This is a genomic window from Paenibacillus sp. Y859 (assembly GCF_056786405.1).
On the sequence record NZ_JBXCIZ010000001.1, the window covers coordinates 807400 to 865070 of the forward strand.

The 57671-nt window shown below is 38.7% G+C and carries 46 protein-coding genes, 1 tRNA gene, 2 pseudogenes and 1 riboswitch (1 of these 50 running past the window's edge); of the genes and pseudogenes, 12 read left to right on the forward strand and 37 right to left on the reverse strand.

Translation table 11 applies throughout. The annotated features are described in order from the left end of the window. Positions 1-364 precede the first annotated feature (364 nt). The 7 genes from AC1TO8_RS04115 to AC1TO8_RS04145 form a co-directional block, all read right to left on the reverse strand. Positions 365-925, reverse strand: coding sequence for a hypothetical protein (locus AC1TO8_RS04115; protein ID WP_482054323.1), 561 nt, complete (start codon positions 923-925; stop codon positions 365-367). A gap of 192 nt (positions 926-1117) precedes the next feature. Further along, on the reverse strand, positions 1118-2704 hold the full coding sequence (locus tag AC1TO8_RS04120) for a glycoside hydrolase family 43 protein (protein ID WP_482054324.1): 1587 nt from the start codon (positions 2702-2704) through the stop codon (positions 1118-1120). 17 nt (positions 2705-2721) lie between these two features. Beyond that, entirely contained in the window at positions 2722-3678 is a 957-nt protein-coding gene (locus AC1TO8_RS04125) for a pectinesterase family protein (RefSeq protein WP_482054506.1), read from the reverse strand. Between the two features lie 57 nt (positions 3679-3735). Further along, positions 3736-5097, reverse strand: a complete 1362-nt coding sequence (locus tag AC1TO8_RS04130; RefSeq protein WP_482054325.1) for a glycoside hydrolase family 28 protein — start codon at positions 5095-5097, stop codon at positions 3736-3738. 30 nt (positions 5098-5127) lie between these two features. Continuing rightward, positions 5128-6240 carry a glycoside hydrolase family 88/105 protein gene (locus tag AC1TO8_RS04135; protein WP_482054326.1) on the reverse strand — a complete coding sequence of 371 codons (1113 nt, stop codon included), beginning with the start codon at positions 6238-6240 and terminating at the stop codon, positions 5128-5130. Positions 6241-6417: 177 nt separating this feature from the next. Then, positions 6418-7941 (reverse strand): extracellular solute-binding protein, encoded by a 1524-nt coding sequence (locus tag AC1TO8_RS04140; protein ID WP_482054327.1) that lies wholly within the window; start codon positions 7939-7941, stop codon positions 6418-6420. Between the two features lie 34 nt (positions 7942-7975). Continuing rightward, positions 7976-8941 carry an ABC transporter permease gene (locus AC1TO8_RS04145; protein ID WP_482054328.1) on the reverse strand — a complete coding sequence of 322 codons (966 nt, stop codon included), beginning with the start codon at positions 8939-8941 and terminating at the stop codon, positions 7976-7978. Between the two features lie 289 nt (positions 8942-9230). Here AC1TO8_RS04145 and AC1TO8_RS04150 point away from each other — a divergent pair, with 289 nt between their 5' ends. After that, positions 9231-10130, forward strand: coding sequence for a carbohydrate ABC transporter permease (locus AC1TO8_RS04150; RefSeq protein ID WP_482054329.1), 900 nt, complete (start codon positions 9231-9233; stop codon positions 10128-10130). A gap of 106 nt (positions 10131-10236) precedes the next feature. Here the strand turns inward: AC1TO8_RS04150 and AC1TO8_RS04155 are convergent, their stop codons facing one another. Beyond that, positions 10237-12480: an AraC family transcriptional regulator gene (locus AC1TO8_RS04155; RefSeq protein WP_482054330.1), complete on the reverse strand. Its 2244-nt coding sequence runs from the start codon at positions 12478-12480 to the stop codon at positions 10237-10239. A 362-nt stretch (positions 12481-12842) separates the two neighbouring features. Between AC1TO8_RS04155 and AC1TO8_RS04160 the strand changes: the two genes are divergently transcribed. Together AC1TO8_RS04160 and AC1TO8_RS04165 are read left to right on the forward strand one after the other, a co-directional pair. Further along, positions 12843-13544, forward strand: a complete 702-nt coding sequence (locus tag AC1TO8_RS04160) for a rhamnogalacturonan acetylesterase (RefSeq protein ID WP_482054331.1) — start codon at positions 12843-12845, stop codon at positions 13542-13544. Between the two features lie 34 nt (positions 13545-13578). Further along, positions 13579-14421, forward strand: coding sequence for a sugar phosphate isomerase/epimerase family protein (locus AC1TO8_RS04165; protein ID WP_482054332.1), 843 nt, complete (start codon positions 13579-13581; stop codon positions 14419-14421). A gap of 174 nt (positions 14422-14595) precedes the next feature. On the opposite strand, the gene AC1TO8_RS04170 is transcribed toward AC1TO8_RS04165, so the two are convergent. From AC1TO8_RS04170 to AC1TO8_RS04215, 10 genes are all read right to left on the reverse strand, one after another. Beyond that, a complete protein-coding gene (locus tag AC1TO8_RS04170) occupies positions 14596-17331 on the reverse strand; it encodes a hypothetical protein (protein WP_482054333.1) in 2736 nt (911 codons plus the stop codon). Continuing rightward, positions 17328-20714 carry a hypothetical protein gene (locus AC1TO8_RS04175; RefSeq protein ID WP_482054334.1) on the reverse strand — a complete coding sequence of 1129 codons (3387 nt, stop codon included), beginning with the start codon at positions 20712-20714 and terminating at the stop codon, positions 17328-17330. The genes AC1TO8_RS04170 and AC1TO8_RS04175 overlap by 4 nt, the downstream gene beginning before the upstream one ends. A 16-nt stretch (positions 20715-20730) precedes the next feature. After that, on the reverse strand, positions 20731-21465 hold the full coding sequence (locus AC1TO8_RS04180; protein ID WP_482054335.1) for a hypothetical protein: 735 nt from the start codon (positions 21463-21465) through the stop codon (positions 20731-20733). Positions 21466-21923: 458 nt separating this feature from the next. Further along, complete coding sequence (locus AC1TO8_RS04185; protein WP_482054336.1) at positions 21924-22652, reverse strand: ECF transporter S component; 729 nt, start codon at positions 22650-22652, stop codon at positions 21924-21926. Continuing rightward, entirely contained in the window at positions 22634-24304 is a 1671-nt protein-coding gene (locus AC1TO8_RS04190) for an ABC transporter ATP-binding protein (RefSeq protein WP_482054337.1), read from the reverse strand. The genes AC1TO8_RS04185 and AC1TO8_RS04190 overlap by 19 nt, the downstream gene beginning before the upstream one ends. Then, a complete protein-coding gene (locus AC1TO8_RS04195; RefSeq protein WP_482054338.1) occupies positions 24277-25167 on the reverse strand; it encodes an energy-coupling factor transporter transmembrane component T in 891 nt (296 codons plus the stop codon). Before AC1TO8_RS04195 ends, AC1TO8_RS04190 begins: the two co-directional genes overlap by 28 nt. Further along, positions 25167-26075, reverse strand: a complete 909-nt coding sequence (locus AC1TO8_RS04200; protein WP_482054339.1) for a DUF4430 domain-containing protein — start codon at positions 26073-26075, stop codon at positions 25167-25169. Before AC1TO8_RS04200 ends, AC1TO8_RS04195 begins: the two co-directional genes overlap by 1 nt. A 72-nt stretch (positions 26076-26147) precedes the next feature. Continuing rightward, positions 26148-30800 (reverse strand): S-layer homology domain-containing protein, encoded by a 4653-nt coding sequence (locus tag AC1TO8_RS04205; protein WP_482054340.1) that lies wholly within the window; start codon positions 30798-30800, stop codon positions 26148-26150. Positions 30801-30960: 160 nt separating this feature from the next. Next, positions 30961-31160, reverse strand: a riboswitch (cobalamin riboswitch). Between the two features lie 37 nt (positions 31161-31197). After that, a complete protein-coding gene (locus tag AC1TO8_RS04210) occupies positions 31198-32496 on the reverse strand; it encodes a uracil/xanthine transporter (RefSeq protein WP_482054341.1) in 1299 nt (432 codons plus the stop codon). Between the two features lie 239 nt (positions 32497-32735). Next, positions 32736-34442: a DUF4127 family protein gene (locus AC1TO8_RS04215; RefSeq protein ID WP_482054342.1), complete on the reverse strand. Its 1707-nt coding sequence runs from the start codon at positions 34440-34442 to the stop codon at positions 32736-32738. Positions 34443-35068: 626 nt separating this feature from the next. Here AC1TO8_RS04215 and AC1TO8_RS04220 point away from each other — a divergent pair. Then, entirely contained in the window at positions 35069-35287 is a 219-nt protein-coding gene (locus AC1TO8_RS04220) for a hypothetical protein (RefSeq protein WP_482054343.1), read from the forward strand. A 343-nt stretch (positions 35288-35630) separates the two neighbouring features. Here AC1TO8_RS04220 and AC1TO8_RS04225 read toward each other — a convergent pair whose 3' ends face one another. The 3 genes from AC1TO8_RS04225 to AC1TO8_RS04235 all read right to left on the reverse strand — a co-directional run bounded on the left by AC1TO8_RS04225 (position 35631) and on the right by AC1TO8_RS04235 (position 38198). Further along, on the reverse strand, positions 35631-36053 hold the full coding sequence (locus AC1TO8_RS04225) for a MarR family winged helix-turn-helix transcriptional regulator (RefSeq protein ID WP_482054344.1): 423 nt from the start codon (positions 36051-36053) through the stop codon (positions 35631-35633). After that, complete coding sequence (locus AC1TO8_RS04230; protein WP_482054345.1) at positions 36050-37084, reverse strand: NADH:flavin oxidoreductase/NADH oxidase; 1035 nt, start codon at positions 37082-37084, stop codon at positions 36050-36052. Before AC1TO8_RS04230 ends, AC1TO8_RS04225 begins: the two co-directional genes overlap by 4 nt. A 241-nt stretch (positions 37085-37325) precedes the next feature. Further along, positions 37326-38198 carry a helix-turn-helix domain-containing protein gene (locus AC1TO8_RS04235; RefSeq protein WP_482054346.1) on the reverse strand — a complete coding sequence of 291 codons (873 nt, stop codon included), beginning with the start codon at positions 38196-38198 and terminating at the stop codon, positions 37326-37328. A 381-nt stretch (positions 38199-38579) separates the two neighbouring features. On the opposite strand from AC1TO8_RS04235, the pseudogene AC1TO8_RS04240 reads away from it, so the two are divergent. After that, positions 38580-39845 (forward strand): annotated as a pseudogene (locus tag AC1TO8_RS04240) (family 8 glycosyl hydrolase); the annotation flags it as partial. A 51-nt stretch (positions 39846-39896) separates the two neighbouring features. Continuing rightward, positions 39897-40259 carry a discoidin domain-containing protein gene (locus tag AC1TO8_RS04245; protein WP_482054507.1) on the forward strand — a complete coding sequence of 121 codons (363 nt, stop codon included), beginning with the start codon at positions 39897-39899 and terminating at the stop codon, positions 40257-40259. Between the two features lie 146 nt (positions 40260-40405). Here the strand turns inward: AC1TO8_RS04245 and AC1TO8_RS04250 are convergent. Next, a pseudogene (locus tag AC1TO8_RS04250) lies at positions 40406-41439 on the reverse strand (IS3 family transposase); the annotation flags it as partial. Next, the gene (locus AC1TO8_RS04255) at positions 41423-41608 is read right to left on the reverse strand and encodes a hypothetical protein (RefSeq protein ID WP_482054347.1); all 186 of its coding nucleotides are present in this window, start codon (positions 41606-41608) and stop codon (positions 41423-41425) included. The pseudogene AC1TO8_RS04250 and the gene AC1TO8_RS04255, both read right to left, overlap by 17 nt. Positions 41609-41931: 323 nt before the next feature. On the opposite strand from AC1TO8_RS04255, the gene AC1TO8_RS04260 reads away from it, so the two are divergent. Beyond that, positions 41932-42240, forward strand: a complete 309-nt coding sequence (locus AC1TO8_RS04260) for a TetR/AcrR family transcriptional regulator (RefSeq protein ID WP_482054348.1) — start codon at positions 41932-41934, stop codon at positions 42238-42240. A 252-nt stretch (positions 42241-42492) separates the two neighbouring features. Continuing rightward, positions 42493-42927, forward strand: coding sequence for a DoxX family protein (locus tag AC1TO8_RS04265; RefSeq protein WP_482054349.1), 435 nt, complete (start codon positions 42493-42495; stop codon positions 42925-42927). Between the two features lie 617 nt (positions 42928-43544). Here the strand turns inward: AC1TO8_RS04265 and AC1TO8_RS04270 are convergent. The 4 genes from AC1TO8_RS04270 to AC1TO8_RS04285 form a co-directional block, all read right to left on the reverse strand. Continuing rightward, entirely contained in the window at positions 43545-44036 is a 492-nt protein-coding gene (locus AC1TO8_RS04270) for a M26 family metallopeptidase (RefSeq protein WP_482054350.1), read from the reverse strand. 100 nt (positions 44037-44136) lie between these two features. Then, the gene (locus AC1TO8_RS04275; protein WP_482054508.1) at positions 44137-44385 is read right to left on the reverse strand and encodes a bacterial transcriptional activator domain-containing protein; all 249 of its coding nucleotides are present in this window, start codon (positions 44383-44385) and stop codon (positions 44137-44139) included. A 244-nt stretch (positions 44386-44629) separates the two neighbouring features. Next, a complete protein-coding gene (locus AC1TO8_RS04280) occupies positions 44630-45619 on the reverse strand; it encodes a Gfo/Idh/MocA family protein (protein ID WP_482054351.1) in 990 nt (329 codons plus the stop codon). Next, positions 45612-46610 (reverse strand): Gfo/Idh/MocA family protein, encoded by a 999-nt coding sequence (locus AC1TO8_RS04285; protein WP_482054352.1) that lies wholly within the window; start codon positions 46608-46610, stop codon positions 45612-45614. Before AC1TO8_RS04285 ends, AC1TO8_RS04280 begins: the two co-directional genes overlap by 8 nt. A gap of 112 nt (positions 46611-46722) precedes the next feature. On the opposite strand from AC1TO8_RS04285, the gene AC1TO8_RS04290 reads away from it, so the two are divergent. Continuing rightward, complete coding sequence (locus tag AC1TO8_RS04290; protein ID WP_482054353.1) at positions 46723-47595, forward strand: helix-turn-helix domain-containing protein; 873 nt, start codon at positions 46723-46725, stop codon at positions 47593-47595. A gap of 112 nt (positions 47596-47707) precedes the next feature. Here AC1TO8_RS04290 and AC1TO8_RS04295 read toward each other — a convergent pair whose 3' ends face one another. From AC1TO8_RS04295 to AC1TO8_RS04305, 3 genes are read right to left on the reverse strand one after another with little or no spacing between them, the layout of a single operon-like run. Then, on the reverse strand, positions 47708-49354 hold the full coding sequence (locus AC1TO8_RS04295; RefSeq protein ID WP_482054354.1) for an extracellular solute-binding protein: 1647 nt from the start codon (positions 49352-49354) through the stop codon (positions 47708-47710). A 39-nt stretch (positions 49355-49393) separates the two neighbouring features. Next, on the reverse strand, positions 49394-50278 hold the full coding sequence (locus AC1TO8_RS04300; RefSeq protein WP_482054355.1) for a carbohydrate ABC transporter permease: 885 nt from the start codon (positions 50276-50278) through the stop codon (positions 49394-49396). Positions 50279-50294: 16 nt separating this feature from the next. Then, a complete protein-coding gene (locus tag AC1TO8_RS04305) occupies positions 50295-51200 on the reverse strand; it encodes an ABC transporter permease (RefSeq protein WP_482054356.1) in 906 nt (301 codons plus the stop codon). A 276-nt stretch (positions 51201-51476) separates the two neighbouring features. Between AC1TO8_RS04305 and AC1TO8_RS04310 the strand changes: the two genes are divergently transcribed. Further along, on the forward strand, positions 51477-51779 hold the full coding sequence (locus AC1TO8_RS04310) for a copper amine oxidase N-terminal domain-containing protein (RefSeq protein ID WP_482054509.1): 303 nt from the start codon (positions 51477-51479) through the stop codon (positions 51777-51779). A gap of 50 nt (positions 51780-51829) precedes the next feature. Then, positions 51830-51991: a hypothetical protein gene (locus tag AC1TO8_RS04315; protein ID WP_482054357.1), complete on the forward strand. Its 162-nt coding sequence runs from the start codon at positions 51830-51832 to the stop codon at positions 51989-51991. Between the two features lie 48 nt (positions 51992-52039). Here the strand turns inward: AC1TO8_RS04315 and AC1TO8_RS04320 are convergent, their stop codons facing one another. The 4 genes from AC1TO8_RS04320 to nrdR form a co-directional block, all read right to left on the reverse strand. Continuing rightward, positions 52040-52288 carry a hypothetical protein gene (locus AC1TO8_RS04320; RefSeq protein WP_482054358.1) on the reverse strand — a complete coding sequence of 83 codons (249 nt, stop codon included), beginning with the start codon at positions 52286-52288 and terminating at the stop codon, positions 52040-52042. 653 nt (positions 52289-52941) lie between these two features. Beyond that, complete coding sequence (locus tag AC1TO8_RS04325; protein WP_482054359.1) at positions 52942-54300, reverse strand: BclA C-terminal domain-containing protein; 1359 nt, start codon at positions 54298-54300, stop codon at positions 52942-52944. Positions 54301-54730: 430 nt separating this feature from the next. Then, a tRNA-Ala gene (locus tag AC1TO8_RS04330) sits at positions 54731-54806 on the reverse strand. A 163-nt stretch (positions 54807-54969) separates the two neighbouring features. Then, on the reverse strand, positions 54970-55437 hold the full coding sequence (nrdR, locus tag AC1TO8_RS04335; protein WP_482054360.1) for a transcriptional regulator NrdR: 468 nt from the start codon (positions 55435-55437) through the stop codon (positions 54970-54972). 137 nt (positions 55438-55574) lie between these two features. On the opposite strand from nrdR, the gene AC1TO8_RS04340 reads away from it, so the two are divergent. Then, entirely contained in the window at positions 55575-55793 is a 219-nt protein-coding gene (locus tag AC1TO8_RS04340; protein WP_438349636.1) for an alpha/beta-type small acid-soluble spore protein, read from the forward strand. A 69-nt stretch (positions 55794-55862) separates the two neighbouring features. Here AC1TO8_RS04340 and AC1TO8_RS04345 read toward each other — a convergent pair whose 3' ends face one another. The 3 genes in view from AC1TO8_RS04345 to ytaF are tightly spaced (at most 8 nt apart) and all read right to left on the reverse strand, a layout consistent with a single transcriptional unit that may run on beyond the window. Beyond that, positions 55863-56426 carry a lytic transglycosylase domain-containing protein gene (locus AC1TO8_RS04345; RefSeq protein ID WP_482054361.1) on the reverse strand — a complete coding sequence of 188 codons (564 nt, stop codon included), beginning with the start codon at positions 56424-56426 and terminating at the stop codon, positions 55863-55865. Further along, positions 56423-57019, reverse strand: coding sequence for a dephospho-CoA kinase (gene coaE / locus AC1TO8_RS04350; protein WP_482054362.1), 597 nt, complete (start codon positions 57017-57019; stop codon positions 56423-56425). Before coaE ends, AC1TO8_RS04345 begins: the two co-directional genes overlap by 4 nt. Before the next feature lie 8 nt (positions 57020-57027). Further along, positions 57028-57671 carry the 3' portion of a sporulation membrane protein YtaF gene (ytaF, locus tag AC1TO8_RS04355; RefSeq protein WP_482054363.1) on the reverse strand. It continues 40 nt past the right edge of the window, so the window shows 644 of its 684 coding nt (coding positions 41-684); its start codon lies off the right edge, out of view — the gene reads right to left on this strand; its stop codon occupies positions 57028-57030.

The following is a 57671-nucleotide window of genomic DNA, read 5'->3' on the forward strand; positions in this document are numbered from 1 at the left end:
TAAATACATTTCTTTTTAACTTCGTTACTTTATGTCATAACATATAAGTATAACACAAATAAGCGCACAAATAGAAGCGAGAATTTACCCGCTTCTATTTTGATGGTAGCTTACTGTAGATGATTCATTATCGTTGCTCTCCAATTAATCATCCAATTCCACGGTTAGGATTTGTNGTATAATATTCAATTCATTAAATGTCATGTTGTCTCCTTAATTATAAATACATTTCTTTTTAACTTCGTTACTTTATGTCATAACATATAAGTATAACACAAATAAGCGCACAAATAGAAGCGAGAATTTACCCGCTTCTATTTTGATGGTAGCTTACTGTAGATGATTCATTATCGTTGCTCTCCAATTAATCATCCAATTCCACGGTTAGGATTTGTCCATCGGTATCTACGTCCCATTCGATTTCAACACCTTTGTTTAGTCCAAGTTTATCCTCATCGTCAATGACAACATCACTTGGGATAGTCAAAGTTTGTTGTCCTCCTCGTTCCACTTGAACGGTGACCTGATGTCCAGAAACTTCTAGGATGACTCCCTCATATTCAAGTTGCCGCATGATAACCTTCCGATTCAAATCAGAAATTGTTATTCGCTTACCACCATCCGAAAGCAATTCTACCATCTTACGATAGTCATTCTTTATCACTTCATCTTTGATTACTTTTTTGATTGTCACACCAGCGGGAATTCCCTCTGTATCCGATACAGTTGCATCTGTTTGTGGATTTAATTGTTTTGTTGTGTCATTCATGTCCGATACTGTAGCTGGTGGGGTTTTTACTAATGGAGTTGATCCTTGTGATTCAGGTTGTGCCTTAGAACAACCACTTAGTAGAGTGAATATACAGATGAGTAGAAGAAATGTCGATAGAATACGACGCCGAATGCTCTCTTTATTACGTATCATCTTGTTGCCCCCTTAGGATTAACTTATATTCGAATGTTACACCATGAACATAGTTTTCACTTCTTATTTTACTATTATGCACAAAAGATCGTATAAGTTGAAAAATAGCTAAAAACCCGGGTGTCATTCCCTTTCAAGGAATAACACTCGGGTTCGTTTTTTTGTATAGGTTGCATAAGCGCTCTCGTAAATTTATTCTTGAGAGGTTCCATCATCGTTTCCTTGATAACGGAAGTGAACGAAATCAGCGTAACTCCCTTGAAACTGTTGCATATCGTGGGCTGCAATACCAACAAAATTTCCAGTAAATCCACCTGATAAGAAACTGATGTTTTGCTTCTCTAATAGTGGTACCCATGCCGATTCATTCCCAATATGGTAATAGAATTGACCTTCTGTCTCATTCACATCAACAGCTAAATGGATTGGATGATTATCTTCAATCACTATCGCTTCAGGAACTAATGTAAACGAATTTTCCTCACATCTCATCATCCTTAATACTTTTCCTTGTCCCTCTTCATGACTGACATACGCATATAGATAATTCTCATCATTAAGATATAGTAACAACCCTGCCATTTGCAAATAAATTTCAGGATCATACTCTAGAGCCGTATCAACTCGAAAACGTTTATCCGTTTGCCGTATCGCAATTATATGGTGTTGGAAGAGACTTTGAATAGATTCTCCAGCCGTCAATCGAAGATAACCGGGACGCTTTGTAAATGAGCACCAACTGTCGTCTGCTAGTATCCGCAACGTATTCCATGTTTTCTTTAATTGTGGACCCTCGAAGGAATCTTCAAATAGATGACGTGGTTGTTGTACTTTCACGGATATCCCTTTAGGTGCTGGAACATGGACTTGTGGCGTATTACCACCTGCAGTTAATCGCAACCAACCTTCTTCATCCCAATACACTTGCTGTAAAGCGGACTCCCGTCCTAGTATGGCATACTTCCCATCAATGGGACGAGTACATAAATGCGCCATATACCATTCCCCATCTGGCGTCTGCACGAGACTGCCATGCCCTGCACATTGCAGCTCCAACTCAGGCAGGCCGCTAGAAGTAAGCATTGGATTCAGTGGGTCAACTTCATAGGGTCCTAATAGTTCCTTAGAGCGTGCTACAGTAACTGCATGATCTGAGCCTGTCCCACCTTCTGCTGTAATAAGATAATAGTAACCATTTTGTTTATAAATGTGGGGTGCTTCTGTTTTCTTTAATGGCGTACAATCAAATAGTTTAATCGGATCACCAATAACTCGTTGTTGTTTACTATCATATTCTTGCATAACAATACCACTGGATTTATTTCCTTCTGTAATACGATAATCCCACAACGCATTCAACAACCACTTACGTCCATCATCATCGTGGAATAATGAAGGGTCGAATCCACTACTATTGAGGTAGATCGGTTCTGACCATGGTCCTTCAATCGATTTTGCAGTGATGAGATAATTATGAGCGTCCTTGAATGGGCGCTTAGTGCTCTTCACGTCCGTATATACTAGATGAAATAGGTTATCGTGGTAACTGAGTTGCGGCGCCCAAATGCTACAATTTTTCGCATTTCCTCTTAAATCAACTTGATCAGTTAAGATATCCGTACAATGCTCCCAATGAGCCAAGTCCTTCGATTCATACACCCTTACTCCTGGAAGCCATTCAAACGAAGATACTAGAATATAGTAAGTATCCTTGACTCTTATAATATACGGATCTGGATTAAATCCTCTTAATATCGGGTTTTCAATCATGTTAGTCATAGCTCTCACCAATCCTTTTACTTATTTGCCAAACTCGAATTAGCAAAAACATACTCCTTACTTAATTCTAATTCTACTGTTTCAAAACAATCTGCCCATGGCACTCGTGCCACACGCAATGCACTAATGTCCTTCACACCATATTCCTGATAGCAGACCGTTGTCTTATTAGCGGCATTATTCCAATGATCCCATCCAAGGGGATGTATATGGTCATCCATCTGACAATTCACAAATGCAGTCTTGGCATATTCACGCCAAGGACGTCCCAGAAATACCGGAGAAATATTAGGTTCTGCTGTTAAGAAACATTGATTGAAAATATAACCGTTTGCTGCACCCTCGGGTGTAGATGCCGCTGTAATATAACCTGCTTCATTCTCACAATGTCTTAAACTACGAATTTCACATCGTTCAAAATATGCCGTTGCTCCACCAAATATAAAATCTACGGTTCCCTCAATATAGCAATTCTGATATAGCTGGCGATAGTGGGTATGATGTTCCCGTATAGGAACTCCGCCAAACTCTAGTCGCTCTCTAGGTGCGGGTGGCATTGGACCTGTAAATAATGTATCTTGATATCCTTTAAAGGTACAATTTCTAAAAATCGTTTCATCACAGTGGGCGTAGACTGCAATGGCCTGACCAATATCTTCCCCTTGTCCGGCTGAGTTCACAATGGTGAGATTGTCCAAGACAAGATGACTTCCTCCCAAAAATAAGGTTGGGGTTGCAAAGGTTTCGATTTCTGCCCCTGTCTCGTCCCGTTCTTTCGCATATCGATTCATCCGAATCTCCACATGCCCAACACCTACTATGGTAAGATGCGAACGATATATTCGCACCTCTTCTTCATAGATACCGGACAATATAACCAACGTTTCAGCTTCGGTTGAACATTCCTGCTCTAGCGAATCAACTGCTGCTTGTATCATATGAAAATCACAAAAGGGTTCTTTTCCTACCAGTATCATAGTTGGTTTTATATTCCCTTCATTATTAATTTATCAATACCCATGATCTACCCCCTACTCAGGAACATTTTGCTCTGAAGGCGATACCGTAACTTGTTCTACAAGCTTTTCTGGCTTACTTGTGTTTCTTGAATGACAATTGATAATTTCAACATCTTCGCCATTTTCAATGTAAAAAGCAGGTCCTTCATGGTTCTCGATCGTCACCTGATGAAATTGGACATCTCTCACATTCCCCAAATAAAAACCTCGGTTATTCATATCCTTAAGACCTGCCATCATATCAGGTTGACCCGGAGTGCCGTTTGACGCCATAGAAATATCAATATTAGTAAACGTAACTTCTGAAACATATTGCTCAGCGAGCCCATATATGAACCCTGCAGAAGCCTGAACATTACGCGCAGTAATGTTAGCGAAATGGATGCGTCTGAAACTTGGTGTCTCTACCGTAATCGGATACGGGTTCTTATCCCATACATACTTCTCTTTCCCACGCGGTCCACAGAAATAATACAAGTTCATCGTAAATGGACATAGTACTTCTTCCATCACAATATTACTAATACGCACATCCTCAACGGTTCCCCCGCGTCCTCGTCTTGATTTCATACGAATACCACGATCGGTTTGTTTGAAAATACAGTTGCTAATCGTCACATTACGAATATCCCCGCTCATCTCACTTCCAAGTACGACAGCTCCATGTCCATGAACCATGGTACAGTTCGTAATCGTAATATTCTCACAAGGAATTCGTTCTTCTGTATCTTCCGTTCCTGCCTTTATAGCGATGCAATCATCACCCACATCAATATTGCAGTTGCTAATACGAACATTAGAACAGGACTCTGGATCGATACCGTCTGTATTCGGTGAATCAGCTGGATTAAGAATAGACACATTATCAACCGTAACATCATAACAAGCGATCGGATTCACGGTCCAGCTCGGGGAATTCTTAAGTGTTACATCTTTGATTGTCACCCGCTGACAACGATCGAAGCTGATTAGCTTCGGTCTTGGATATTGTAGGTTCTGCCGATTATTACGGAATAAATCCCACCATGCTTGACCATTTCCCTCTATAGTTCCACTTCCTGTAATGGATACATTATACAAATTTTCGCCATACACACATGAAGCATAGACCTCTTGCTTCACACCTTCCCATCTGGATACAACGACAGGATAATCCTTTGGATTCGTGCTGAATGATAGTACAGCGCCTGGACTTAGATTCAATTCAATATTACTTTTCATAATAATTGCTCCGGTTAGGTAAGTTCCTGCGGGAATATGAACCGTTCCTCCACCTGCGTTGCTTGCCGCTTCAATTGCAGACGCAATAGCCTCCGTTGCAAGCGTCCCACTATCCCTAATCGCTCCGTAGTCTACGATATTATACATATCCATCCGCCTCTCACCCATTGTTTATATTCTTTTCTATCGTCTTAATTGTTCATACTCACCGCAAGCTTGCAGGAATGCACCTAATCCCTTTTGATCGTTAGTAACGATAGGTTCACTAATATAATACTCAAAGCTACCGTCACGCTTCTCACCTACACCTAAGCCAGCAACTTCACAGTTTTTATTGAGATTTACCCATCCTTCTTTGGTTTCAAGTACAAACTCTGTGATCAATCCATTAAAAGCTAAGTCCAATGTTTCATCCCAACTCGTATTCAATACCCCTAATCGAATCCCTTTAGCCATTGCATAGGTAATCATGCTGGAAGCAGATGCCTCTAGATAATTCCCTTTGCGATCCCCAAGATTGACCACTTGATACCAGACCCCAGATTCGGCATCCTGAACCTTCTTCAAAGCGTTTAAAGTATCGTTTAGAATACGCACGAGTTCTTGATAATCTGCATGTTCAGTCGGTAATATCTCCAATACGTCCACTAACGCCATGAGATACCAACCTAATGAACGCCCCCAAAAGTTAGAGGATAGTCCCGTATCGGGATCACACCACAGTTGAACACGTTGTTCATCCCAAGCATGGTATAGCAGACCTGTACTGGAATCCTTCGTATGCTTCTCGCACAGAATAAATTGTTTCGTCACATCGTCTAATCCTTGTCCTTCTTCGAACGTCAACAAGTATTCCAGATAGAAAGGTGCTCCCATATAAAGACCATCTAACCAAATTTGATACGGATATATTTCCTTATGCCAAAACGCACCTTCCGATGTACGCGGATGTGTGTTTAATTGTCCTCTTAATAAAATCGCAGCTTGTTTGTACTTCTCTTGCTTCGTTTCTTTATATAGAAGGAATAATAATTTCCCATTATTGATGTGGTCGATATTGTACTCGTCAAGACGATAACCTTGAATGCTCCCGTCTTCTTGAATGAAATAGTCCATATTATCTTGAATGAATTGCAAATATTTACGATCTCCCGTTTGCTTGAACAGCAACTCGAATCCTTTTAGAATCACACCATAATCATATGACCATTTCCCCTTTTTCCCTTTGTCCTCGTATAGTTTCGGTGTACGTTCCATGATGGAATCGGCTGTTTGGATCGCCCATTGTTTATTCATGTAAATCCCCTCCAACATATATTTTTATCATTTACACAATCCTTTTCATCCAACAATCAATAAATATGGTTCTAGCATAATCTCGCCATGTTCTTCATAAATTCACCTTTAAGTTGTTTTCGCTAACTAATTGTTAAAAGTGATCCCACCTTAAGGTGGGATCAGCTTAATAACTATTTACTTTTGTGTTTTTTTATAAGCTTCTTCGTATTCAGCCGTAATCGCTGATCCACCATTTTTCTTCCAAGATTCTACTGCCTTTTTAAAGTCATCTTCAGTAGCTTGGCCCATGATGTATTTGAAAGTTGCATCTATAACGATTTTTTCTAATTCAGAACCCTTTTCATTTGCTGTAGCTGAATCCAATGGAACTGTAGGGTCAAACACAGCATAATCATCATTTTCTCTGATCAATTCATTCGATAATTGTTTCTCAGCGTTATCAGCCTTCAAAGTAATTGCGATTTCACTAGGTCTGCTACTTGAGAATGGTTGCACATCGGCTTGCCATTTATCTTTATCAATAACTTTGTAAGCTCCATCTGCATCGAACTCATAGTGAGTTCCTTCAATACCGCCAGTCATTAACATAAATGCTTCTTCATCAATCAAATCATTTACGAATTGAAGCAATCTCTTTAATTCATCTTCTGTTTTGACATCTGATTTAGGGAATGCCAACAAACCACCTACTCCGCTTCCCTCTGACCAAATACGATATACACCGTCTCCATTGGAGATTTTATTAACTGGTACTAATTTCATTTCGCTCTGCAATCCTAGTGCTAGGTTTTGCAAACCACCAATACCAACCATCCCAGTATAAATTCCTGATTTTCCTTGTGCAAATTGTGCTTCTTGGTCCGTTTTAGCAGTTACCGCGAAATCTTGAGCCAAATATTTATTCTCATATAACTTCTTCGAGAAGTTAAGAGTTTCTAAATATTGTGGTGTATCGAATTCAGGAGTGAACTTACCACTCTCATCTACCGCCCAACCATTCGGCGTTCCGAAATAGGAACTTAGTGTTTTAAAGCTACCGTACCTTAAATCAGATCTGTCACCAAAACCTATCGTATCATCCTTACCATTACCATCTGGATCATCTTCTGTAAACGCTCTTGCAATTTCGTATACCTCATCCAAAGTTGTTGGTATAGGTAGTCCTAATTTATCAAGCCAATCTTGACGGAAAATTAACCCACCACGCGCCAAGTTCTTTTGGAAAGGAACCCCATAAAGTTTGCCCTCGATCGATGCTGCATTTCTTACTTCTGGTGATATTTTCTTTAAATTCTCATAATCATCAATATAACTGTTTACATCCCAGAACAATCCTGACTTTAAAGAACTTCTAACTGATGAATTCGTCAACATTGTTAGAGTAACGATATCTGCTAACTGACCCGAAGCAAGAGAAGTCGTTATCCGTTCCTCTTTAGATGCATCCGGAACCCAATTAAAGGTGATTTTAGTATTCGTATATTCCTCAATCTTGCTCTTAATTACTTCCGTTGGAGGTGATGCCGTATGCAGAATATTTAACCAAGTAAATTCAAGTGGCTTTTCAGTTTCTACACTGGCAGAAGTACCACCACTGTTATTACTTTGTACTGTATTCCCCTTATCTGCCCCACATGCTGCCAGAATTGAACCCATTAAAGAAAGGACAAGTACCGTACTCATTAATTTCTTTTTCATTGTAATGCTCCTTCTCTATTTTCTATTGTCTGTCTTAATACACGCCATCTTCCCCTATTTTCCTAGCAAATTTATTAGCTGCTACGACTAATACTAATCCAACCACCCCTTTAAACAGCCCCATTGTCGTACTGAAACTTAACTGACCATTTTTTAAACCTGCTGTGTAAATATAAGTATCAAATATTTCAGCAACTTCGCGGTTTAATGAATTTAAGAGCAAGAACATATGCTCAAAACCAAGATCTAGCGTGCTACCAATTTTCAATATTAGCAACGTAATGATGACTGGGCGAATTGCTGGTAGTGTTACGTGCCACATTTTTCTTAAGCGTCCTGCACCATCCATTCCCGCTGCTTCATAAAGCGTTGGATCTACTGTAGTGACAGCAGCTAGATAAATAATGGTTGACCACCCAAGTTCCTTCCAAATGATTTGTCCGATATACATCGTCCTTAGCCACTCTGGTGAAGTTAAGAAGCCTATCTTTTCTCCTCCCAAAGAAGCTATCAATTCATTGACTACCCCACCGTCTAATGATAGGAACACATAAGTGATGGAAACGATGATAACCCATGACATAAAGTGTGGAATGTAAATAATCGTTTGAATCATATTTTTGAAGAAACGATTTGTTACCTCATTTAACATTAACGCCACAATAATAGGTAATGGGAAGAAAAATAGTATATTCATTCCAAAGAGTATCAATGTGTTACGTAACAACATAAAAAAGGTTGGTTCCGTAAACAATCGAATGAAATGCTTAAACCCTACCCACTCGCTTCCTGTGATCCCTAGATATGGTTGATAGTCTTGAAACGAAATGACCAATCCCGCCATTGGCAAATACTTAAATATAATGAAGTACACTAGCCCGGGAAGTATCATAAGATACAGCAATTTATATTTCATTAAATTTGCAATAGCTGTTGCTATTTTCCCCTTTTCCAATTTCTCTAAATTTATATTGGTTGCGGTTACAGTAGAACTCTTCACTTCTCATCCTCCTCTATCTAATCGTTGTTTGCCTGTTCAGCTTAAATAATTTATCGCATTACGTATATAATCATTTAATGACAGCGATTACATTCCCTTATAAACACTAGGATTTTTAACTATTCAACTCATTTAATGACCATTCAGCAAGTAATGATTACTCTTAGATTTCAACATACTTCCATCCATTAAATGAATAAAAGGCGAATAAGACATGACCGGATTATTCACGGAATGCGACTCTCTTGTTACAATTTAAATGCAACATCAATTAAGAGGAGGAACATACATGATACAGAGAACACGTATAGAGAGTACAATTAACAAAGAGTCCCTTGGCAGCCGTCTTTTCGCAATAGCAAATAACCTTATATTGTTACTACTTGCTCTGGCCTGTCTATTGCCGTTTATTAATATTATCGCTAGTTCCTTTTCTTCCACACAAGAAATGATCGAGAGAAGGTTCATGCTGTTTCCAAGAACATTTTCACTGGATGCTTATAAGTACATCCTGTCAACTTCAACGATCTTTAAAGGACTTGCAGTTTCGATTGGAACTACTGCAGTTGGAACAATCGTAAGTATGGCCCTGACGTCCACGATGGCCTATGGATTATCAAGAAAGTACCTTCCAGGTAGAGTTACTATCAACTTTTTAGTCGTATTCTCTTTATTGTTCAGCGGTGGGATGATACCTACTTTCTTAGTTGTAAAGAGTGTCGGACTTATCAATTCTTATTGGGCACTGATTCTACCTGTTGCTATTAACGCCTTCAACATGATTATTATGCGGAACTTCTTCCAAGCTCTTCCGGAAGAATTAGAAGAATCAGCTAAGATTGACGGTTGTAATGATTTAGGTATCTTCTTTAAAATAATGCTTCCGCTCGCGCTACCATCCATAGCGACCATCTCTCTCTTTTACGCAGTCGCTTACTGGAATACGTATACGCAAGCGATTCTCTATCTTACAGACTCATCCAAATGGACGATTCAAGTATTACTTCGTCAAATCGTTATCGTCTCCAGTGGGATGCAAGCTGAAGGAACTTCAGTGGATATCATTCCACCCGCACAAACGGTCAAAATGGCTGTTATCGTAGTTGCCACAGTTCCAATGCTCATATGCTATCCTTTCGTGCAGAAACACTTCAATAAGGGTGCATTGATGGGAGCGGTAAAGGGATAATATTCAGCTCGTATATATAAACAGGGACTGTCTCTCTAGCCATATGAATGGCTGATGAGACAGTCCCTGTTTGCGTGGTTAGAAGTTTCAATTGAACCTCTACTCCTTAATCGTTTTCATGCATCTTACGATAAATACCAGGTGTTACATGTTCCTCCTTTCGGAACGAACGAATAAAGTTTTGCGGATTATTATATTGTAATCTTTCAGCTATTTCCTTAACCGTCATATCAGTCTCCGTTAACCACTTCTTCGCTATTTCTATTCGATAGTTCTTCAGATACTCACTAAACACAGTTCCATATTCCTTTTTAAATATTCTACTTAAATAATTGGGGCTATAGTGTAGACGTTCTCCGATGATTTCCAAAGTTAATTCTTGATCATATTCAGTATTAACGATAGCGATAATCTGTTCGGAGACACCTCGGAATTGATTATTTGTTTTCTCCCGCATGCTATTCACCATTGGGTAGATAACTTGATCCACCAACATGCGTTCTACCTCTTCTGGATTACGGATATCCAACAATGTGTGATACAGTTTATGATTATCTTGCGTTAGCAGTACATTTATTCCTAATTGCTGCTCTAATTGAATCAGATTATTTACTAGTCGTACTAACATCACTTCAAAATTCATTGAATTCTTATTCTTCCCCATCATTTCTGCTAAGAAAGGATATAAATGCTGACTGACCTGTTCCTTGTCTCCTATACGAATAGCATCAAACAATTGTGATTCTAGCTCCATAGGATAATGAAGTAGTACTGGACCAGAGACCACATTAGAAATATCTTCATAGAAGATAATAGATTCTTTCCCTAAATTCAAACGTTGATGTAAGGCTTGCTTGCTCATTTCTGCCGCTTTTTTACTCTCCATTAAATTCTCATATGGGGTACTGATTCCGACACTGATTGATAAATGCAAATAATCACTAACAGCCCTTAGAAGTGCTTTGGAGTAATCTAGTATTTGCTTGCTCATCTCTTGGTCATTCTTTCCTGTAAACACCAATATGGTCGCTTGAGTATTGTCATTTAGAATAACAGGAAGCATCCGTTGTTGCTTCGGAACAACATCTTCTACAATTTTATTAATTGCTAGTAACAATACATCCTTGTCAGAAGCCTCTTGGTCACCGAAATTATCCAATTGAATCAGCATCGTGACATACAATTGATTCTCTGTTTTCTCATATCCGAAACGTTGCAATTTGCGCACTATTTCCTCTGGAGATATCCGATTTCGGAATAGGTTTAGAATCATTTGTGTTTCAAGTTGTGGCATTTCAGCCTGAATTAAGTTTTCCAGAGATTCTTTCTCTGTTAGAATCATATCAATCGAATCCATAATCCATTCAATTTCATTTTTAGAATTAGACTGTGGAACTTTAGGTAGACTACGTTTAATCTGTAAGATAGGCTTCGTAAAGAATACGGATATCATATAAGCAACCACCACAATGAATATCGTTAACACTAGTCCCATCGTGGACAACCCATATTTGGTTATCATCAACGATTTAGCAATTTCCTTCTGATCTAATATAGTAAGATAGATCCAATTATTATAATTAGATTTAGCATAAATAAATTGAACAGATTGATGATTTATATTTTCCTGTGTTACCATTCCTGTATCATTCTCTGATCCAATAGCGTTTGAGATTTGTTGCAGCTGTTTGTCGGTGAACATTTCTTTATCCGGATCCGATTCGTACATCAAATCGCCTTGTTTGTTCAGAATAAAGACTGTCGTATTTTCTTCTGTTTTAATAGTACGATCCAATGTTTGTAGCGAGATATCGGACAGTGCAATGGCTTGTTTATTCTTAGAAAATACAGGTAAGGTATTCACAAATCGTATACCTTTATCTGTCTTGATCCAGAATAATCCTTGGTTTTTATTCACGACATAGGCATCAATCAACTTCTCTCGTTCACTTTCCGTTAAGTAGGACAGACTTCCATCAGCGATTTTCCAGTTCTGCACTAGACTGATCAGGGAATACTCTGTCCCTTCTAATGCCATCGAGGCAATATAATTAAGCTGTGAATTCACATCTCGATAAGCTATGAAATCTTGTTCTGTTATAGGATTATTAACTACGTCTTGAAATGAACTGGTAGTACTATACGTGTTGAAGGCATATTCAATTCTTTGAATTTTATTTTCCATATTATTTTTTATTTGTTCAATATAACTTTGTTTGCTGCTAGAGAATCTCTCAATAACTGAATTTATTGTACTCAAGTAGATGTAACTTCCAAAACTAGCAACCAATCCTACCGCCAAGACTAAAATGGGAATAAAGATTCTATAGAACATTTTTCCTTTTCTCATGTTGCAGCCCCTTTAATTTATATCCACTTTATATATTATAGCGCTTTCACGAATTCAAACAAGCATTTAACGTGTGCATTAGTTTTCTTGATAGATACCAACTTATCCATATGCATACCATTTCCCCATAAAAAACGATTGTTTATAAATCTTATTCAGTGTAAAACTTTGGAATCATTATACCATAATCATTGATCCTCGACATGATAGGTATTTCATATGTACATTTCATTTTAATCCTTGACTTAAAAATAGGTAATTATTACAATGAAATCGTTAACAACTATATCTAATAGTAACGAATTATATTTTATATCAACAATAAATGTTAACGTGTGCAATATGATGAGGAGGGAAAACAAATGACACAGACACTTTTTATCGCTGGAGATTCTACCGCGGCTATTAAAGGCGAAAGTGAAAAACCTATGACAGGCTGGGGAGAACTCCTCCAAAGTTATTATGGTAAATCTATTAAAGTGGAGAATCGAGCTATCAACGGACGAAGTACCAAATCTTTTCTAGCGGAGGGCCGCTTGGCTGCCATTGAACAAGACTTTCGAGCTGGCGACTACCTTTTCATTCAATTTGGACACAATGACGAGAAAAAAGAAGATCCGTCTCGCTATACCGACTCTGATAAAGAATATCGTCACAACTTAATTCAATTTATTGAATCTGCTCGGCAGCGTGGAGGAACTTCCGTGCTGTTGACATCTTGTAGCCGTCGTCTATTTACCTCAGAGGGCAAGCCTGACCCACTTGCTGTAGGTCCTTATCCAGTAGCGATGAGAGAAGTAGCCGAAGAGACACAGACACCACTACTCGATATATTCGAAGCTTCGCAACAGCTATACGATACATTAGGTGAAGAAGAATCCATGAAACTATTTATGCATTTACCTAAAGGTACGCATCCAAATTACCCATCCGGCGTTGAGGACAACACCCATTTCTCTGAGGAAGGCGCTCGGGAAATCGCCAAGCTTGTGGTACAAGCCATTGAACAATCCACTGCACTATCATTATTAGAGTTAAAGAGGTTGTTACAAGAAACCGATTGATTCATATCATATTAAATTAAAGAGGAGTGTTTACATGACAGCCCCCCTTCATCTAGGTATAAGAGCACATGATTTCGGACAAATTCCATTAGAAGACTTGATTGGAAAGATACAACACTATAACTTATCGCATATTCAATTTGCTCTAAAAAAGTCATTTCCCGAAAGCGCCCCAAGTCTTGCTGCTATTAGTCCAGGAACAGCCAGCTACTATGGGAATGCATTCAGACAAGCTGGTATCCAAATAGCTGTTCTCGGTTGTTACGTCAACATTGTGGATACTGACCTGCAAAAGCGAGCGCAAGCCTTATCTGAATTTAGCACCCATCTTCGCTTAGCCAGAGACTTCGGCGCTAGTCTAGTAGGCACAGAGACTGGTAGTGTTGGGCAAGGCTATACAACGGATAACTTTACCGAAGAAGCTTTTCAAGAAGTCGTTACTTCCGTAAAAGCAATGGTGGCGGAAGCCGAACGCTTTGGTGTGACCGTGGGTATTGAAGCTGGATTACATCATCCGCTGCACACGGCACCATTGACACGACGACTACTTGATCTTGTTCCTTCTAATAACCTTCAAGTGATTCTAGATTGTGCAAATCTTATGTCACCTACCAATTACTCACAACAGGAATCCGTCGTTGCGGAAGCTTTCGAACTTCTAGGAAATCGGATTGCCGTCATTCACTTGAAAGACTTTATAGTTGAGGATGGAGTAATCCAGATTGTCCCTGTCGGTCAGGGTTGGCTTCAATTTGAGCCTATTCTGCGATATATGAAACACCAACGCCCGCATATTCAGGGTCTATTAGAAAGTACCACTGAACCCTATTTGGACGAAAGTATTTCCTTTATAAAGCGAGTTTATGAGGAAGTATAATGAGAGGTCTGTCGTAACTTATCTTATGATCAACTGAAAAGTCCTACTACTTTACAGACAGAAAAGGATGGCATCTCTACCACCTTTTTTGTCTATTCCCATTTCACACTCTCTGCATGTGCATCATATTATTAATGTAATTATCTTACCGGATATCCATGGATCAATAAGGCCCTACTTTAAGTGATCAATAATATCACTAAGTTCTTTGATCAATGATTCTTTCTCTATATGACGATCCATGATGAAAGAAGTCATTACACCCCATTCACGTATTTTCTCAATCCACTCCAATATATTGTCTCTAGGATATCCTTTGTCCTGCAATAAGTAGAATATATAGGATAACTCATTGCTAATGCTTGTATTGAACACGGCCGGATCATCAGAGTTCACCGAAATAACCAGTCCTTTTCCTATTTGATTCTCATGCTCAAGCCCTTGAACATTTAGATTCATGATAGGATGATTAAATAATCTTTCAATCCCCGAAATAGCGAGGTTGGACGTTGGATTAGTCTCTACAACAATACCCTTCACATTTAGTTTATTACGGACATAACCTTGTAACTTCTCTAATAATATAACTTCATGATCACCCACTGTGATCTGAATAACCTCGTACATTCGTTCTAAATAACACTTACAATGATTAGCATGTATTAGCTTTGATTCATTCCACATCGCATGCGAGCCTGTCGGTTGTTTGCAGAAATGTTGTTCTGGCATAATACTCTCATTGCGCCATTTACCTGTACGATTTGTTTCTGTCACACACATATCATATATAAAGTGCTCGTCTGTCTCGAATGGTTGAAATCTTCCTTGATAAGCTTTCCATAAAGTGAATAACGTAATTCCCTCAATGTTATGATATATTTTCTCAGCTTGAAGCATAATCTCCCGTTCAATACCTAGTAAATCTAGTTCCAGACTATACTTTTTCTCTAAAAAGGCTTGCCCCCATAACCAGAGCAAATTTTCCATATATTCAATACGAGGTAGAACAACAACTGGATTCTCTTCGCACCAGCACTTCACATCAATTCCGACAGCTATGCCATGCCCGATCCGGTCCCCAACATGATAATTAAAGTGCTCGATCACCTCATCTACATGACGTAGACCTGACAACAAGTGTCTAAACTCTTCGCCTACGTGATATGTAAATCCTAAGGTATTAATTTTCTCCGCACGCGCCAGTAGCATAAGCTTACTATTATGACTATCCCGTGCGTGACGATATATAGGTGCAAATACCCATGGCTCGGTATGATTCTCCACACTAGCTGCATCTAAGCCTACGATATACTTTGATAGTCCAGGAATGTTCTCTCGCAGCGCATTAATTGCATCAACAGTTTCCATATACTTCTTTTGCAAACTTCCATAGAAATAATTATCGTTTTGTAGTTGCCTACGATCTGAATCCTTATACCAGCACTTCTCATAAAAGGACTCATCCTGCGCTTTAATCAAATGATACACGATCCCTATCTGTGGAAAGTCTTCATACTGGACGGATTGATCTTCCACTATGCTCTTATACGTTTTGAAAAAAATAATCAAGTTTGTCCTTAGGTCTTCCTTAATCTGATGGATATTCGTCTTAGATGAAGGCGAAACTCTAATTTCAAGCTTCTTCAGATTATTATTGTATACTTGATTGCGTATCGCATGCTCCAACATATTAGAATTCGAAGTTGCTCTCGAAAAAAATTGACGAAAGTAATCAAGTCCCTCCATGTAATTCCCTTGAGTCACGCCTTGATACACCATATTCTTAATTCGTAGGTATTGCCAGAACAACTTTGAAAAAAATCTATCCTCAGGCCCATGTTGATTACGTTCCTGTATATAACTTATTACTTCCAATAAGAATACATTCTCATCCGTTGTATGCAGTTCCTCTAGCCCTGACATAGCTTTGATTATTTCCTCAGATTGCGCACCATTTAATCCTTCAAGAAATGAAAAATCACTTAGCAAGAACTTGTGTATTTTCTTATATTTATATTCACCAGGTTTAGATTGACGAGAAATAAACCAATCTAAAGAATGCTTCAATCCACTAATAGTTTCATTCTCTCGAGGATCATCTGAGTGTTTATCCAACCAATCTTCCAAGTAATCTTGTAGTATCCCCCCTTGAGTTGTTAGGAGATATTTAAAGAGAAGGATCCGAATTAAGCTACAAACTCTCAACGAATCATCAAGGTTTGGGTCATCCATATCATTCCATGAGGACCCCATTTTAATTTGACTCTCTTCTCGATTCATATTCATCAATTCGTGCCAGATCATATTGAAATTCACACCTGCATTAATATGAATATGTGTCTCTGCTAAGCCACGCTCCATCACCTTATCCAGCTGCATATCGCCTAAGTTAATAAGCCAATAATAACCGTTAAGGTATGCTGGATTACTCATATCATTTTTCAAGAGATGAAGCACCACCAAAATATCAATACAGAACATTCTCGAGAATGTATTCCATACTTCAATTTTATTAAGCCCTTCAAAAGCACCGAATAGAAATTCATCATTGGCATTTTTCCAATATTTCAACGAGATTCTTCCATTACGATGCGTAATGAAAGAGCTCGTTAATTTACTTAAATGCTGTAAGTAAATCTCATCTTCTGAACGGACCTCCATAAAGTTCTTTAGAGGAAAATATTGCTCAAATAACAAATTAAGCGTATCTAAACTTTTGATGTGTTGTTTACCTACCAAATTCTGTTGAATCCTTTTTTTTACATGATCATATTCCTTATATTTATTTTCACCGTTCTTGTCAGTGCCACTTTGTATAAGCCCCTCAAACAAAGGCTCCTTAACAAATAGAAACTCTGTAAATGGCAGAGTAGCCATTTTAGAGACTAGACCTGTGAAATGCTTGATCATATGGATTCACCGTTCTCAATCTTCTGATCATATAAATAGGCTAGGGCATATATCAATTGTTCTAAGGCTAGTTCGTAAAGTCTCTCTTTTGCTTCATTTCTGACACGCCGAATTTCTTCACTAATGTCGGATGGTTTTTCTTGTTCACTTAAATCTTTGGCCAGCTGTTTTAGTTCGATAACACCGTAAGAATCCTTTTCATCTTGTTTATCCAAATATATGTTCATCCGCTCTACTATTTCATCAAACATGGCTTTATTTACCGTTCCGGTAGTTAGTAACTTTCTTTGAATGTTTCTTAGTTCAGCTTTTAATGTTTCATCACGAAGCTTAGTAATTAACTGACTTATATTTTGGATTTGGATCTCTTCAATTTGATACTGCTCTTGTAAAGATTCAAAATTAGTCAACATATCATTTCTTAATGTATATATAGTATTTATAGCATTAGAATCATCGATCTTACTCTTGATTTTTAAATGTAGGTCTCGCTTGATATCTACTTCTTGTATTACTAAAGCATCAGCAATAGTCTGATCATTCTTAAGATCATGTTTGTACACTACTCGATCCTCTATCTCTTGCAATAAAAAAATAATTTGAAAAGACTCTAGATCGCCTAGTAATTCATTAATGACAACAACCATCATGCTATAAAAATGTATCCTCTTAAAGTTGTTAAATGCATTGACCGCTCTAGTTACAGTTCCTTTGAAGAGTAATGGATCACAACAATATATTTTGTATCCTTTATCCTTACTCATTGTGTCTGTTTGTCTGGCTACTTCAAAAAATTCTGTATACATATCTTCTACTTTAATAATCCTATCTGTTAGATTATCAACATTCGATGGTAGTTGATCATCGTCTATCTTGGAAGTATCAGGAATAATACTTGTCAAATATTTTAGATGTTCTGGATTCAATTCATCTTTGTAGGCATCTAATGGGAGAAACATTGCCTTAATCTTATTATCGCTAATGCGATTTTTCAGTATAGTCTCGTTACTCCTACTTCTTGTTTTAATAAAGAAATCAATCTCGTTAGTCAAATACTTCTTAAATAGCTCCAGACGCTTTATTTCAGTCTCAACATGAAATTTTTTGTTCCCTCTACCTAATGCAGCATATTTTTTTCTTAACTCTTTAGCAATTCGAAACTGACTATCTTCTACAATTCTATTAACTATTTCAATAGTATGAATGAATTTATCGCGCTCATTACTCACCTTTTTAAAAAAATCATTCTGATCTTCGATATCCACAGTTCGATAAAAGTAATAGTATAAAGAATAATCTTCAAACGTGTCTGTATAGATCAGTTTATTAGTATCCTTATCTTCATTTTCTAGATATTCATTTTCTAGAAATTCATATTCCAGAAGATCTATTTCAAACTGTTCGTCTCTAATTACTTTAGAATAGTCGTTATTCTTAAGATCAAGTCGATTTAAAATACCTATATCAAAGTTAAAATCTTTGAACTCTTCCAGTAACCTATTCTTAATATCTAACAATCTCTTTTCCCGATCATTAGACATAAGAGCGTAATTGTTCAACCAGATCGAATCGTCAGAAAATCTACTCTCATAATCACTAAATTTATCCGTAATTATTTCTAGATATTTATTTGCATATATTCGCTTGTCAAAAATTTGCTTCATCTGATCATTCTCAAAGATAAGGTTCAGCTCTGAATACAACGCAAACACATTTCTCACATCAAATGTTTGAGGAATTAGCCGTTGATTGTTGATTAACCCAAGAGTCAAATTAAGATCATGACTATACTCTTTGCCAGCGATAGAGTTCACTTTCCTTGTGACCAAACTTTCGACAAAATATAGGAAGTGAATAATTAAAATCATATCATCTTGATTAATTTTATAGGCCTTATTTAAATCTTCAAGTCTTACTCTATCATGATGAATTTCAATTACGATTGGATTCTTCTCTACCGATTGATTATTTGTCAACGTATATAACTTAGAGATAAACTCTTGATTTCTTCGCAATGAAACATTGGTTTCAATAATCATAGCAAAAAGCTTATTGTAATAAGCAACCGGCTGTTGATAATGCTCGGTTACTTCATTCTCCTCATCCGATGTTGACTTAGCTATAAACTTATCATTTATAAAGTCATTACTAGAATGTAAATAACTATATAAATTAAGTAAACCACGTGGCTTATCATCAAATATACGGAAGATGGATGGAATATACATCCTACTTTTGGTATCTTCATTTCTATTTTTATTTTTTTTTGAAGCCATATATTCGAAAGGCATTTCATCTTGGTTATTGAAGAATCGGCCAATTAAATCCTTCATAGGAATAGGGGCAGATTCATCTGTTTCATTATCGTTTACTATAAAATTCATCTTCGACGATGATGATAATTTTTGCAAAGAAAATCTACGAGAGTAAGGCATAATTTTTTTCAAGAAATCATATACTAATTCTTTTTGAGATTCCAACATCAACCTTTGACCTACAAATGCTTGATTCATGAACCGGTACCCTTCATGCTGTATGAGTAGTTCACTAATCAGATCTTCCTGAAACTTCGTAATATCGCCTGATATAAAAGTAACGATATTTGAATGATTCAAATATTTAAGGACCACATTCAATACTTCATTACAACGTTTAGGATTTAGATCCACATCATCGAAACATATAAAGATTAGATGTTTTCCTGCTTTCCCACCATTTAACACACGGATCAATTCATCGAATAGTAGATTCAATTTAACAGTCAATTCTAATTCAGAGACTAATGCCTCTTTGCGTTCTTCAGAGTAATCAGATACTCCTGAAAAGTTTTCTTCAATAACCTTGGAATAATCTTTTTTCCTATAAATGTAAGGAGAAAAGACCTTCTCCCACAGTAAATCAAGCTCTGTCTTATCCTTATAAATGCAGCTATTAAACGTGTCGTTATTCGATGATTTTGTCCTACGTTGCTTTTGATAATAGTCATCAATTTCTTTTCTTCTGGAATCTATAAATTGTTTTAAATTCAGTAGAATGACCCCTAGAATATCCGAAGTATCCTCCAACATTTCTGGAACGATCATATCCAGAAAAATATCCTTGGATTCTTTCTTTATTAACTTATCTCGCATTGTTAGAAGAACCGAACTCTTCCCACTTCCCCGCTCTCCGAGGATACTAATAACATTATTGAAATCTAGCTTATCTGTGCGCTCTGGATGTTTCAAACGTTCATTTGTTACTTGAATAGCTGTAGCTCTTATCTGCTCAACTTGTTCTGTTATTTCCTTCCAGTTAGGTAAGATTAACTCTAAGCTCCCGTCTTTTAATAAACGTTCTCCTATTCTAATATTAGTTTGAGATTGGTTCGTGGATTCAGTCATGTATGTATGTCTCCCTTTAGCTTCTCGAAAGTATTAAAACAGCTTCATTACTTAACTTCTTACGTGCATCCCTATACGCAGTTAGAAAGAACTTGGACATAAAGTGACAAATCGATGCATATCCAACAATAAACAGGTAGTAGAGACAGTGTGAATCCTTATAATAATATATTTGTAATAATAGTGCTGATATCACTAACAGAATACCCGTGTATATCATAAGAACCCTGAAGGCGTAGAAGATGGATCTATTTAAAATCACTTTTGACAATAGAATCATTAGACTTGATCTATCTTCCTTTTGTGTAGTCTTTATATTCGCCCATCTATAAAATATGATCCACCTATTATGAATCTTCTTAGGATCCCACTCCACTTGGTGCTCTCGATTCAACTTAGATTCTACCGACATCTGTAATTCATGATTCTCGGCATATACCATTTCCTTATCACTCTCACTCTTCTTCCTTTTAATCAATTTGGCTGAATAAGTGGTTAGTACCAACCCTAATATGTAGCTGACAATGATCATCATCAAGATCACTAAGCTTTTTTGCCCTGATATAGCTTTAATGAATGGATAATCATGATGTGTGAGCAAAACAGAATGAAATGGCATCCACTTATATAATAAGTTGAAAACCTCAATTTTCAGAAACATAATAGTCGTTAGCCATAAGGACGAAAGCATAAAAAATCCAGGAATAAAGATACCAATGAAATCGTATAAAAAATCTTCTAGCTTTTGCATATATCCTCCTTTATCTAGATCTATATAGATTCAGATAGTTCTATAGTCTCATTTCTATACTACCATAAGAACCCTTTTTTCGACATATTTCTCTACATATATAATAGAATCCATGATATACAATAGCTTGGGCTAATATCTCCCTTTCTAATTATTCACTACTCTATATTCATATACACGAATTACATAGCAAATCAGGGAAGAAATATTTCTTATTATTACTCACTCTTCCCCACGTATATATAGCTTCATTCCAATTCTAGTATGTGTTTTTTTGTTTCATGAGAGGTTTTAGAACTACTAACAATAAAGAGGAATCCATACTCGTATGCGAAACACAACCCCTTTGTCTAGTTTTGCCTAGTTCCTTATTTCATATTTTTTTACCAACCAAATATAGATCTGTTAGATTGAAGTTATAGCGTAATTCACCTAATTCCATCCTAAGGAAGATCGAACTACGGATCAATTAGCCCATACTTCATTTTGATCCGATCTAGTTTCTCAATCATGGGCTGGGAGATGAAGAAGAGGAACACGACCGTGGCAATGGCATGCACCATATCGAACCAAAAACCAGAAATATAGGTAGCAAGCAATGCCTCCCATGAGAAGTGTGACGTAAACATCAACAATGAGCCTATATTAATAATTCCACCGTAAATTAACAATGTCGCTAATCCGCCAAATATACACAGGGATAGCTTCGTCTTTTTTAGCAGCCCCTTTTCAAATAAAATGCCTGCCACAAAACCAATAATGCCAAAACAGAACATTTGCCAAGGTGTCCAAGGACCTTGCCCGAAGAAGAAATTAGATACAAATCCCGTAATGGCTCCAACAAGAAAGCCTGCCTCCGCACCTAAGCTCACACCTGCGATAATGACAATGGCAACCACCGGCTTAAACTGCGGCAACATGAAGAATGCTCCTCGTCCTGCCACAGCAATGGCTGTTAATACTGCGATCACGATTAACTCTCGCGCATGTGGCTTTCTCTTCTCAAACACCATAGCGAAAGGTATCATCGTATACAGTACAATCAATAGACTTATAAAGTAATATTTCCGATCATTCAATACGAACACGCCTAGCATCATCGTAGCTGGAATGACGATAAGAATAAGTATCGTTGCTAATAATGTTCGACGACTCAAGCGTTTGACCACTAACTGCTTCTCTGGCACCGTTCAATCACATCCTCTATCGTTACTCCATCACGCCATATATGACGTACCATTCGATTAGCTGCTGTCGTATAAAAGCTATTTCCTGAGAAAAATGGTTTCGTAGTATTCGAAGTGATGATACTTCCATCAAAGAACATCGCACAAACTTCTGCATACTTGGCACAAAACTCAATATCATGCGAGACCATCACAATTGTAACCCCTTCGGATTGTAGCTTCTTCAGAAATACGGCAAGCTTTTCCTTGAAAAATCCATCTAGTCCTTTGGTTGGTTCATCTAGCAGCAGGATCTTCGGCTCTAATAAAAGTACCTTAGCCAACGCCGCTCGCTGCTGCTCTCCTCCACTCAAGTCATATGGATGCATCGAGAGTAAATGTTCGAGTTCAGCAAACTTGACGATGGCATTAACTTTATCCGATTTTTCGTCCTTCGATAGAGACTTGTCAGATAACATTTCATATAAATCTTCTTCTACTGTTTTTTTCACAAATAACGTTTGCGGATTTTGCGGGAGGATGCCTAGATTGTTCGTAAAAAGTTCTTTCGCTTTCACTTTGGCAGGGTTTGTACCACCGATTAGAACTTTCCCTCTATATGGCTGCAGAATTCCGCTAATAAGGGATAATGTCGATGTCTTCCCTGTTCCATTCCCACCAACGATACAATAGAACTGTCCCTCTCTCACTTCAAACGACAAATCTTTAACTATATCGGGTCCACCCTTATCATATTTAAACCATACATCTTTGAACTTTATAGCAATAGGACTAGATACCATCGAAGTTTCCTTCGCATCAACCCAGTCGGTCGCTTTTTTATTACTAAGGAAAGCATCCAGCCATTGTCGTCCATCCTTCACTGTAATAGGACAGGACAAGTCATTATCCACGCCAGCATAAATCTGCATCGGTGTCGGCATTGCACAGAACATAGGATGATTTATATCACTTAATAATTCTCCAACTTGATGAGGTGTATCATCTGCGATAATCACTCCCGCTTCCATGACAATCAAACGATCAGAGATCGGCAATATATCCTCCAGACGATGCTCTGTCATAATAATGGTTGTCCCGAGGTCTCGATTTATTCTCTTCACCGTTTCTAAAAAATCAGCAGCCGCAATCGGATCTAATTGGGATGTTGGCTCATCCAAAATTAATACCGATGGGTGCATCGCCATAATCGATGCTAAATTTAGAAGTTGTTTCTGTCCTCCAGAGAGGTCTGACACAGATTTGTGAAACCAAGTCTGGATTCCAAAGAAACTTGCCATTTCAGCTACACGTAAACGAATCGTACTCTGATCATAACCTAAACTCTCCAATCCGAATGCTAGCTCATGCCATACCTTGTCTGTCACAATTTGATTGTCAGGATTTTGCAGTACAAATCCGATTTCTGCAGCCTGTGTGCGTTGGTCAAGATCTTCAATCGGTTGACCGTTGAACGATATATGTCCATTACGTTTGCCGTGTGGCGTAAGTATCGTTTTTAGATGCCTAAGTAATGTGCTTTTCCCACAGCCTGATTTCCCGCATATCGTAATGAACTCTCCACTATTTATCGTAAGATTAATAGCTGCGAGGACCGCTGTATCTTGTCCAGGATAACTAAAGCTTAGTTCTTGGATTGTATAAGTTTCCATTTCATTGCCTCCACCACATTGATGATCACAGGTATCATGCATAGAACAGAATAGGCGATATATATAGCGACACTAAACGGCGTCATTGCTATGACTTTAATGGAAGGAAAGAATCGTATCGTATTCTCACCCATTGCTGCACCTACTGAGATCATTGTAATTAATCCCATCATGATGATGAGTACCACTGTATCCCGGCTATCAAACCGGAAGATAGAAAAGCTCGTGCGGTTTGGCAGTCCATAACCTCTTGATTTCATCGAATCAGCCGTTTCAATGGCATTTTCCAGTGCCCAAGTCGTCATAATCGAGAGAATCGTAATCCCATTCCGAGCCCTCTCTAGTAAGTTACCCTGAGACACATCTCTGCCTATACATTTCTGAGCATTGGATATCACCTTTATTTGTGTTATATATCTAGGTACAAATCGAAGAACCATCGAAAAAATCAATGATAACGCAGGTAGTATTTTCCCAAAAATATAAATAAACTTATCCGAAGTCATGACGACGTTATAACAAGAGAACCATATAATAACTGTCACAAACATACACGCCGCTGCTACCCCAAAAAGAATCGATTCAAGCGTAATAGGGTTCCCATTGTTTAGATAGAATAGAATCGTAACACCCGCATGATTAAAAACAGGGTTCATAGCTGCCATAATCAATAGTAGCGGTATCATATATAGTAAATTAAATGTCATGGCACGTTTTCCTTTTAGCATAATGGAATAGACAACAGCGCTAATGAGGGCAATGACTTGAAAAATCGGATGCATAAACACCATACTAAACACCAACACCGTGACGAAATAACCGAAACTAATAATCGGATGAAAGGTAGCAAAAGAATCTCTCATTACTGCCCGTCCCCTGTCACTACCATATCTCCGCCTATATCTCGACCTAAATCACATGTGTAGACCCAGTCAACGACATCCCCGTCTTTAAGTACATAACGGCTACTACCGTAGTTAGGAAACCATCCATTGACCTTGTACATCCAACCACTCAATTCTCCGCAGTCGAATTCATATAGATTGTTAATACCTTCAATATAATTACTGTTGTAGATCGGTGTCATTGAAAATTCCATATGAATTTTATTGTTTTTCATCTCTCTTAGTAATACATCAAACACGGACTCTCCCTCATAGAAGGTTACCGTTCGAGCTTTATAAATAATCCCGTCCGCTGGTAGCACTTCAAGCTTATCCATATTAAATTTATCCATATTATTCAAAATTGATGTAGCTGATACGGACAATGTGATGCTTAATTCTTCGCTTTTGTTTATCGTTGCATCCTGCCACTCCACAGGTTTAGGTTTCCCCTTTGGTGTAGGATCGGTTAGATACTTGTCTTTTTTAGTTTCCTGATCATCTACTTTTGGTACAGTAATCTTTTCCGGTTGCTTTGTTACACTTTTTTCTGACTCTTCTACTTTAACCACTGGTTTTTCTACCTCTGTTGGTATATCTTCTGACTTTGGTAAGTCCTGTGAATCTTCCGTTTCTAGCTTCGATGCATTTTCATCCGATTCTATTGTTGTTGTTGTTGTATCCGCTGGACTATTAGCCTCTTCGTCTAGCTGGGACTCCATATTTTGAGGAGAAGCTACCTCGCTTATACCTCCAACCTCAGTCTCAGAGTTAACTTCAACAAGCTTCGTCGGACTCTTCTGATTATTCCCACTCCAAAAGAATGCGATAGCCAGTAAGCTGATGATCAATAAAGCTGTTAACCATTTTTTGTTGTTCATTTGCATTTGCTATATCCCACCTTAAATAATTAAGCAAGGGCATAAATTCTACCCTTGCTTAGTTCTCCAAATGATTTGTTATTTCACGTCTGTCATGTCATAAAGACGTGTGTGTCCTTGTATAAATCGATCGTAGGCTACAAGTGCATACATAGCCTGATCGGTTGCCATCAGATCAACTTCTCCTGGTTTGGCACCACCATTATCTGTCCCACCTTGCTTAATGTGATAGAACCCTCCATCTACGGTAGCAAAGCTCAGTAAAGCATCAATAGCTGACTTGCCATTTTTAATAAATCTCGCGTCATTATGTGGATCTATACCAAGGCTGGTCAGAGCTACTATAACCTGAGCAACACTCTCAGAGTTAGAGGATTCCCAACTTGTATATCCGCCATCAGCCTTCTGGGAGTTCGATAACCATACAATGCCTCGATCCACAGCAGCTTTCACATTCGGATGTGTTGAATAATACGGCGTAAGACCTTGAATGGCCATCGCAGTAATATCGGCATCCGAGACATCAGGCCGCTCGCCTAATGCCCAGCCACCTCCACCAATCTCTCTTTTCAAAATAAACTCTATTAGCATTTCTCTCGTTGTCTGTGTCTTTACACTATTCACAATCGGTATTTCATAATGATGACTATCCAATGCGATCAGAGCAAAGATTGGTCCATTGATACCTTGTTTGATTAGAGTATCGAAATCCGCGAGAGGCTCCCGTAAGTTATATCCCGCTACATTGTCAATTCCTTTGCCCATTGAAGTTAAAGCCAAAATAACTCTATCGTATTCCGTATATTTAACACTATGCAGCTTCCCTGACTTTTCTTTCAGTATCTTCTCTACATTGGCATAGTATTTAGCATAATAGGCATCTGGAATGTATACTTCCGAACGCGCTAACCCCAAGACCGTCCAATCCCCGCCAACACTAGCTATAACTGGGTCAGTAATTGCCTTTTGCAAAAAAACTGCTGTATCTTGAATTGTTTTCTTGACCTCTTTGTTCACTACTTTACTTACATTTTCAACTTTCACTTCATCTTCAACGGTTACTTTATTTCCATTCTTATAATCGTAGGCCCGAATAGCGACAACTGCTGCCATCTCTCTTGTGACTGAATCTTTGGGTTTAAATTGACCATCACTACCCAACATTAATTCAAGCGCAACAATGGTCTCTACATCTGTTCTAGCCCAAGCGGATACCTTATCGCTATCTTTCATGACAGTCGTAAGCTTGATAGGTTGAATATCCAGTGCTCTTATGACCGTTGATGCCATTTGCTCGCGAGTTATTGTATCATTTGGACTAAATTCATCATTAAATCCCGTAATGATTCCTGCCTTATACGCAGCATTAACATAAGGATAGAACCAATCATCTGCAGCAACATCCTTAAAGCTAATGACCTTGTCCGTTTGAATATTAAGCCCTAGAACAGTAACCAATATTTTGGTGAACTCTGCTCTTGTAATGTTAGTTTTCGGATTGAATTTACCATTGTTACCTTGGATAAATCCATTTTTCGTAGCTTCACCAATAGCCTTATACGCCCAAGACGAGATGGCATCGGCATCTGTATACCATTTTTTCAAATCAACATTATTTACTGAATCTACTTTGTTTGCTACATCAGTTTTGCTTACAGTGTAGGAAACGAAAGTCGTGAAATGGTTTGTTTTTACAATTAAATCGTTACCGCTAACAAAAGCATAGGTTTTCTTACCAATGTCTTTTGTTGCCTGAATGCCTAGTTGTTCTGTTTCATAAATCTTGATAGGTGTGAATTTATTGGATTCAACAAACCCTGGAAGCTGCCCTTTTGCACCCTTAAAGGTTAAAGTGAGTGGCTTATCAAATACAACCGAACTACCTGTATTCCCTATAATGAAGGCTTGATTAATTTTATCCAGCTTCTCATTGTTATTTAGGTTAGATTTGATTAACTCCTGAATCTTAGTATCATTCGGAGCTATCTTTGTAATCAACTCTATATTCGTATTTCCGCTTATTAATTGGGTACCTTTCTCAATAACTAGTGAAATATCCCCTTTTGTAACTGTGATCATGGGTATATTGCTTATGACATCTTTAAGAGTAAGGAATACTTTTGATGTAACATCAGGAATGTTAATCGTGATATTAATTGTGTTTTTCAGTTCCTTCGCAATATTCAAGGTGTAATCCTTTTGAATATCCTTTGGAACATTAATAACAGGTGTTTTATCATCAGCATGAATGACGATTCCTTGACCAAGCGAAATTGAACCAACTGGAGTCTCCACATATTTACTGAGGTCTTCTCCTAAGTCAGCACCTAGATCAGTAGTGTAACGCCATTGTAGCGTATCGCCATCACTCAGAGTATATTTACTTGCTCCATAGTTGGGGTACCAACCGTTGACATTATACATCCAGCCACTACCGCTACCGTGGTCAAATTCTCCATCGCCAGCTATAGATTCTACATATACGCTTCCGTATTTTTCAGTCCAATTATAATAGTGGCTGATACTTCTGTTATCAAGCACTCTTTGTAATACTGTCCATGCTGTATCACCAGCTTGCAGTTCGACGCTTGTAGATGTAACCACATAGCCTTTGTTGATAGTCAGCTTATCGACTGAAAGAGTCACATAGTGTTTAGGTTGAGGAACAGGAATGGTTCCAGTTCCGCCTCCGGTATCCCCACCATCACCGTCACCATCACCGCCAGGCGTTTCTATCACGCTAGAAGTATATGCTATGAAATCAGTAAAGTGGTTTGTTTTGACGATTAAGTCATTTCCATTGTCGTAGGCATACTCATTATTGCTACTATTTAGCCCTTCTGAATCACTAGCAAATTTGGGAATCGCATGAATGGACCCACCTTGGATATAAGCAGCATTCTTTCCACTCATGTCCGTAAAGGTTAACGTAACAAATTGGCTAAACTCTATCCTTGTATTGCCGCCCATGGAGAATGCCTGGACAATCCCGTCCAGCTTCTCTCCCTTAGGAACAATTGCATTAACTTTATTGATTAATGCCGTGTCAGTTCTATCTTGAGACGTAATCAATTCAAGTGAAGATGCATCACCACTTATCACTTGCGCACCCTTCGGAATAACTAAGGATACATTACCCTTCGTAGCCTTTAATTCAGGTAAACTGCTGTTCACAGGCAAATGAACACTAACCGTCGATTTCTTATCCGCAGGGATTTCTACTGTTATTTCTTTGTTGCTATCCGCTGGATTGATAGGAATGATGTAATCTAGCTCATCTTGTGGAATGACAACTGCTGGTTGATCTCCAGATGGCAATATGACTTCTATTTCTTTCGGTGTCTCTGGTAGTTCTGGTACTTCAGGTACTTCAGGTAGTTCTGGTACTTCAGGTACCTCATCAGTCATATCATAGAGGCGGTTTTTACCATCTACAAATCGGTCATAAGCAACAAGAGCATACGTACCTTGATCCGTAGCCATTCCATCAACTTTCCCTGATGCAATATGCTTAAAGCCACCTTCAGGTAAAGCAAAGGTAAGTAAGGCATCCATAGCTGACTGCCCATTCTTAATAAATCTGGCGTCTGTATGTGGATCGATACCCAATCCGGTTAAAGCTACAATAACTTGTGCAGTACTTTCAGTGTTTGCAGCACCCCAAGTTGAATAGCTACCATCATTATTTTGGCCTTTAGACAACCATGCAACCGCTCGATCTGCTGCAGTTTTAACATCATTATTTATTGAATAATATGGCGTAAGCCCTTGTAGAACCATTGCCGTTATATCGGGATCTGGAGTCCCACTACCTAATGCCCATCCTGCTGCTTCATCGGTGCCCTTCTTTATCTCTTTATCTAAAATATACTCAATGAGCATCTCTCTCGTTGTTTGAACAGCCACTCCTTGCACTTGTGGAACTTCGTAGTTCTTACTATCAAGTGCAATCAGAGCAAAGATTGGACCATTAATACCTTGTTTAATCAGAGTCGCATAATCCGCAAGCTTTTCAAGTTGATTATAGCCACCTACATCAGTAACCCCTTTACCGATAGAGGTTAATCCTAATATTAGCCTTGAATGCTCTGTATATTTAATATTATGAAGGATTCCCTTTTTTTCCTGTACTACTTTAACTACATTGTTATAGTAGTTTTCATAATAGTCACTAGACACCAGATAATTGGCTCTTGCTAGTGATAAAATCGACCACTCTCCGCTAGTCGTTCCTAATGTCGGATTATCTACAGTTTGAACAAGATAAGCAAGATTTTTATCTAACTGCTTCTTTACAGCATCGGTGGATGTGGATCTTACTTTGTTAACGACAACTTTGTAATGGACGACTAGAGTTTCCTCTGCTTTATTTCCTGCACCGTCCATTGCAGTTATTGTAATCATGTTGTTCCCAGAATTTAGAGAAGCTTTGTACTCCTCATTTGATGCTGTTATAGTGATTCCATTTACCCTAACCTCTGGCGTTATATCGTGATATACATTGTCTGTAACCGTTACTTTAAAACTCAATTCCCTTTCTGTTACTTCCTCATTATTTGCTAGTCCTTCTACTACAATAATTGGACTTTCAGTATCTTCCTCTTCCATATTCGTATGTACTTGAGGTGAAGATTCTATTACATCCGCATATGACACCATTGAACCGGTTGATAACATGGACAAAAATAAACTTACAACAAGTAACCAAGCTATGAATCTATTATTTCTCATTTGTACAAACTTCCTTTCATTCTCTTGCTCGTAGTAAGAAACATGATGACACCAACACAACAAAAAAACCTCTCAACTTGAATCGTTAGGAGGTTTAGGTTTAATAGAATATACAGCTAAATAGCAGCACTAATAAACACCTCCCTATCCTTCGTAGAGTTAAGGCATATCAAAACAGGCAGGTATTCTGGCTCAAGTATCATCATCCCTACAACCTTCCCAGTTTCCCAGTGGTTTCTTGCAAGGACTCCTCTATTACAGCGGCGGGACCGCGTGGGATTGTCACCCACTTCCCTTTTAACCAATTGATCGTTCAGTCTATCGAACTAAATCATTGGCACCTGTTTCTCATATTTTATTATCTTGGTCATCATCATATCTAATATATGTTCTTTTGTCATGTTAATATTTTCTTGTCACGATCTCCCCATTTAATAGTAGTCTCCATGATTAATGAGATAAGGACTCCCATGATGAATCCATTACTAATGATGGGTTGTACAACAGTAGGTAGATTAGCAAACAACTTAACATCCACTGACATCAGACTTACCCCTATGAGAACTGGTGCTGCAACCCGATGAATCGTGATCGAATCAAATGTGTATCCCTTCAAACTTTTAAAAGAAGTTCCCAACAACTGAAGATAGGCAATGAATAGCACTGCGTTCCCTACTGAGATCGGGAGTGTTGCCAACATTAACCCAAGGGGTGGAATGATTCCTAGAATGATAATAAGTGCTCCGCCAATAAAAAAGGGCTTGCGATGAAAGATTTGCGTACTTTCCAAAAAACCGATAGAAGAAGCAAACGGTGCGTAAGATACAAGTCCGAATAACGATGCCACCATACAATATGCACCTGTTAAGAAAAGGGAATTTCGATATTGGCTCGTTGAAACCTCTTCATTTAATAGTTTGGACGCTGCTTGAAGAGATGCGATCGTATTGCTCATATTAATAAAACAACCTATAAAAGTAATCGTAATAATCCCGAATTGCAAATTTGGACTGCCCAGTGGAAATATAGAAAAAACACCAACAGCATCCCCATTTAGGGTGTTTGTAGTTGGAAAGAACATAGCATAAAGGCTCCATCCTACAACTATTCCGATTAATAACGAAAAATTGCCGATGTTCTTACTTCCTTTAATTTTTAAGAGACCTACAAAGATAGCGATTCCTAATGAGAACAATGTGATCGGCAAATCCAATGTCCCATCTTCATTCACTGTCAACATACCCTTGAAAAAGATAAAAGCGAGCTGAAATGTTAACAGTAACAAAAATACGTTCATTACCATCGGACTGAATACTTTACGAATAAAAGGAATCGCCTTACAGGCAGCCAATATCATAATTAGAGCCCCGGCAAGCAGCATTCCTGTAGCAATTCCCCCTCCAATTTCGCCCAAACTAAGTCCAAGTGTAGGAGCAGATAAGCATAAGTTAAGAATTAAAGCCCACATAACACCCGAATGACCTTCCATCAAGGGAAAGCGATGACCAATTAAGCCCTGTAAAATACACGCGACACCTGTCACAATGAGCGAACTCCGCAAAATGGTAGCCACTTCATGTGGAGGTAATTCAAAAGCTAAACCGATTGAAATTGGTACAACGACAATGTTAGCAAAAATAAAAAACACCCATTGTATCGATGCAAATATCGTTACTCGAGAAGAAAGTTCCTTCATACTCACCCTATCCTTTATGTAACTGCAAAATCCTTTGAACATTTAATTATAACCACATACTCTTAAACTTGCAAAATCGCAATCTGTACGATTTAGTTGGTCTTAATAGATTTTGCCAAAAAAACAAAGACTGACCAACCATTTTTGAGGTTTCAGCCTTTGGTTCTGACTTGGTATTATAATGAAATCATTGTTATTAGTGCTCATCATCAAGTTAATCATTTATTATAGATACCGTATCATTTCAATGTAACCTTAGGGCTTAAGGTAATTTCAAATACACGCTTCCAAATATAATCAGGATTTGCATACGCAAGTGATGCGCTAACATATTCTGAGAATAACCACGTTGACCCGCTAATTTGGCGTACATTGCAAGATTTCGTCGAAGAGCCGATCCGGAAGGCACTTTTCCCTGCAAGAGTACTTGTGTAAGTCTGCATTCGATCTCTCAGGAGAATAATCATATGGTTGTAGTCACTCGTCGAGTTGAAAAGACCCATATTTTGATCCGGATAAAGAACATTCGTATACAGCGTATGTTCTCTCGAAAAGGTTCGGATTTCGGCAATGGCCACTGCTTTATAGTAATAGTCTTTCAAGAAACGTTTGAACAAAAGCGCCCCATGTGCATTCACTGCCTTCTTAAGGGCTGCGGGATGCGTTTCCGTTACCAAATATGCGTACCGTGTCTGCCCCATTCCGAGTGCAATTCCTATTTTGTTCCCCGCAGTATTCCACGCGCTGTACCCCAAAAGGCCGCCAGTGAATGGATTGTCCAGTAAGGCCTCTGTTACCGTTTCATTAGCTGCACCGTTGGCAACAAAATCAATTGCGATGGTCGGGATACGATTGTTACCATTAGATTGAATACGGCTTACTGCACTGGATACTTCGTTAGCGTCCGTAATTGCGATAATTTCCAGATCATAAGAGCCACACGTAACAAATTGACCTCCAATCATTTCAACATGATGCTGAATGTTCTGATGCACACTCATATACTCGTATGGGTTAATTATCGTTGAACCATTAGGTCCATAGTAATGTACCATGTATCGCGGCTTTGCTCCGCAACGATACAGCTGGTTCGCCATGCGGGCCATGAGCGAATAACCCAAGCCATCTGCGTCAGGAAGAATAATAGCACGCTCAGAACTTTGTTCTTGAGTACCGCCTCCGAACCAATCATTGATTCGTCCTTCAATAAAGGAGATTTCATTTGCCTGTACTCCCTCGGTAGAGGAATCATCGACACCAATCGCAAGAAAGTCAATATAACCTAACCGAGCAAGTTGATCTAGGATATAATAGTTCGACTTAAATTTGTGAATTCGTGCGTTATAATATTGCTCCTTGTCGAAGTTGACCACATCTCCAAAAGGCGTGCTGTCCGTTTTTATATTATAACCGTTTAGAATGTCATTGAAATCAGAAAAGTCTTTTCGTGGCTGTTGATTAAAGCTACGGGACTCCGTATAAGCGTCATAATCCTGACCCTCAACATACGCTGATGTAGCCATTCGCATGACGGTATCTAGAATATAGAGAGGCTTATCGGGATAGCACTGCTTGATTTCGCGAATAACGTCTAACAAATTTGTCGTGGTAACATCATAGTTCGGATAATTCTCTCCACCACTTGTGCGAAGACGTCTACTTCCGATTAATCCACCGTAGGCGAGCATATCCGTTGAAATAATGAATCCATCAACAGATGATGCATTATCGAGAATGAATTGGCGAATGTTCGACTTGGCTCCAAAGGTGGGTGAAGATGTGCTTAGGAGCGTCGATCCCGATTTTGTTTTTTGTGAGTCAAGACGATTCTTAATATCCTTAATACGTGGCGTAATGACCTCAATTCCAGCCGTTTTCCCCAGAACGATGACATCATCCAAGTTTACCGGACGGTCGTCAAGCGGTACATACAGAACTCTTTTCATATAAACAACTCCATTTCAGTAGTGATAGGCACATAAGTTCATTCCATTTCTTTTCCTTCATGTTTGTGCCTTCACTTATATAGGTAATTCATAGTTCGAAAAAACAACCGACAAGTATTTTTTTTTATAATAATCGACTCGCTATTCTTCTTCTCTGTACGTTTAATAGATTAAATTACCTGCGTCCGTTGGTTCTTCAATTCAAGTTCATAACCAAGTCTTACTAAAATATGGTACAATTAACGGAACACATGTTCCTGTATTGTTTGTGGAAATGCACTTAGAATTTCCCTATAGATATATGGACCATGTAGAAGGGGAGCGATTTAATTGGTATTTGAGACACAACAAAGTATTTATGAACGTTACAAAACAGAGGTTTATCGTATTGCATGGAGGTTACAGTATCGAGCTAAAGTCATTAATAAACGGGAATGTTCTTTCTATGGAATAGAGCCTGCTACACCCAACTTCACTACCTCTACTGAAAACAAAATCGTAGTTCAACAGCTCATAGACACTTTACCTCCATACGGAAAGATCATTCTGTATAAACTCTATATACAAGATCAGACTGAATCCGAAGTCGCTCGTCAACTAAAAATGAGCCAACAGGCGGTGAATAAATGGAAGCGAAAGATGATACAGAAACTATCCCAGACAGTGAATTCCTAGACTTACTTCATTGTGCAAAACAAGATGATCATGAGTCCATGTTGGAACTCATTGAATTGTTTAAAGAAGACATCCTTCGACTAAGCAAGTTTATCTATATGCCGCAAGAAGATGCCATATCTCAAATCGTTTTAGAGTTTCTTGAATATATTAAGAAAAGTAAGGATTAACTCTATATTTTTAAGCTGAAGTACCTTCATTTCCCTAGCTGTCATAGAACAAGTTTGCCGCCATCGTTCGACTCTACTCTTCCATTTCTCTAAACAAATTGAGAAAATTCGCCCTATGCACCGATACGGTGCTCTTCGTATATCATGGCAGCATTAATCCACAGAATTGTATAATTTCTTATATTTTAAAAAAAACGGGTCCTCTACAGGACCCGCTTGGATTATTTTATATTAAGTACAACAATTTCCACCTTCTAATGTATAACTGGTGCCTTCATATGGATCATTAACTTCCCCTTTTAAAGTAGGTTTTCCATGACTGAAGTAAGCTAGAACATCTTTATTATTGTTTTAACTTCAGCATTTGTTGCAGTAACTGTTCTACTTCTATCTTTGGAAAAGCCACAAGTAAAGTTTCTTTAAAAGTTACTTGTGATTTATCGAGCTTATCTTGACCTATTTGTGTCAATGAAGTGTAGATACTTCTGCGATCATTATCGCATGCATGTCTTTGTAAAGCCCCACAGCCTTTTGCTTCAAATCGACTTACCAGTCTGGATACAGCGCTTTGGCTTAAACCAACCATTGACTCCAACTTTTGCAATTTCAGCTTCTTTTCTGGTGCTTCAGACAAAAATAACAGCAAATAGAATTCTTTTAATGACAAGTCATGTTTCTCTTGTAGATTAGCTTCTAATTCATTAGCTACGTTCATTTGTATATGCGTTAATGTCAACCAGTTAGTTATAAGGTCATTGTTCATCATTTGATTCTAGGAAATCCAAGTTCATACTGTTTCGGCATGTCTATTCCTTTATTAAGGGCGACTGCAGCCTCCAACGTCCAGTAAGGATTTCTCAACATTCCCCGTCCTACCGCGACAAGGTCAGCATCTTCATTCCCGATTACCGCATTGGCGAGCACGGGTTCATCTAATCTTCCAACCGCAATAACAGGAACATTCAGCTTCTCCTTGAATTCTCTAGCCAACGGAACTTGGTAAGCTGCATGCGTTCCTGGCATTCCTGCCGCAGCAATAGCTCCTTCTCCACCTGCACTAATATGAAAAATATCTACTCCCGCTTCTTTATATACCTTGCTGAACTCCAGACTCTCTTTCATTCCATATCCGCCTTCAACATATTCCTTAGCGGAAATACGTAGGATTAAAGGCATACCTGTTGGCATTTCACTTTTTGCTGCATGAATGACTTCTTTACCAAACAGGGTTAAATCTTCTCCATATTCATCCGTTCTACGGTTTGTTAGAGGCGAATGAAACTGATGAATAAGGTATCCATGCGCACCATGAAGCTCAATGACATCAAATCCCGCTTGGATAGCTCGTCTTACACCTAGTCGGAATTTCTCTACCATCCCTTTCACTTCTGCAGTTGTTAGTTCCCTCGGCGTTTTAGATTCAGAGTTAAAAGGAACTGACGATGGGGCTACAGGAACCGGAGCATCCTCAGCCTTACGTCCTGCGTGGGCAATTTGAATACCCACTTTAGCGCCATAAGAATGACAAGCCTCAACAATTCTTGCCAATGCAGGAATCTGTTCATCGGACCAGATCCCGAGATCATAATCGCTAATTCGGCCATCAGGTTCCACATCAGCCATTTCAATAATAATTAACCCGGTTCCACCGATTGCTCTGCTCACATAATGCATATAATGCCAATCCGTAGCGATTCCATCTTTGTTATCGACAGAATATTGACACATCGGAGGCATAACCACACGGTTTTTCAATTTTAAATCCATCATTTCATAGGGCGTAAATAAATCCTTCATATATCTCTCTCCTCTTGGTAATATATCTAAGTTTATTTGACTCATATATACGAATATTTAAAATCGCATATTAAATGCATGCTCATACATGTAATATATCTAATATAGATACTTCTGTCAACAGCCGATAAGTTCCATACCTAGATATGAATGCAAAAACGGGTCCAATACAAGACCCGCTTGAATTATTGTATATTATACACATAAAATTTCACATTATACATTTAAGTCCACTCCATTACTAATGCCTTACTTCCCCCAATACCTTGGTTCGATATCCCTTTGGCGTTACCCTCAACGCTCCTTTGAACACTCGACAGAAATAGGATGAAGTCTCGAATCCAACCTCATTTGCAATCTCACTAACACTTTTGGACGTTGTTTCTAGTAGATGGCATGCCTCTCTCAATCTCCTAGAAGCTATAAACTTCGTCAGACTGCTACCCGTTTTCGCGCTGAATGTATGCGACAAATAAAAAGGAGACAAATGAAGGTCTTTCGACAACTTGTCCAACATGAACTTATTTCTATAATTCGCATTCACCCACTCGATAATGAGATTAATCGTCAAATTCGTATTCAGCTGAGGAGTCGATTGCCTTATGGGAGCTAGTTTGTCCTCGTATTGACGAAGTTGCTGTAGAAATGATATCACGAATAACACAAACTCCTCATGCGATTTAACGAAAGAAGCATTTTTAGTCCTTTGATTCAATATTTCATATAGGTTTAGAAACTCATTTTGGAGCGGTGACAAATATAGAACAGGTTGAACTAGCGTAGATTTCCATAAAACCGTAAAAAACTTGTGAAGGGATGGAAAGGCAATCAGTTCCGAATCCACGAGAAAAGGATTGAACATAAACCCCGTCCTTACAAAAAGCTGACTAACCTCCAATCGATACGGCTGAGAAGGCTGAAACAGCAGCAACGTCCCCGGCACGATCGGAAACGGATTACCATGGATGTGGGCTATACCTTCGCCTTCATACACATATAGAAACTCCATACTTTGGTGAGCGTGAACGACCTCCCAGTTGCGTTGATTGCTCGTTTTGAGATAGTTTAGGTGGAATGGCTCCTTATTCAAATTTACTTTCGTGCTAAATTTCATACGAAACCTCCTAATAAATAAAATAAAAGTATTTATTTTAAAAGATAGCAATTAAATAACATTCTAAAGCAACAGATTGAAAGTTATAGCGCTTTCATTTTGCTATACTAAATGTATGGCAGAATTTCAGATGACGTCATAATCCTTTAGTAAAGAAGGTGATGAGAGTCCTTAGCCATATCATGTGCTGCTAATGCAGCATACGGTAATTTGATCCCATCATAAAAGATACGCCACCATCGATCCAGGTATTACAAGGCCAATGGTTAAAGCATGGAAGTGGCGTACAACAGTAGAATCATCTAAATTAATATTAACATAACACTAAGATTAAAACGCTTTAATTAAATGGATTCATTATACGAAAAGGAGGAATTAATGATGAACAACGTAACCTCAATTAAACGTAATATGAAATTAATTGGTCTTGTACTTCTTTGCCAAGCCCTACTATTGCCACTTCTGGTTGCCCCAGCTCCATTTCAATCAAAAGCTCATGCTGCAGGGGAACTCAAACCATTTCCACAACAAGTCAACTATCCAGGCATTATAAAGCCTAATCATGTCACCCAAGCTGCTATGAATAGCGCCGTTTCAAGTTACTATGACTATTGGAAATCAAAGTACTTGAAAAACAACTTGTCTTCTTTGCCTGGCGGTTATTATGTAAAAGGTGAAATTACCGGTAACCCTCAAGGATTCACCCCACTTGGTACTTCGGAGGGACAAGGATATGGAATGGTCATCACCGCGTTAATGGCCGGCTACGATTCCAATGCCAAAACGATCTATGACGGTCTGTTTAAAACCGCAAGAGCTTTTAAAAGTTCTGGTAATGCTAATCTGATGGGCTGGGTTGTTGCGGATAGTAGCAGTGCCCAGGGCCATTTCGGTTCAGCTACCGATGGTGATTTGGACATCGCTTACTCTTTGATTCTTGCGGATCGTCAATGGGGATCCGCAGGTACGATTAATTATTTGGAAGAAGCCAAAAAAATGATCAACGCAATCAAAGCCAGCAATGTAACTACGAACAACAGGCTGAATCTTGGCGATTGGGATGCAAAAGGCACTTTGAACACACGTCCCTCTGATTGGATGCTCTCCCATTTAAGAGCTTTCAACGAAGTTACAGGAGATCAAGTATGGTTAGATGTCATCAATAACTTGTATACCGTTTACGGCCAATTCTCGACAACTTACTCATCTACTACAGGTCTAATCTCTGACTTTGTTATTAATAATCCCCCTACACCTGCTCCATCCGGTTTTTTAGAGAGTACGTATGATAACGAATATAACTACAATTCAAGCCGGGTTCCATTAAGAATTGTAATGGACTACGCTTTTTACGGAGACACTAGAGGCCGGGATATTGCTAACAAAATGGCGGTATGGATTAAAGGTACGACAAGTGGCGTTCCAGGTAACATTAAAGACGGATATCAATTGAATGGTACAGCAAGAGGATCATATGCTACAGCCGTGTTCGTATCGCCGTTCATATCCGCAGCTACAACAAATAGCTCTCACCAAGCATGGGTAAATGCTGGTTGGGACTGGATGAAGAACAAGAAAGAATCCTACTTCAGTGATTCCTACAATTTGCTTAATATGCTCTATCTTTCAGGTAACTGGTGGAAACCAACATTCGGCGGTCCAACGACTGGATCTGACCTCGCTCTAGGCAAGACTGCTGTGGCTAGTTCAATAGAAGCAGCGGGATTCGAAGCTTCCAAAGCGACTGACGGTAATTCTTCAACAAGGTGGGCAAGTCTCGAAGGAAATAATAACGAGTGGATTTACGTAGATCTAGGTTCGAGCAAGAGTATCAACCGGGTGAAATTAAACTGGGAAGCCGCTTACGGTAAAAGCTACAAAATTCAAGTGTCCTCCAATTTAACGTCTTGGACGGATGTTTATTCAACAACAACTGGTAATGGCGCGATAGATGATATATCATTTACACCCCAAAATGGACGATATGTACGTGTACAATGTTCCGCGCGAGGTACAACGTATGGGTATTCACTCTTTGATTTTGAGGTATATGGTTCTTAATTTGTAGAATGCCTAAATGTTAGGTATAGGGGAAAAAAGTTCATTCACGTATGTCGTAGCATTCATCCCTAATTGATATTCGTGGGGACTGTGCACAAAACAAGCTTGGGTAGTCCTTATGGACCGTCCAAGCTTGTTTGTCATGTTCAAATCATTTGGGTACTAGTCTGATCGAACACCCCTTGTGGGCCAAGAGTCCCGTGAATACGAATGTGGTTGAACCAGTGTACATAGTCATATAGTTCTCTCGTTAGATCATCCAGACTATCAAAATGACGTCGCTTCACAAACTCTGTCTTGAAGAGTTTGAACGTTGCTTCTGCAACTGCATTGTCGTAGGGACAACCTTTCATACTCAAAGATCGTTTGATCTTAAACGTATCTAAGGCATCGTCTATCAGCTTGTTTTTAAACTCATTCCCACGGTCTGTATGAAAGAGCTGAATCCGATTGAGGTTGGTTTTAATCGATGCGAAGGCACGGTAGACGAGCCGATCATCTTTGTTTGGACCTGCACTATAACCTATGATTTCACGATTGAAGAGATCCACAAATACACATACGTAATTCCACTTTTGGTTGACTCTTACGTAGGTTAGATCACTCACGACAACAGACAATTCCTTCTCCTAAACAAACTGTCTATTTAATACATTAGCTTGTTTTGAGTCATTACAGCCCGTTGTGTGTGGTCTGTATTGAGCTACAGTATACGAAGAAACGAGACCCTGTTCTTTCATGATTCTCCCAATTCTTCGTCTGGATACCGTTAACTCTAGCTTTTCTAATTCTACTTTGATCTTACGTGTTCCATAGGTTTGACGACTTGCTTGGAATATATTGACGATAACAGAGGAAATCTCATCTTCTGAAGACGGCTCGCTCGCTTCATAATAGTATGTGCTTCTTGGGAGTTGAAGGACTGTACACATGGCTGATATCGAGTATTTGTGTTGATTATTCCGAATCACATTTACTTTCGTCCTAGTATCAGCGCAGCTTGCTTTAGTATGTCATTTTCCATAAGTAGCTGTTTGTTTTCTTTTCGAAGTTTATTAAGTTCTGCATCTTCTTTCGACAAGTTGTCCTTTTCCTTGAAGGAGCCTGTTTTCTCGCTTTGCAAGATCCATTTATCTAATGAAGATGGTGTCAATTCATATTCTTTAATTATCTCTATCTTTCCAACCTTTCCCGAAATCACTCTCTTTAACATTATCTAAAATTAAAACTCTTCCTTCACTAATTTCAAATACATAACCTTGACCAGAGGGTTCGGAAGTTAGTTTCTCTTCACATCCCAACAAAGCAATTATCATTACTACTATCATCAACATCTTTAAATACCTCATTATCTATTCGCCTCCATAAACTAAACGAATGTGGTTCCATTTTTGTTACGAAAGGTTAAACTAAACTGCCCGTTAGCGGAAAAGACCTGCCGATTCATTGCTGTCGGCAAGTCTTTTCCTGATGTGTATTGCTATCGTATTCCGATAGCTCATTAGCATGCTTCAGCTAAATGATGGAAATGAGATATGATAATAACTATTTACAAACCGACGGTCTGTATTTACAATAAAAATCTAGACACTAATCAATCGACGTATAGGTTGTCAAAAGAACACGGAGGGATTACCTTAAGCAAGAGGAACGGAGGCAGCAAACAACAGGGTTGCTACTTGATTCGACCAAAGAGCTGATACTAGAAAAAGGTTGTCACTCTGTCACTATGAAGGACATCATGGAAAAATCGGGATTGTCAAAGGGCGCTATATTCCATTACGTGAAGAGCAAGGACGAGATCTTTGCCTGGGTGCTGCAGGAGCGACTCGAAGAGACAAACGAACATTTTATGAACGTAGTGGAACAAAGCGAAAAAACGTTCGATGGACCCATGCAGAAGATCATTGACAGTCTTCCGGTGCTGGAAGTTGGTCAGGACGTAACGAACAAGGTGCTGATGTATTTACTTGGAAAGTAAGATCAGCCTCTCGTCGCAGAAGTACTCAATCAGTATTATGAGCGGTCTGTGCATTTATCCAAGCAACGGTAAAAGACGTCATGCTTGCCGATTATGTATCTACGCTCTCAGATCTCGTGATCTTCTTTATCTCGGCTAATATGATTATCAAGCGTCCCGCTATTGGGTCATCTTCGGAATTGCCGCGACATTGTTGCCGATCATCATATTATTTCTCATGATAACGAAAAGCTTCTAAACGGAGGGATAAAGATGGTACCTTTATTTGCGCTTGTTGTTTCGTTTCTTCTGTTCTGGGTTCTCGGGTTGTTCGGCTGGCCTTATTTCGACAATTGGCATTCTTCGCTTCAGGGAGCAGTGGCCGTCATGCTACTGCTTACCGCTTCCGCCCACTGGGGAAAAAGACGGCCTGATCTCATCCGGATGATCCCGGCTGCCTTTCCAAAACCGGATTGGATTGTGTCGGCCACCGGGTGGCTGGAAATTGCGGGAGCCATCGGCATTCTCTTCCCCACTACCTCCCGCGCGTCTTCCGTCTGCTTGGCGGTTCTACTTGTGACTATGTTCCCTGCCAATGTAAGGGCAGCCCGAAAAAAACTAACTATCGGTGGGAGACCTACACCTAAGATACTAGTCCGTACATTGCTGCAGCTCGTGTTTCTTGCGGCGGTCCTCTTAGCGGGTTAATTTTGCGCCTTGTTCATGTAGATCCAATAATTAACAACACAATTGATTTACAAAGGCAGCACGAACTCTATTCACGATGACGCAGCGTACGCGAAGTCTTGGTGCTGCTCTTCGCATATAAACATGATGACGAGTAGCGTAGCGAATCAGTTTTGATGTTTATATGCCAACTTCGATCGACCTACACTTCTAAAATTATGGCCGAGATGGAGCAACAGCGTAAAGAAGAACGGAAGCAGGATTCCACTGCGCTAACGCTTCATTACCCTAAAGCTCTTCTACTACCTTGCTAGTCCCGTTAAAAATATCAATGGAAACTGGGTTCCTTTCCCAGGTTCGCTTGATATTTAGGGACGATGAACCGGGGGATTATATGCATTACGTTGTTTAAACAATCTTAACTCAAGCTAAGCATATATGCTTAAGCATGCCGTGAGAAAACAGGTCACCCACAGGGTCACCTGTACTTATAGACTATTATGTATTCAAGCTAGTTATAGTACAGCATACATGAGTCCTCATCTTGTTGAACAGGTGGGGGCTATTTGACGCTTACATAGGAAAATAACTTTCACGGTCAAGCGAATATTCCATACCTGGATCAACATGAATTAATTTCAGATATTACTAATAGACATCCCCTCGGCCAATCCAACTAACCCTCCAACGGAATTTCCACCCTGTATATTAACACCCTCAAGATTAATGTTAGTAAATGTGCCCAAAATAGCAACACCGAAGAGTCCTACAAATCCCGCACTACTTGTGATTGTTAAATTTCTTATTGTAAAACCCTTACCGTCCAAATGTCCGAAAAAAGCATTACTGTTGTTAGCACCGATTGGCGTCCAGCCGGCACCTTCTGAGTAGGAGCTCAAGTCAATATCTGACGTCAGTATAAAGTAGATTCCTGTTCCTAGATGATTCCTAACCTCGTTGAGCTGATCAGCGTTAGCAATTTGATACGGATCACCTTGACTCCCCGTTCCTCCAGCGAACGCTACTGCCGCATGGGCTTTACCTGCACCAACAATTAACCCACTCAATCCACCTAAAACCAATACCATCACTAAGATGACTGAAATCCCCTTTTGAACAAAAACTCGCATGCAAATTCCTCCTTGAGATGATGTTTCTTATCCTTCTAAGAGATAAGTATACACACCCCCAATGACAACAGAATGACAAAATGAAACAAAAAGAGCCCTTCTATAAAAATAAAATGGGCCCTTCATCTAACTCATTATGAGCCGTTAGCTTCGTTAAGAGTCGGAATGCGACTTGCGTATCCCCTCTAGTTAATAAGGCGTCGCACAACCGATAGGTTAAGGATGTATATAGCAGCGATAATCGTTCAACCTTGCCCCGATCCCAAGGGAATGCACGATCTCCGAATAAATCTCCATTATATAGCTGTTCTAGCTCAAATGCCTGGTCGATATAGTTGTCTTCTATGATCCCTAGCTGTTTACAGCCTTATTCAAAAGTGATGCTATCGACACTGGTCTGAGCAATATCCAGCGCATAATACGATTCCAGCAAGTAATTCATAATAAAGATTTCGCCCTACTTGTGATACGGTTCATCTTATCATCTCTAACGGTGAAATTTAAAGGCTATAAAAATCAAATCAAGGATAAGATTCAATACCGTTTCCCCAAGCCCAACTCTCTTCCGTGCGTCTATTACAGCAAGATTTGATCTATTTCATAATTACAGGCTTACCCTCATGAACAGAGCGATATCCTGCTAAAGCTACAAGGGCAGAACGCATGCCATCTTCTCCAGTAATAGGTACTGATTGACTAGTCATTAAAGCTTCCACGAATGCTTCAACCATTCGTTGATCCATACTATCTCCCCAGTATCTCCAACTTTCTGTACTAAGTTGACTGCTATAAAGCTCATTAGTTTGAGCTAGGCCATTTACGGAGATAACACCTTTTGTACCAATAATATCTAAGGCTACGTCGCCCCAAGTTGGATACGGTTTCTGTCTGGACCAGCTTGTGTCTAGTACACCAAATACACCATTATCATACTTCACATGAATCATACCCGCATCATCAATGTCCAAATCATGATGGAAAAGAGTAGCTGCTCGTGCGTAAACCTCTATAGGTACTTTGCCAGTAAACCAATTCATAAGATCCATTACATGAACCGTATGATCCAATAAAGCTCCACCGCCAGATAATTGTTTATCGGTGAACCAGCCGGTAGGGGCTGTTCCTCTATTCATTCCCTTAAAGGCAACAATCTCTCCGATTTCACCTTCTTCAATAGATTGCTTTGCCTTTGCAACAGCCGTTATATATCTGCAAGGAAAGGCAGTCATTAGCTGCACCTTATTTCTTGCACAAGCATCAATCATGCTCTGCATGTCTTCAATAGAAATACCTAGAGGCTTCTCGCATAAAATATGCTTACCTTTATTCGCCGCTGATATAGTTAACTCTGCATGAAAAACATTTTCTGAACAAATAACAACAGCATCTATGTCCTGTTCAAGTAGCTCATTATAATCGGAATAATAAGCAATTCCATGCTCTGCAATCACCTTCTGTACACGGCTTTCAATGTTGTCAGCAATACCAATAACCTCTACCGTTGATAAGGAAAGCAAAACATTTAAGTAAGTGAATGCATGGCTGTGTGCAAAGCTAATCATACCAACCTTTAATTTACTCATGTATGCTACCTCCTTTTGCAAGATAGACAACTTGTCCAGTTTTTGCACTTTCCACGGCAGCTAATGCAATCTCTAGTGCTTTATATGCATCATGAGCATTAACTATAGGTTCTGTCCCACTCATCAAACAGTTTATAAAATGCTCCAACTCCCGATGATAAGGACTGTTAGCAACCGGACTATTATACACATTAACATATGAATGAGTTTCTTCTGAGGCAAATTTATGAACTTCATACGAATGACTTTTTAGACTATTTGCCACAATAATTCCTTTATCTCCTGAAATTTCTGCTTTTGTGTGAAATGGAACAGGATGCCCCCAACTTCCTTCAACGTTAGCAAAGCCACCATTTTCGAATTGAAGCGTAACGAGTGCATAATCCAAGTTCTCACTCACCGTATTTAATGTATACACGGATTCAACCTCACCCATTGTCCATCTTAAAAAATCCAAGTCGTGTATCATAAGATCCACGATGACTCCCTTACTTTTACTATAGTCTCTATACCAAGCTCTAGAGTTACCTGGATGAGAACCCACTCGAGAAGCATGAGCGACACCAGTTGCACCCACTAAATCATTATCTATTGCGTGCTTTATATTTACATATTGAGGAAAAAATCTGACTACATGACCTACAAATAAACGAACATTATTCTCGTCAGTGCATCGAATCATTTCTTCCGCATCTTCAAGTGTAAGGGCTATTGGTTTTTCGCAAATAATATGCTTTTTTGCTCTTGCCGATAATATGGTATACTCTTTATGCAAATAACTTGGTAGAGTTATACTAATAACATCAAAATCAGCCTCTGATAAAAGCTGTTCGAAGGAATAAAAAGCAGGGGCGCCTGTTTCTTGAGATAATAAATCGGCTTGCTTCACGCTTAGATCACAAACTCCCGTTAACTCTACTTCTTTCATTTTTAAATACACATTTGCGTGAACTTTACCTAATTCACCGCAACCTAAAACAGCAATTTTCATTTTCTTCTCCTTTTCGACTAAAAAGTTTAAATTTTAAAGTTAAATCTTTGAAGTTTATTCCATGATTCATTTAATTTGTATCCATATTCTATCTAAGTCAGAAGGTGATATCATGAATACGATTAATGAACCCATTAGCTATCAAAATTCATTATTAGAAATTAAAAGTTGGGAGTTTACTCATAACCTTGATACAGTAGCTGACTCACCTTGGCATTATCATAAGGAAATCGAAATGGTTTTAGTATTGGATGGCGTTCATAAAATATTTACGTCCACACAAAGCTATACAATGAATAAAGGAGATATTGTTCTAATTGGATCTTCTCAAGTTCATAAACCTTCTATTTTACCAAATCAAGAGGTAACCTATATTGTGCTCCATTTCAATCTTGAGCCTTACATGGATTTAGCAATGATGCACTATTCCAATTTTTTCCTGGAATCCATTAATCCGCTAGAAAGACTGAATTATTTATTTCAGCAGAATTCCCTTATTCAAGCTGAAATTGGCACGTGCATTCTCAGTATTCACAAGGAAATTATGGAAAAGAAAAAGGGCTATGAGATTGCCATTAGCATGCATATAAAGCATATTCTTTTAACGCTTTTACGCAGTGAACAGAAACCTGTTTTCTATGCTAATCATAGTGACGCACAATTGATTCATCGTATTATGACCTATATAAATGAACATCTATATGGAAAAATTGATATGAACCAAATTAGTAAGAAAGCTGGTATGAGCTATGTTTATTTTTCGCGATATTTCAAAAAAAAAGTAGGTATCTCCTTTACCGATTATGTGAACCGCCAACGAATTGCAAAGGCAGAGCGCTTATTATTAACCTATGATATGAATATTACCGATATAGCCGAAAAAGTTGGTTTAAATAATATGGCCCATTTTTATGAGCTTTTCAAAAGATTTAATGGATGTACACCGAAAAAGTTCAAAGAGAAATTAAATCAATTAGGAAAATAGTCAATTCGGTTATTGTTCCCTTAACAAATAAAGATGTCCGACACTTGCACTTCATAGTGCAGGTGCCGGGCGTCACTGTATACAGGCTTTGAATCACAGTATAGTGATCTATTTATTTACCAGAGAAACGTTGATATGCTGCTTCATACATTTCCATATAACGAGATAGACCGATTTTTTCTAACTCAGCTCCATACTTACCCCAGTTATTAAAGGATTCAGTACCAGAAATGAACGCTGCTTCTTTTTCTGAAATAAAGGTATATAGATCCTCTTGAAGAAGAGCAAGCTCATCTAACTCATTTTGAGAGAAGTTGAATGGTGGCCATACTTCATCAATAATATAATCCTCAATAACCTCAACAGCTGCTAATGTATCCTCATAAGTTTCAGCACCCTTAAAGTATTCTTGTTTTACTACGCTCGGGTAACCTCCACCTAACCAAGTTACATATTGAGCGAGTATTTGGTTTTGCGTCAAACCATCTGGATTGTTTTTAATAAAATCTAGATATTCCACTGAACCATCAGCTTGCTCCTCATAAGTAACACCTTCTAGACCCATGAAGAACATTTTAATACCTTCATCGGAGTAGAAATAATCCATCCAGCGAACAGTCGCTTCTGGACTCTCATTCTTATCTGTAATAACAAATGCGCCCTCTTTAACTAATGATGATGAAGTATAAGTAAATTCACGATCTCCATATGGTCCTTCCAAAGCATTCATACCTATAAAATTATCAGAGCTCATTGGATCATTTGCGTTATAAGCAATAGCAGAGCCGTATACACCTTCAGCACCTTGTGCGTAGAACTCTGCACTTGCAAGCGTAAAGATATCAGCATTCACTAAGCCTTCTGAATGAAGACGATTAGCATATTGAAGTACCTCCTTGTAACGATCAGAAGCACGGTAGAAGCGAAGCTCATTCGTTTCTGGATTAATGTCCACATAACGATGAGAAGTACCTTTATTGCCTAGTCCCCATGCACCTTGTATATATAATAGTAGAGCATCATATCCACGACCTACATACGGCAACTCATCAAATTTTCCATTACCATTCGGATCTTGTTCTTTTACAGCCTTTAAGTATTGATAAAATTCATCAGTCGTTGTTGGATTTTCCATTCCTAATTTTTCTAACCAATCTTCACGAATCCAGCCTTTAGCAGGCGTTAAAACAGAAGTGAACTCTGGATCATAGAACGTTGGGAATGAATAAATGTTACCATCTGGCATAGTTAATGCTTGCTTAATTTCAGGATTTTCAGCTAAAATCTTTTGGAAATTTGGAGCATATTCTGCAATAAGGTCATTTAGTGGCATTAAAATACCTTGCTGACCATACTTAAAGATTTCAGAAGATGTAAAATTTGCAGTGTGGAAAGCATCTGGATAATCACCACTAGCTAGCAATAAGTTTTTCTTCTCTGCTACTGCATCTGCTGGAACCATTTCCCATGTGATATCAACATTCGTCATTTTTTCATACTCTTCAAACAAGGGAACTGTGTTCCAATCTGGGTTTGAGGAATAGGCATACCCACCAAAGAAAGTTAAGTCAACCGCTTCATTTACAATTGGAAAACCTGTTGAATTCACATTTGATGCTGCAATGTCTGTTGTGGCTGCAGCTTGATTTGCATTAGTGCTGCTATTATTATTTACAGCATTTCCGCTACTACCACATGCAGATAATAAAATACTAGAAGCCATCAATAAAACTGCGCTTTTATTCATTACATTTTTCATTTTAACACTCCTCAAAAGTATGAATTTATTCATTAATAACTAACCCTTCAATGAACCTACTAGCATGCCCTTAACGAAGTACTTTTGTAAAAATGGATATAAAACAAGCATGGGCAAATTAGCAACGACAACAATCGCATACTTTAATGACTCTACCTGCATGAGATGCACAAGTGCATCGCCATCATTAAAATTAGTCATCGATTCCATCTGATTTTGGAGCAATATTTCTCTTAAAAATAATTGCAGTGGGTACTTTCCTCGATCTGTAAAATACATCAAAGCATTAAAATAAGAATTCCAGTGACCAACGGAATAGAACAGCAACATTACTGCCATAATCGGCAAAGATAACGGAAGAATAATACGAAATAAAATTCCGAAATGCGAGCATCCATCAATGGAAGCAGACTCCTGAATTTCATACGGAATCGCTGTTTGGAAAAATGTCCTCATGATAATCAAGTTCCATACCGATACAGCACCAGGGAAAATAACAGCCCACATCGTATTTAGTAAATCCAAGTCCTTCATTAGAAGGTACATAGGGATAATGCCACCACTAAAGAAAATTGAAAATACTAACAAAGCTGAAACGATATTTTTTAGAATATATTCATTACGTGACAGCACATACGCACCTAAGGTTGTCAAAACAAGATTAATAATTATACCTACAATCGTATAAAGAGTCGTATTGATATATCCAACTAGAATATCTTTATTATCAAATACCTTTAGGTACGTCTCAAAGGTAAAATCCACGGGCCAAAGCCATACTTTACCGTAAAGCACGTTCTCTGGCGCACTAAGGGAAGAGCTGACTACAAAGATAAGAGGATATAATACGACTACCGTGATCAAACAAAGCAAGATAATAATTACTACATTCGTTATTCTATCGCTTAATGTATCACGTACCACATCGATCACCTCTCCTCTACCATAAACTAGCCTGCTTCATACGACGAGCAATCGTATTGACCATAACTACCAGAATAAAACTAATGACTGAATTCAAGAATCCTATCGCTGTGGAATAGCTGTACTGAGCTCCTAAAATACCTGTGCGATATACATAGGTTGCTACAACATCTGAAGAGGATAGATTCAAATTATTTTGCATTAGGTATACCTTTTCAAATCCTACACCTAACACTTGTCCTACATTTAGAATAAGCAAAATGACAATCGTAGGAATTAACGCAGGGAAATTAATATGTCTAATGCGATTGAATAAGTTTGCTCCATCAACCTTTGCAGCTTCATATAGCTGAGGATCAATAGCTGTTAGTGCGGCCAAATAAATAATTGAGTTCCATCCAAGTGATTGCCATGCTCCAGACAATACATAAATCGTTTTGAACCATGCAGGATCAGTCATAAAATCTTTACTTTCCATCCCTAACACGACTAATAAGCGATTAATCATACCTGAATCTGGATCAAGAAACATTATAATCATCCCTACAACAACGACTGAAGATAGAAAATGTGGAGCATACGTTATCGTTTGAACAGTTTTACGGAACCAGCTTACTCTAACCTCATTGAGCAATAAAGCTAGAATGATAGGCAAAGGAAATCCTACGATAAGCTGAAATAAACCAATCTCTAATGTGTTCTTAACCAGTCTCCAAAACTGATAGCTTTCATAAAATCGTTGGAAATGCTCTATACCTACCCACGGACTATTCCAGATCCCTTTTGAAGCAATGAAATCCTTAAATGCAATTTGCAACCCATACATAGGGTAATATTCGAATATTACAAAATAGAGCAATACAGGAAGGATAATGACATGCAATTGCCATTGCTTTAAAAACTTAATACAATATTGTTTCATAGATTTTTTTATTGAAGAAAACTTATTTTCCTTGTACCCTTTCTCAATTTGTATTTCCAAAAATTCACCCCATTCTTTCTATGCTATTTGTTCACAAACTAATCATACAGTTGCAAAGCGCTTTTAGTATATTCTAAAATTCATTCAATTTATATTCATATTCAACCTCATTAACAATCAGTTAACAATGCCTTTAAATCAGAAAAACATATTGGTAATCTTTTACCAAAATATAATTTTTAAGGATTTTATATAGCAAATGAAAGGAGTTTATTCATTGAGCAGAGTGATAGCTTCCCGTTTATTGAATCGGGCCGCACATATGTCCCGATTCGGTTTGTGTCTGAGCGGTTGGGTTCGGAGGTATTGTGGAACCAAAACAAAAAAGAGGTAACGATCCGCTGGATCGTTAATGAGAAGAAAGCAAACGTGAATGGACAAACGGTTTCTTTTGATACGCCGTTGCTATTGAAGAAGGACAGTACGTTTGTACCGGTACGCTTTGTGTCGGAGCTGCTGGAATCCTCCGTAGAATATATTGCGAACTCCAAAACGGTAATAATATTCGATAAAAAATAGCTTCATTGAATATAGTGGCTGTTCCCTCCCTTTACAATCTGAATAAACACTTGTTCAAAATCGATGGTTATACGGTCAATACTTTCCACCATCGTTCCTTGCTCTTTCAGAAGATCGAACAACTCGTAGACAAAGGCGTGAAGAGAGGTGTTTTTAGCAAAGATGGTAATAAAAAATTACGTGAGATATTCAATCAAGCACCTGTTGAATGAGAATAAGTACAGCTGTAGAACATGCCATTTTCTGGCATATGAAACGAATCACTGACTCATCACGGCGGAAGGTTTGATAAACAACTTGCTAGAGAAAATCATAAAAGACAATACCAAAGGAGAATTATATGACCCACTAGCTACCTTTTTATTGAAATATTCATATTGACTAACTAAACCGTGTTGAGCTGAAATCGTTAGAATATTATTCGATATTTGTTCCGTATTTTTTCTAGTTATACGATCCGCAACACTTCCTAGAGTCACGGTATTCCATTCAATCGGTATCTCACCCAATTCAGTCTGCTTATATTCCGTATTTTCAATTTTCTCGTCCGCTGTTGAAAGAATTTCAGCGATCTTTTAAAATAGAATTTATTGAATAGCTTAAATAAGCACCATTAATATTTGTATTGGGTCTGAATATATTGGTATCGCCACCGATAAGAACCTTATCAACTAAAAGAGAACTAGCATATGCAATGTCATAAGCAGATTACTCTCCATATTATTTCGTCCCCAATTCGTCCCCATTACACCAAATTCAAAAAACTCATTAACTAATAAAGCATTTACCTAAAACAAAAAAACCCTTACAGAGTAAGGGTTTGAAGGATAAAATTTAAGGTGGAGCCTAGTGGGATCGAACCCCTGACCTCATCACTGCCAGCGATGCGCTCTACCACGGATGGTCATTTACACAACCATAAAATAGAGTGAGGATAAAGATGTTATAGTATTTTTATTCTTGCCATTTTTCACGAACTGTTCGACTCATACTAATAATAGCTTCTCACCATAAACTTTAAGTGCTTAAACTCCATCATTTTCCTTCACCATTCGGGACTCACACCCTATAGATAGCGCCCATGCTGGGCGCAAAATAAAAAGGTCATCATTTTTCACATAATGATGACCTTCCTGCTTCGTATAGCCAAATTGAAAGTATATTAGGAAAGCTTCATAATAGATATTGAAGCGCCTTGACCTCGAGTTACCAATTCCACAAGTTCTGAAGCTCCATATAATTGAAGAGAAATTTTGCTTCCTGCAGTAATATACTCTATCACAGTAGCTGAATAATTTGATTGAGCATGACCTGGAGGAATGGTAGAAGTCAAAAGTGAAAAATCATTTATGAGTAACCGGGTTCCAATGCTTTTTGCCTCCGTCAAATTAACATGGTAGGTAATGTAATAAAATCCCGTTTGTTTAACTTCTATACCGTCAGATAAATGAGTGTAGTTTGTTGTATTAAGTGAAGCCGACGGCCAAGGTATTTTTATTCCCTCATAAGTGACAGAAACCGCTGTATTTTGCGTGACAGCATTTGCCCAAGGAATGGAGTTACTTCCTGACTCGCCTTGTGGGCCAGCAGCTCCAGTTGCACCCGTGTCGCCCTTATCTCCCTTATCACCTTGCGGTCCCGATGCTCCAGTTGCACCCGTGTCGCCCTTATCTCCTTTATCACCTTGCAATCCTGTTGATCCTGCTGGCCCTGTGTCGCCTGTGTCGCCTTTATCACCTTGCGGTCCTGCTGGTCCTGTTGCTCCCGTGTCGCCTATATCTCCTTTATCACCTTGCAATCCTGTTGGTCCTGCTGGTCCTGCTGACCCTGTGTCGCCTTTAGCTCCTTTATCACCTTGCGATCCTGTTGGTCCTGTTGGTCCTGTTGCTCCTGCGTCACCTTGCTCGCCCTGATCACCCTTTTCACCTGTTGGCTTTTCACTTGCTGACTGAGTATTAATATTGACTTGTCCCTTAGCACCATCACCCTCCCAAGCTATTTCCAACCCAAGAGAAGTGGCGAGCGCTCGAATCGGCAAGTATACACTGCCATGGAACGATAGAGGAGAAATTTTATTACCGTTTGTATCTAACAATTGAATCTGCTTGCCATCTACAGAAAGAGTAGCATTGGATACTTTCCCTGAAATTGTAGACCCTGTGTTCAATCCAGTATCATTATTAGGGGAGGCAGTAAATGAGATAGAGCTAGTTGTAATGTAAACCGCTTGCTCTGCTTGACTCCAGTCTACTTTTAATCCGAGTAGCTGAGAGGTCGCACGAAGTGGCAAATATAATGAGTTATCAATAGAAATTGAAAGGATATCCTGTTCTGCCTTCTTACCATCTACATAAATTGGAGTATTTGTTACCTTCCCTAGCGTATTTTCTGTCGCTGCTGCAACGGGTAATGCAAACATACTAGAAGCAATCAAAATAAAAACAAGCAAAGCGCTCATTTGCTTCTTAATCTTATTATACCCACCCATCAATTCATATTTCATTTTCTTTTCAATGATCAAAATAATCTTACTCCCCTCGATATACATATTATTTTAAATAAATGAAAACAATCATCGTTAGCATTTCTTCAATATAGTTATAACATATCTTTTTGTAATAAAATGTAGTGCTGATTACAAAAAACAAAAAAAGAGCAATCTATATAAATTGAATTAATGTTTTTGAAAACTATGGTAAGAAAAACATTGCCTGCTTGTCGGATAAGAAAGGAAACCTATTGGAACGGGATATAGTTCGTTTAACTCGCTATTCCATCATAGGATGTCCGAATCTTGTTCATATGCTAACATAGCCAACTCGACGAGGACTTTTAGCGGTAGATTGAGACGCCGTACTCCTCCACATTCGCTTCGTGCGCGCGGTCGCCTTGTGGCTCCACCATAATAAACAGAAAACCACGTCCAATGGACGTGGTTTGAATTGTTTATATGGTGGAGACTAGCGGGATCGAACCGCTGACCTCTTGCATGCCATGCAAGCGCTCTCCCAGCTGAGCTAAGCCCCCGTGGTACATTTGGATTCATTCTCGTCAATTCTCTGGGGTAGTGTAACTAACCACTCTGTGCTCCCAGCTGAGCTAAGGCCCCATTGACTTTGACAACAACTAATAACTTATCAAACAATAAAGATTATGTCAATATCAATATATCCCCTTGATAATATTCCTCTTATTCCTCAGACGTACTTTTAGATAAAAGAGTCTTCAGTTCTTTCATGAACATATTAATATCCTTAAATTGGCGATATACAGAAGCAAATCGTACATAAGCAACCTCATCCACCTGATATAGCTCTTCCATCACCAGTTCCCCGATCTGTTGACTTTCCACTTCTGGTACAGCCGTATCGCGAAGTGCCTTTTCTACCTCTGAGACGATCATATCGAACTGTTCTACAGATACTGGTCGTTTCTCGCAAGCTCGAATCAATCCGCGCATCATCTTATCTCTGCTAAACTCCTCACGATTACCATTCTTCTTGATTACAATTAGAGGGGCTTCTTCAACCATTTCAAACGTAGTGAATCTCCGTGCACATTGTTCACATTCACGCCTACGTCGGATCGATTTATTCTCATTCGCCGGACGCGAATCCAACACCTTAGTTCCCGAATAGTCACAGAAAGGGCACTTCATTTTCCTCAACACTTCCTTTTCACAGTGGATTAGTCCAACATTTATATTTATTTCCTTAATTTTCACACTTTATTTAGTTATGAAGATTGTATTTAAAGCACATAATACTTTTACCAACAGCGAGGAGGTGAACAACAATGAGCTCAAACAGCAACTCTAACAACTTAGTTGTAACTAAAGCTACAGGTGCCCTTGAACAAATGAAATATGAAATTGCTCAAGAACTTGGAATTAGCATTCCTCAAGATGGATATCAAGGTAATATGACTTCATATGAGAACGGTTCAATCGGAGGGTATATTACCAAACGATTAGTAACCATTGCAGAACAACAATTGGCTGGTCAATACAGCTAGTATAATTTAGATTAGGAGTGTTGGGCCGGATTAATATCTAGCCTAACACTTCTTTTTAGTTCATCAACATTAGAACTTATCATACACATCCGTATATTTCTCGTAATAATATAATACACGTTGTACATAATGCCTAGTCTGATCAATCGGAATTTCTTTAACCGTTTCAATTTGTCCATCCCATAGACCTTTATTCATCCAGCTTTTCACATTACCCGGACCTGCATTGTATGCGGCAATGGCTATCGCCCTATTACCATCAAACTGCTTAAATAAAGAGGATAAGTACCAGGTACCTAGCTGAATATTAGGACTGACTTCATGCTTAATCCGATCTAGAGATACTTCAGGGAGTTTAGCCATTTCCATAGCCCAAGTCGCTGTAGTCGGCATAAGTTGCATAATTCCAATCGCACCTTTACTCGACTCTTTACCCGTCTTAAAATTTGACTCTACTCGGATAATAGCAGCAATTAAATACGGATCAACATCATACTCTTCAGCTTGAAGTTTAATCTCTTCTTTGAAATGAATAGGATAAAACCAAGACATCCAATTACCATTGAAGAATAACAACATGACAAATGTAGTGAAAAGAAGCATAAGTACCCTCTTTTTACGAAAAAGTCTCATAACTGGCCTAACTGGAGCCATAATTCATTTACTTGTTGCTCCGTTGTCGCTAAGCTGTCACTGTTATCGATTACGAGATCTGTCATAGTCTTCTTCATTTCTATATCCATTTGTGCGTGGAGCCTAGCTTCCGCTTCATCATTAGACAAGCCATCTCTTTGCATCAACCTTAGCTTCTGTATATCCCTTGATACATATACCACCAGCACTTGTTCGAACATCGATTGTAGTCCTGATTCTAACAATAGAGGGATATCAACCACAATGAGCGTTTCCGGATTCTGCTTCTCGAGTTCCTTCATACGTTCACTCAATTGTTTGCGAATTTCAGGATGACTAATATCATTCAATATCTTAAGAGCTTCTTTATCATTAAATACAATACTCCCGAGCTTCTTCCGATCTAAAGTACCGTCTGCTTGTAATATAGCTTGTCCAAAAAAATTCGTCACTGCAGTAAGAACAGGCTGACCCGGGAGCATAACATCCCGGGCAATGGCATCTGCATCAACTAGCAAAGCCCCCTTCTTCACCAGAAGAGAGGACACGGTACTCTTCCCTGTAGCAATTCCTCCGGTTAATCCTATATTCATATTTCACCTCATAATAGCTTCATTATTCCCATTATTATTAACATTAAAGCTGGCAATGCCGTCATGTGCCGTGTCCATGATTTCATAGCAAATCGAAACCCTGTATTCATACCCATAACGAGAAAACTACCACTAAAGACAGCTATAACTAGCGATGTGGACAAGGGCGAAAAACCAAGTAGAGCTGCACCCAAACCTGCTCCGAATGCATCTAAAGACAACGCGATCCCCAACCACATCGCCTCATAACCCGAGATACTACCCGATTTATCCACGTCAGCGGAGGATGGAGTCCTTAATATTTGAATAACAAGCCCCATTTTGCGAATTTCAAATGTGAACAATTTGCGCTCCACTGGAAGTTGAGGATTTTCCTCCATCTTCTCAATAATTACAGGTTTAACCACTTGCTCCTTCTCCTTCTGCACAACCATCTGGACCAAAGACCATAATCCCATAATTATGAGAATAATAGCCCCTACAACAGACGCTACAGTAGGAGTAATAAAGTTCGCTAACATAACACCCACTTGCATCGAAATGTAAATAACAACACCCGAAAGAGTAGATATGATCATAATCGAAAGCAAGGGAATCTTCACCTGCTTCAAGCCATATGTAATCCCCACTCCAAAACTATCCAAACTTACCG

Bases quoted from the DNA above. Each gene is read 5' to 3' on its own strand.
- AC1TO8_RS04115 (WP_482054323.1), bottom strand. From the start codon at position 925: ATGATACGTAATAAAGAGAGCATTCGGCGTCGTATTCTATCGACATTT.
- AC1TO8_RS04120 (WP_482054324.1), bottom strand. From the start codon at position 2,704: ATGACTAACATGATTGAAAACCCGATATTAAGAGGATTTAATCCAGAT.
- AC1TO8_RS04130 (WP_482054325.1), bottom strand. From the start codon at position 5,097: ATGGATATGTATAATATCGTAGACTACGGAGCGATTAGGGATAGTGGG.
- AC1TO8_RS04135 (WP_482054326.1), bottom strand. From the start codon at position 6,240: ATGAATAAACAATGGGCGATCCAAACAGCCGATTCCATCATGGAACGT.
- AC1TO8_RS04140 (WP_482054327.1), bottom strand. From the start codon at position 7,941: ATGAAAAAGAAATTAATGAGTACGGTACTTGTCCTTTCTTTAATGGGT.
- AC1TO8_RS04150 (WP_482054329.1), top strand. From the start codon at position 9,231: ATGATACAGAGAACACGTATAGAGAGTACAATTAACAAAGAGTCCCTT.
- AC1TO8_RS04155 (WP_482054330.1), bottom strand. From the start codon at position 12,480: ATGAGAAAAGGAAAAATGTTCTATAGAATCTTTATTCCCATTTTAGTC.
- AC1TO8_RS04160 (WP_482054331.1), top strand. From the start codon at position 12,843: ATGACACAGACACTTTTTATCGCTGGAGATTCTACCGCGGCTATTAAA.
- AC1TO8_RS04165 (WP_482054332.1), top strand. From the start codon at position 13,579: ATGACAGCCCCCCTTCATCTAGGTATAAGAGCACATGATTTCGGACAA.
- AC1TO8_RS04170 (WP_482054333.1), bottom strand. From the start codon at position 17,331: ATGATCAAGCATTTCACAGGTCTAGTCTCTAAAATGGCTACTCTGCCA.
- AC1TO8_RS04175 (WP_482054334.1), bottom strand. From the start codon at position 20,714: ATGACTGAATCCACGAACCAATCTCAAACTAATATTAGAATAGGAGAA.
- AC1TO8_RS04180 (WP_482054335.1), bottom strand. From the start codon at position 21,465: ATGCAAAAGCTAGAAGATTTTTTATACGATTTCATTGGTATCTTTATT.
- AC1TO8_RS04190 (WP_482054337.1), bottom strand. From the start codon at position 24,304: ATGGAAACTTATACAATCCAAGAACTAAGCTTTAGTTATCCTGGACAA.
- AC1TO8_RS04195 (WP_482054338.1), bottom strand. From the start codon at position 25,167: ATGAGAGATTCTTTTGCTACCTTTCATCCGATTATTAGTTTCGGTTAT.
- AC1TO8_RS04200 (WP_482054339.1), bottom strand. From the start codon at position 26,075: ATGCAAATGAACAACAAAAAATGGTTAACAGCTTTATTGATCATCAGC.
- AC1TO8_RS04205 (WP_482054340.1), bottom strand. From the start codon at position 30,800: ATGAGAAATAATAGATTCATAGCTTGGTTACTTGTTGTAAGTTTATTT.
- AC1TO8_RS04210 (WP_482054341.1), bottom strand. From the start codon at position 32,496: ATGAAGGAACTTTCTTCTCGAGTAACGATATTTGCATCGATACAATGG.
- AC1TO8_RS04215 (WP_482054342.1), bottom strand. From the start codon at position 34,442: ATGAAAAGAGTTCTGTATGTACCGCTTGACGACCGTCCGGTAAACTTG.
- AC1TO8_RS04220 (WP_482054343.1), top strand. From the start codon at position 35,069: ATGGAAGCGAAAGATGATACAGAAACTATCCCAGACAGTGAATTCCTA.
- AC1TO8_RS04225 (WP_482054344.1), bottom strand. From the start codon at position 36,053: ATGATGAACAATGACCTTATAACTAACTGGTTGACATTAACGCATATA.
- AC1TO8_RS04230 (WP_482054345.1), bottom strand. From the start codon at position 37,084: ATGAAGGATTTATTTACGCCCTATGAAATGATGGATTTAAAATTGAAA.
- AC1TO8_RS04235 (WP_482054346.1), bottom strand. From the start codon at position 38,198: ATGAAATTTAGCACGAAAGTAAATTTGAATAAGGAGCCATTCCACCTA.
- AC1TO8_RS04255 (WP_482054347.1), bottom strand. From the start codon at position 41,608: ATGAGGTATTTAAAGATGTTGATGATAGTAGTAATGATAATTGCTTTG.
- AC1TO8_RS04265 (WP_482054349.1), top strand. From the start codon at position 42,493: ATGGTACCTTTATTTGCGCTTGTTGTTTCGTTTCTTCTGTTCTGGGTT.
- AC1TO8_RS04270 (WP_482054350.1), bottom strand. From the start codon at position 44,036: ATGCGAGTTTTTGTTCAAAAGGGGATTTCAGTCATCTTAGTGATGGTA.
- AC1TO8_RS04280 (WP_482054351.1), bottom strand. From the start codon at position 45,619: ATGAGTAAATTAAAGGTTGGTATGATTAGCTTTGCACACAGCCATGCA.
- AC1TO8_RS04285 (WP_482054352.1), bottom strand. From the start codon at position 46,610: ATGAAAATTGCTGTTTTAGGTTGCGGTGAATTAGGTAAAGTTCACGCA.
- AC1TO8_RS04290 (WP_482054353.1), top strand. From the start codon at position 46,723: ATGAATACGATTAATGAACCCATTAGCTATCAAAATTCATTATTAGAA.
- AC1TO8_RS04295 (WP_482054354.1), bottom strand. From the start codon at position 49,354: ATGAAAAATGTAATGAATAAAAGCGCAGTTTTATTGATGGCTTCTAGT.
- AC1TO8_RS04305 (WP_482054356.1), bottom strand. From the start codon at position 51,200: ATGAAACAATATTGTATTAAGTTTTTAAAGCAATGGCAATTGCATGTC.
- nrdR (WP_482054360.1), bottom strand. From the start codon at position 55,437: ATGAAGTGCCCTTTCTGTGACTATTCGGGAACTAAGGTGTTGGATTCG.
- AC1TO8_RS04340 (WP_438349636.1), top strand. From the start codon at position 55,575: ATGAGCTCAAACAGCAACTCTAACAACTTAGTTGTAACTAAAGCTACA.
- AC1TO8_RS04345 (WP_482054361.1), bottom strand. From the start codon at position 56,426: ATGAGACTTTTTCGTAAAAAGAGGGTACTTATGCTTCTTTTCACTACA.
- coaE (WP_482054362.1), bottom strand. From the start codon at position 57,019: ATGAATATAGGATTAACCGGAGGAATTGCTACAGGGAAGAGTACCGTG.